Genomic DNA, 57,671 nt, shown 5'->3' on the forward strand with positions numbered 1-57,671 from the left:
CACGAATTGCTTGATTCAGTTGTTAAAGAGCGGTTGGTTAAGATCTTTCGTCTCAACCGAGGCGCGCATTCTACAGCAGCCTCATTTGCTGTCAAGTGATTATTTTCAGAAGTTTTCAAGGAATCCTCAACAACTTCAACCACTTGCGCTTTCGATCTCTCGTCAGCGGGAGGCGAATTCTACAGCGTTACACGCTGCTGTCAACACCTCTTTTTCAACTTCCTTTTGGCTTCGATGAACTGAAGCAACCCGCTGCCGAAAACTGCGTAACTCATTGTTTACCAAGGAGTTTTCCGTTTCGACTGCGCCGGAAGTGGGGCGAATTATAGACTTCCTGATTCTGCGGTCAAGGGCTAATTACACTTTTGTTGCAGAAGGTGCTTTTTTAGCAATAAGACGAGGGATTCGACGCATCACAGGCGGGATCCGCAGGAGCAAAAGCAGCGCGCCTATAGAAGCATAGATAGCCCATTCCTTCAGGTCAGCCCGCACGATCCAAAGCATGTGCAATAAACCAAGCCCCAGAATCACATACACCAAGCGATGCAGCTTCTTCCAACGGCTACCCAACCGACGCTGGCTGTAGCGATTAGAGGTCACCGCCAACGCCAGCAGGCCCAGGAAACCCAGCGCCCCCACAATAATGTAGGGCCGCTTGCGTAACTCCACACCCAATTGCGACCAATCCAACCCCAGGATAAATACACAGTAAGCCGCAAGGTGCAGCACCACATAAGCAAAGCACCACAACCCCAACTGCCGGCGCACAGCGATCCACCCTGCCCAACCGCTCAGTTTTTGCAGAGGCGTCATCCCCAAGGTGACCAGCAACAGGATTAGCGTTCCCAGCCCCAGGCGATCAACCAGCACTTTGCCGGGATCTGGCCCCAAGGCCAGGCTCCAGGCCTCATACAACCAATACAACGGCCACACCGCCGCTGCTATAAAGACGCCAACGCGCCATATGGGGTAACGCATCAATAGTTCTTCCGCAGATCAAGGCCCGTATAAAGAGAGGCGACCTCTTGCGAGTAACCGTTGAACATCTGCGTCTCGCGCACATTCGGGCTGAACAAGCCACTGGGCAGCCGTCGTTCCCGCGCCTGGGTCCAGCGCGGATGATCGACCGTGGGATTCACATTCGCATAAAACCCATACTCATCCGCCGCAATGCTTTGCCAGGTAGTTTTCGGCTGCTCACTCACCAGACTGATCCGCACGATGGACTTCACACTCTTGAAGCCATACTTCCATGGCACCACCAAACGCAGCGGCGCACCATTCTGGTTGGGCAATTCACGCCCATACATGCCCACCGCCAGGATCGCCAGAGGATTCATCGCCTCATCCAGGCGCAACCCTTCTACATAAGGCCAGTCGATCAGACCGAAGCTCGAACGCTGGCCCGGCATGCTCTTGGGGTCCTGGAGGGTTTCAAAGCGGATGTACTTGGCCTTGGAGGTCGGCTCAACCTGTTTCAGCAGGGCTGATATGGGGAACCCCATCCAGGGAATGACCATCGACCATGCCTCGACACAGCGCAGACGGTAGATCCGTTCTTCCAACTGATACGGCTTCATGAAGTCTTCCAAGGCATAACGCCCCGGCTTTGCAACCTCCCCATCAATTACGACGCTCCATGGCTCGGTCTTGAGTGACCCGGCATTCGCCGCCGGGTCGCTCTTGTCGGTACCGAACTCATAGAAGTTGTTGTAGTGGGTCGCATCCTTGAATGGCGTGATGGCTTCGTCTTTGACCGTCACCGCCTGCCATTGCGTACCAGGCAGCTTCTCGGCAAACCAGCCGGGAGCCTTGCCGGGCTCGACATCGGCATAACGCGCAGCGTCAGCCGCACTCGCCCAACGCGGCAGGCTACTGGCCGCGATACCGGCAAGCGCGCCACCGAGCAAACTGCGACGGGAGAAATAGAGGGATTCTGGGGTGACATCCGATTCGTGGCAGTCGGACGCTTTGGGCAACTTGATTAACATGGCAACTCCGCAGCATTGGAGAACTGATGCACCAATAGACTGCGGAGTATGGGGGAAATTACATTAAGGCAATGTTTTGTCCCGGCGAAGATGCAGCAGGTACTGAACCGGACCCGATGCGGCATACACCAGGAACGCCAGCAGCAGAATCCGCGGTGGATCGCTGAAGACGACCGCGAAGACCAGCACCACCACCAGAATCGCCACGAAAGGCACTCGCCCCTTCAGGTCGAACTCCTTGAAGCTGTTGTACTTGATGTTACTGACCATCAGCATGCCGGCCGCCGCAACCATCAAGGCCACCAGGAACGACATCTTCGAACCCTGGATACCGTAATCACTGAACGCCCAGACAATACCCGCCACCACACCTGCCGCGGCAGGGCTGGCCAGGCCAATGAAGTAGCGTTTGTCGGCAGTACCTACCTGGGTATTGAAGCGCGCCAGACGCAGTGCAGCTCCCGCCACATAGATGAAGGCAACCATCCAGCCAACCTTGCCCATATCTCCCAGCGCCCAGGCAAACGCCAACAACGCAGGTGCGACACCAAAGGCAACCATGTCCGACAGAGAGTCGTACTCGGCACCGAAGGCGCTTTGGGTATTGGTCATCCGCGCCACGCGCCCATCAAGGCCGTCGAGCACCATGGCCACGAAGATCGCGATGGCGGCAAAACCGAAGTATTTGCTGGCACTCGCCGCATCACCTGCCGCCAAGGCGCTCTGGGCGCTCATGGAATTGATGATGGAGTAGAAACCGGCAAACAGGTTCGCCGTGGTGAACAGGTTGGGCAGAAGATAGATGCCACGATGCCGGACCTTGCGGCCTTCCGCGTCACGCCCTTCTTCGACATGCTCATCGATCGGTAGCAGGCTTTCGGCGTCAGAGGCCTGGTTTGGCTCTTCGGGACGTTCGCTCATGGACTTTACCTTGCAACGGTGTGAAAAAATTCGACAGACACTTGCGGCGAGTGTTCGCCCGCAAACGATGCAGCTTTATACCAGAACCAGCCCTCAAACGAAAAAACGCGGCCGAGGCCGCGTTTTCACTTGATACGTACGACTTAGTTCTTGGCTTTGTCGACGATCTTGTTGGCACCGATCCACGGCATCATGGAGCGCAGTTGCTCGCCGATGATTTCGATACCGTGAGCGGCGTTGTTACGACGCTTGGCGGTCATCGAAGGGTAGCCGGTTGCACCTTCGCTGATGAACATTTTGGCGTACTCGCCGTCCTGAATACGTTTCAGGGCGTTGCGCATGGCCTGACGGGATTCGGCGTTGATCACTTCCGGACCGGTCACGTACTCGCCGTATTCGGCGTTGTTGGAGATCGAGTAGTTCATGTTGGCGATACCGCCTTCGTACATGAGGTCAACGATCAGCTTCAGTTCGTGCAGGCACTCGAAGTAGGCCATTTCCGGCGCGTAGCCAGCTTCAACCAGGGTTTCGAAACCAGCTTTTACCAGCTCGACGGTACCGCCGCACAGAACGGCTTGCTCGCCGAACAGGTCGGTTTCGGTCTCGTCCTTGAAGGTGGTTTCGATGATGCCGGTACGACCACCACCAACGCCTGCGGCGTAGGACAGTGCAACATTCTTGGCGTTGCCCGAGGCGTCCTGATAGATCGCGATCAGGTCAGGGATACCGCCGCCTTTGACGAACTCGGAACGTACGGTGTGGCCTGGAGCCTTGGGCGCGATCATGATCACGTCGAGGTCAGCGCGCGGTACTACCTGGTTGTAGTGGATCGCGAAGCCGTGGGAGAAGGCCAGGGTGGCGCCCTTCTTGATGTTCGGCTCGATTTCGTTCTTGTACAGCGCGGACTGGAACTCGTCCGGGGTCAGGATCATGACCAGGTCGGCAGCAGCAACAGCGGAAGCAACGTCAGTCACTTTCAGGCCATGAGCCTCTGCCTTGGCAACGGTCGCCGAGCCTTTGCGCAGGCCAACGGTCACGTCAACGCCGGAGTCTTTCAGGTTGCACGCTTGAGCGTGGCCCTGGGAACCGTAGCCGATGATGGCAACTTTTTTGCCCTGGATGATCGACAGGTCACAATCTTTTTCGTAATAAACTTTCATGAGGTTCCTCTATATATCCAGGCCCTTAGGCCATTCACTAATTGGGTTAGATGCTGAGTACTTTGTCGCCACGGGCAATCCCGGTGACACCACTGCGTACGGTTTCCAGAATCGAGGCCGTCCCGATCGACTGGATGAAGCTGTCCAGCTTGTCGCTTGTACCGGTCAGTTGCACGGTATAAACGCTGGCGCTCACATCGACGATCTGCCCGCGATAAATATCGGTAGTGCGTTTGATCTCGGCACGCTGGGCGCCCGTGGCCTTGACCTTGACCAGCATCAGCTCGCGCTCGATGTGGGCACTTTCCGACAAGTCGACCAGCTTGACCACTTCGATCAGCTTGTTGAGGTTCTTGGTGATCTGCTCGATCACCTCATCGTGGCCTACAGTAGTCAACGTCAGACGCGACAGGGTCGGGTCTTCGGTCGGGGCCACGGTCAGGCTTTCGATGTTGTAGTTGCGTTGCGAAAACAGGCCGACAACACGAGACAGAGCGCCGGGTTCGTTCTCCAGAAGCAGGGAGATAATGTGCCGCATGATTAGGTTCGCTCCGTCTTGTTCAGCCACATGTCGCGCATAGAGCCGTCTTTGATCTGCATCGGGTAGACGTGCTCGCTGGTGTCGACCTGGATGTCGATGAACACCAGGCGATCCTTCATGGCGAACGCCTCTTCCATCTTCGGCTTCAGATCCTTCAAATCGGTGATGCGCATGCCGACGTGGCCATAGGCTTCAACCAACTTGACGAAATCAGGCAGCGATTCCATGTAGGAATGGGAGTGACGGCTGTTGTAGCTCATGTCCTGCCACTGGCGAACCATGCCCAGCACACCGTTGTTCAGGCAGACGATCTTCACCGGCAAGCCATATTGCAGGCAGGTCGACAGCTCCTGGATGTTCATCTGGATGCTGCCCTCACCGGTCACGCATGCAACGTCGGTGTCGGGGAAGCTCAGTTTCACACCCATGGCCGCAGGGAAACCAAAGCCCATCGTGCCCAGGCCACCGGAGTTGATCCAGCGGTTAGGCTTGTCGAACTTGTAGTACTGCGCGGCGAACATCTGGTGCTGGCCCACGTCGGAGGTCACAAAGGCGTCGCCCTTGGTCACTTCGCACAGGGTTTCGATCACGGTCTGTGGCTTGATAATGCTGCCGTCGCCCTTGTCGTAAGGGAACAAGCCGCGATCGCCACGCCATTCGTCGATCTGCTTCCACCAACTGGCAACGGACTCCTTGTTCGGTGCCTCACCGATGTCCTTGAGCGCGGCGACCATTTCGGTCAATACGCTTTCCACTGGACCTACGATCGGCACGTCGGCCTTGATGGTCTTGGAGATGGACGCCGGGTCAATATCGATGTGGATGATCTTGGCATTCGGGCAGAACTTACTCGCGCCGTTGATCACCCGGTCATCGAACCGCGCCCCCACGGCCAGAATCACATCGGCGTGGTGCATGGTCAGGTTGGCGGTGTAGCTGCCGTGCATGCCGAGCATGCCGACGAACTGACGATCCGAACCCGGGAAGGCGCCGAGCCCCATCAGGGTGTTGGTCACTGGCAGGTTCAGCATCTTGGCCAGTTCGGTCAGCGGTGCGGAACCGCCGCCCAGGATCACCCCACCGCCGGAGTAAAGCACTGGGCGCTTGGCCGCCAGGAGCATTTCTGCTGCCTTGCGGATCTGCCCCGAGTGCCCACGAACAGCCGGGCTGTAGGAGCGCAGCTTGGCTTTCTTCGGGAAGACGTATTCGAATTTTTCCGCCGGGTTGGTCATGTCTTTCGGGATATCGACCACCACCGGACCCGGGCGACCGGACTGTGCGAGGTAAAAGGCCTTTTTCATGACGTCCGGGATCTCCGACGGATGCTTGATCATGAAGCTGTGCTTCACGATCGGCCGGGAGATACCGATCATGTCGGTTTCCTGGAATGCATCGGTACCAACCATGGTGCTAGGCACCTGGCCGGAAATGATCACCATCGGAATGGAGTCCATATAAGCAGTCGCGATGCCGGTAATGGCATTGGTTGCGCCTGGGCCGGACGTTACCAGGACCACACCGGCTTTACCGGTGGCACGGGCATAACCGTCAGCCATATGGGTCGCGGCCTGTTCGTGGCGAACCAGGATGTGGGTAACACCAGGTTCCTTGAACAGTGCGTCGTAGACATGCAGCAGAGCACCACCTGGGTACCCGTAGATATAGTCGACGCCTTCGTCACGCAAAAAGCGGACGAGCATCTCACCACCAGATAAAAGCTCCACGTTGTTCACCTCTAAAACGCCAGAATACCGTCCGTTGAAAACCGACGGGTCTTAATAGGTTTACTTCTCAACAGAGCATGAGCGACGGTGGTCGCCGACTACGTCAGCACTGACTGAGCAAGTATTGGGATCGTCCCAAGTGTTGCGGGCTTTTCCCACCCAGCGCGAGGTAACGCGTTGCGGGTGTAACAGGTCGGCGCGGATGTGCGCCTCATGATCTGCTGAGCGGGCCTGCTTCTGGCAGTCCCGATACAGCGGACTTTGGATTCTTCTGTTTCAGCCCCTTCAAGTCAAGCAATAATTGCGCTTTTTTCCAACTAAGCGCATGAGAACGCAGAAGAAAGGGGTTTGAGGAGGGATAAAACTCGCCTGAATGTCGTCAAGCGGTAGAAATGTGCGCAAGACTGCCGGAAAAACCGGCAGTCAGGCAATTAACGAGCGTCGACGATCAGTTGGTCGAACTTTTTCAGCGCATTGCGCAAGCCGAGGCTCTCGCGCGGACGATCGGCGTAGACCATCTCGGCCATCTCCAGGATTCCCGACGCATTGGGCAGCGGCAAGTCCTGCTCCAGGATCTGTTTCATCCGGGCCAGGAAAATCCACTGCAACCACTGATGAAAATCCAGGGTATCGACAGAAAAAGGCTCGACGCTGCTCAGCGCCTCGGCGCTGGGAGACACTTCGTCCCACCAGCCCTGCACGCGCAGTTCACGCTCAATCAACAGCAATTGTTCGGCAATCGCCGGAAAACGCGAATCCATCAGAGGCTGACCTTGGCTTTTTGCCGGGCCTGGGCTGCGCCAGCGGCGTCACCTTGCGCAGCGCGGGCATCACCAATCAAGGCCCACAGACTGGCTTGCAGGTCAGGGCGACCATTGGCCATGGTCAAGCCACGACGGGCGAACTGTTCAGCTTGTGGCGCATCCCCCTGGGCCATGCGCACTTGTGCCAGGCGATACAGAACCTGTGGTTCACGCGGCGCTACACGCTGGGCGCGCTCAAGGCTGGACGATGCGCCGTTCAAGTCACCCCCAGCCTGCTGTTGCTGGGCGGTCGTGAGCAAGGCCAGGACCGGACCGTCCAATTGCTCGTCGGCAGACAGCCCACCGCTGCTTGCGGAAGGAATCCCACTCGGTGTCGAAGGCATGGAGTAGCTGCCCTGGTTGATCGGCGCCGTTTGAATCGGCGCGGAGTTCGACGGACCCGGGGTGATTGGCCCAGGCGTCCATGGCGCGGAGCTGATCGGCGCAGAAGTCGTGGCACCACCGCCCGGAACCATGACCACCACACCGGAATCCTGAGGCACGGCCTGCGTCGTGGCTGGGTTCGGACGCGTGACCACGGTCTGGCGAAAACCGCCATTGGCCGAAATCCGATCATTGTTGGACACGGCCGTGCCGGAATCCACCACCGGGATGGAGCCACGCTGCACGGTGGAACAACCACTGAGCAAAGCCAATGTTGTAACAGCTGGAATCAACCACTTGTTCACTTGAAATCCTCTTTGCTTAATTCATCCAGCCCTTGACCCAATCCATCACCGAATCCGCGTCTGTGGGCACGCCACCACACGGTGCGCCGGCTGGCGGTTCGCTGCCGCGAATATACGGCATCTGCACCGCGCCCGGACAGTTGGCATCGGAGCCCTGGCCGGTATGGGGATCGATCCAGGCCTGAACGATATTGTCAGGTTGTGGCATGTTCAGTGGCAGCGGGTCGGCCTTGCGCATAAAGCTGGTCCAGACCTGCAGGGCGCCGGTCGCGCCGGTAAAAGGTGTCTTGCCGTTGTCATCACGCCCCAGCCAGACCACCGCGAGCAGGTCCTGGCTGAAACCGGCGAACCAGCTGTCACGGGAATCGTTACTGGTACCGGTCTTGCCAGCCAGCGTCAGGTTGGACGGCAACACGCTGTAGACCGAGCGCCCGGTACCTTCGCGCATGACGCGCTGCATGGCGTTCTGGGTCAGGTAGATGGAGGCTGGATCAAAGCGCTGTTCAATCTGGAACGGATAACGCTTGAGCGGCTCGCCTTCCGCCGTGAGAACACTACGAATCCCGCGCATCGGCGTGTTGAAACCACCGTTGGCGAGGGTCTGGTACATGGTTGCCACGTCCATCGGGCTCAAGCCCCCCGCGCCCAGCAACATCGACGGGAACGCCGGGAACTCGCGGCTGACGCCCAGTCGCGCCAGCGTCTTGAGCACATTCGGCACACCCAGTTCCAGGCCAAGTCGCGCCGTGGACAAGTTGTAGGAATGCGCCAGGCCCTGGTACAGGAAAACCGTACCGTGGGAGCGGCGATCATAGTTCTGCGGCTTCCACACCTGACCATCGGCACCCTTGACCGAAAACGCCTCGTCGGACAACCAACTGGTCAGTGTGTATTTGCTCGGTTTTTCCAGCGCAGTGAGGTACACCGCCGGTTTGATCAGCGAGCCAATCGGCCGCACGGCATCCAGCGCCCGATTGAAACCGGCGAAGCTGGCCTGACGGCTACCGATCATGGCCTGGACTTCACCGGTTTCCGGATTGGTCACCACCATGGCGGCTTCGACTTCGTCCGAGCCTTTACGCCCGGCCAGGCGCTTGAAGGTATCGCTGACCGAAGCCTCGGCCTTCATCTGCAGGATCGGGTCGAAACTGGTGAAGATCCGCAGGCCTTCTTCGGTCAAGTCTTCGTCGCGATAATCTTCGCGCAACTGGCGTTTGACCAGGTCGATAAAGCCGGGGAACGAGCTGTCTGCCAACTTGCCACGGGTGGTGACACCCAGGGGCATCTTCTTCGCGGCAGCCACCTGTTCAGCGCTAGCAACGCCCTGCTGCTCCAGCACATCGAGCACCAGATTGCGGCGTTCCAGCGCCCGCTCCGGGTTGCGACGCGGGTTGTAATAGGACGGCCCCTTGACCATGCCCACCAGCAACGCCACCTGGTGCAGCTTCAATTCGGACAATGGTTGACCGAAGAAGAACTGGCTGGCCAGGCCGAAACCGTGCACCGCCCGCTGGCCATCCTGGCCGACAAACACCTCATTGAGGTACGCCTCCAGAATTTCCTGCTTGCTGTAATGCAGCTCCAGCAACATTGCCATCATGGCTTCGGTGAGTTTGCGAGTCAGGCTGCGCTCACTGGTCAGGTAGAAATTCTTGACCAATTGTTGCGTCAGGGTACTGCCACCCTGAGTCATCCGCCCGCCGGAGGTGTTGACCCACACGGCACGGGCGATGGACTTGGGCGATACGCCCCAGTGGCTATAGAAGTCCCGATCTTCGACCGCGACCAGGGTTTCCAACAGGTAGGGCGGTACCTGATCGATCTTGATCAGGATGCGATCTTCAAGGTTCTTCGGGTAAATCCCGCCGATCAGCAACGGCTCAAGGCGCACCACCGGCAGTTTGCCGCCATTAAGTGCCGACAGCTCGGCAACGTAATCACCGGAGAAGCGCACACGCACAGGCTGCGCCTTTTCCAGGCCTTCATAGAACTGGAAACCCCGGGTATTCAAGTCAACCGTGTTCCCGCTGACAGCCGCAGCGCCCGGGCCGTTGGCCACGGCTTCACGCCGATAGCCCAGCGCATCGAGTTCGGTGAGGAAGTCCGCCTTGCTCAGCTTCTGGCCGGTAAACAGTTCCAGCGGGCGAGCGTAGACCTTCGCCGGGATGGTCCAGCGTTTGCCTGAGAACTTCTCCTGGACCACCGCATCAAGGTAGACCGCGATGCCTGCGATCACCACCAGGCCCACCAGGCCGAGCTTGAGCGCCCAGCCCAACCAGGGGCGCAGGCTGCGGGGAGGAGGTTTTTTACGGGAACGGGGAGATCGGGTACGAGTCATGGCGGCGGATTATACGCACTTTATTGATGATCAACATGAACCGGACGGCGGTTTGCATGACCGGCTTGAGCGGCCATAATGCGCACCATTATTTTCCCAGACTCCGAAGGATCGCCCGTGAGCCAGCCCCTGATTGCCGCCCTGCAAAACCCGGCCTTGTTTCCTCATCCGGTCGACGCGTTTCAAGTCATCGAAACCCATATTTCCTGGGTCCTGCTCACCGGCCCCTATGCCTATAAAATCAAGAAGCCGGTGAACTTCGGCTTCCTCGACTTTACCCAATTGGACGCCCGCGGCCACTTCTGCAATGAAGAGCTGCGCCTCAACCAACGCCTGACACAAGATTTGTATCTTGACGTGTTGCCGATCACCGGCAGCGCTGAAGCACCGCAACTGGGCGGCGAAGGCCCAGCCATTGAATATGTGCTGAAAATGCGCCAGTTCCCGCAAAGCCAACTGCTGAGCACGTTGCAGGCCAATGGCGAGCTGACCAGTGGCCACATTGATGAGATGGCCAGCCAGATTGCCCACTTTCACCTGAGCGCGCCCAAGGTTCCCGAAGCCCATCCCGCCGGCACCCCGAACGAGGTGATGGCGCCGGTGCGGCAGAACTTCGAGCAGATTCTTCCCTTCCTCAGCGACAAGGCCGACCTGGCCCAACTGCAAGCCCTGCAAGCCTGGGCCGAGAGCAGCTTTGAACGCCTCAAGCCGCTGCTGGAGCAACGCAAGCTCAATGGCTTTACCCGTGAGTGCCACGGTGATATTCACCTGGGCAACGCGACCATGATCGACGGGCACGTGGTGATCTTCGACTGCATCGAGTTCAACGAACCGTTTCGCTTCACCGACGTGTGCGCCGACACTGGCTTCCTGGCCATGGACCTGGAAGACCGTGGCCTCAAGTCGCTGGCCCGACGTTTTATCAGCCAGTACCTGGAGCTGACCGGCGATTATCAGAGCCTGGAGCTGCTGAACTTCTATAAAGCCTACCGTGCCCTGGTGCGGGCCAAGGTCGCGCTGTTCAGCATGCCGTCCGAGGCAACACCGGTCGAGCGGGCCACCACCCTGCGCCAATACCGCAACTACGCCAACCTGGCCGAAAGCTACAGCACCATCCCCTCGCGCTTCCTGGCGATTACCCATGGCGTGTCGGCGACCGGCAAAAGCCACGTGGCGATGCGTCTGGTCGACGCGCTGGGGGCCATTCGCCTGCGCTCGGATGTCGAGCGCAAACGCCTGTTCGGTGAGCAGCAGGTCGAGAATACCCCGCAAGCCGGGATTTATGCCGCAGATGCCAGCGCAGCGACCTACGCCCGCCTGCATACCCTCGCCGAAACCGTGCTGCGCGCAGGCTTCCCGGTTGTCCTGGATGCGACCTACCTCAAGCGTGAGCAACGCGCCGCTGCCGCCCAGGTCGCAGAAGCAACCGGGGCGCCCTTCCTGATCCTTGATTGCAATGCACCGCAGGCTGTTATCGCCAGTTGGCTGGCAAAACGTCAGGCAGATAAAAACGATCCGTCTGACGCCACCCTGGCAGTCATTGAAGAGCAGCAAGCCAGCCGTGATCCCCTGAGCGCCGAAGAACTGCTGCTGAGCAAACGGGTCGAGACCAATGAAAGCGGGACACTGGACGCACTGGTTGCCCATGTTCGCCAACGCTTGCCGGGCCTGTAATAAATATTTCTTGGCCGTGAAGCCGTTAACAGCTCACGGCCAGCAATAGTGGCACTATAATGGCGTCATAATTCCAACGGGAGATGCCGCCATGGGCCAGCCGAAGCTGCTTGATACCCCGCTCTACGCACTACTGCATAAAGATGACATCCGTGGCTTCAACCAGGAACGCCCCAAGGGTGGCCCCATCGATATGCGCGGTGGCGATTTCCGTGGGCTCGACCTGCGGGATCTGGACGCTGCCGGCGTGGACTTCACCGACGCCTACTTCCGCTCGGCCGACTTGCGTGGCCTGGACCTGCGCGACTGTTCGCTGGAAGGCGCCAGCCTGGCCCATGCGCAGATTTCAGGCGCTTACTTCCCGCCCGAACTGAGCGCTGACGAGATCCTCATGTCGGTCAATTTCGGCACTCGCCTGCGTTACCGCACCCGCTGACAGCACATCCTCACCCCCGGCCCCGCGCAATGCGGGCTGGGGGCTTGCGCCGCTCACCGTCAACATTCCAGCGCCAGCCTTAGAAGCGTTTACATCGTTTCTGAGCAAAGAACTACGCTTTTCCTACTGAGCGCTACACTCCTTTCAGGCTTGCCTGGTCACGATACCCACCGAACCATTCGGCCGTCGCAAGGAGGCTTGATGAATGATGAGCTGCAACACCTGAAAAACCTTGGCAAGACCTCGGCACAATGGCTGCATGCGGTGGGCATCCATAGCGCTTCGGACCTGCGCCGCCTGGGCGCGGTAGACGCCTACCGGGCAGTACGCACCCGCGGCTTCCGGGCTTCCAAAGTCCTGCTGTATGCCATCGAAGGCGCATTGATGGATGTGCATTGGAACGATATTCCAACCGAGCGCAAGGAAGCCCTGAATCGCCAATTGGACGCACTGTCGGTCCGCAACAAGAGCTGAGAGGGCCTGATGCCCAGCGTTTTCGGGAATTCCAAACAGACGCTTGAGGAAACATCCCGGGGCCGCAAAAACAAATGTTGACTCTTAAATGAGAATCGTTATGATTATCACAACTGGTCGCGAGATCAGCCGATAACTGAAAGACCATTGGTTCGGACTCTCAGCTTATCTCCTCATCAGGCTAATCACGGTTATTTGACCCGGCTCTTGCCGGGTCTTTTTTTGCCTACGGTTTTTTAACGGGCGATGATCAATGGATGACCTAGCTCAGGATGGGGCTGCACCAGTACATCCAGGCCAAACACCGCCTTGAGCAGTTCAGGACGCAACACCTGCGTCGGCGTATCCAGGGCATGGGGGCGGCCGTTCTCCAGCAGCAGGATACGGTCGCAGTAGCGCGCGGCCAGGTTCAGGTCGTGGAGGATCACCAGCACGGCGGCACCACGGTCAGCGAAGCTGCGGATAGCCTGCAAGGTGGTGTGCTGGTGCAAGGGGTCAAGCATCGAGGTCGGCTCATCGAGCAATAACGTCTGCCCAGCTTCACCCGGCCATAGTTGCGCCAGTACCCGCGCCAGGTGCACGCGCTGGCGCTCGCCACCGGACAAAGCCAGGTAGCTGCGCCCGCTCAAATGGCCCACATCGGCGGCCTGCAAGGCGGCGGCGATGATTTCATCGTCGCGCACGCGCCCGGTCTGATGGGGCAAGCGCCCCATGCCCACCACTTCCTCGACGCGAAAAGCGAAGTCCAGGGTCGACACTTGGGGCAGCACCGCAAGGCGCTGGGCCCGTTGCGCGCCCTGCCAATCCTTTAGCGCGCGATCGCCCAGCCATACCTGCCCCTCATCCGGGTGCAACTGCGCACACAATGCACCGAGCAATGTGCTTTTGCCCGCGCCATTAGGGCCCAGCACGCCCAAGACTTCACCCGGCCTGAGGTCCAGGGTCACATCGGCCAATACGGTTTTGCGACCGCGACGGACCTGCAGGTTTTCCACTCGCAGCATCAGGCGCGCCCTCGTAACAGCAAGTAAAGAAAGAACGGGGCGCCGATAAAGGCGGTAACAATCCCAATGGGCAATTCCGCGGGTGCCAGGGCCAGGCGCGCTACCAGGTCAGCGAATAACAACAGGCTCGCGCCAGCCAGCACCGAAGCCGGCAACAGCACCCGGTGATCCGGCCCGGCCAGCAGCCGCACAAGGTGCGGCACCACCAGCCCGACAAAGCCGATCAACCCTGCGGCCGCGACCGCTGCGCCCACCCCGAGGGCCGTGCAAAACACCAGCTCACGCTTGAGCCCCTCAACGTTGATCCCCAGGTGACTGGCTTCCGATTCCCCCAGGAGCAAAGCGTTGAGCGCCTTGGCCCGGCGCGGTAGCCACAGCGCCACACCGGCACTGACCAGCAACAACGGCCACAAACGCGAGTAGCTGGCACCATTGAGGCTGCCCAGGTTCCAGAACGTCAGGGTGCGCAAGGTGGCGTCATCCGCCAGGTAGGTGAACAGGCCCACCGCCGAGGCCGCCAGTGCGGTCAAGGCGATGCCGGCCAACAGCATGGTTGCGACATTGGTCTGGCCGTCACGTCGTCCCAGGCGATAGACCAGCGCAGTCACACCCAGCCCGCCGAGAAACGCACACAACGACAGCAGATACGGCCCCACGGCATCCGGCAGGCCACCGAAAGCCGCGCCACCGACGATGGCCACCGCAGCCCCCAGCGCGGCGCCACTGGACACGCCGACCAAACCCGGGTCGGCCAACGGGTTGCGGAACAACCCCTGCATCGCCACCCCCGACAGCGCCAGCACCCCGCCAACCGCCAGCCCCAACAAGGTGCGCGGTAAACGGATCTGCCCGAGAATCAACTCGGCCTGCTCCAACCCCTGGGCCTCGATGGGCACGCCAAGCAAACGCAAGGCGGCGCGCAAGGTGTCGAGCAATGGCAGGCTGACCGGCCCCAAAGCCAGGGACAGCCAGATCGCCAATACACATAACAGGCTCAAGCCGATGAACAGCGCGCGCGGTTTAACCAGAGTGGTCATGGGGCAGCTTGGGTTTTAGGCGGATAGAACCCGGCGGACAAGGCTTGCAGGCTGGCCGGCAAACGCGGCCCCAGGCCACCGACCAACAAGGTGGGGTCCAACTCAAAGACTCGCCCGGTCTTGGCCGCAGAAGTGGCTGCCAGAATCGGGTTTTCCTTGAACAAGGCCGCGCGGGCTGCCTCGCCACTCAGGGCGCGATCAGAGAACACCAGCACTTCAGGACTCAGCCCCGCCAGGGACTCTACGGAAAATGGCTTGTAGCCACTGTGCGTCGCCAGGTTGTGCCCACCGGCTTGTTGCAGCACCCAATCGGCGGCAGTGTCCTTGCCGGCGATCAGTGGTTTGCCACCGGCATGCCCGAGCACCAGCAGCACACCTGGGGCCTTTTGCCGGGTTTGCGCCTGGGCCACAGCGGCTTTCTGCTCGTCCAGTTGCTGCTGATAGGTGTTGAACAGTGCCGCAGCCTTGGCTTCGGCCCCCAACAGTTTGCCAAGATGTTGCAGGTTGCCTTGCAGGGTCGGCAAATCCGGCTGCGCGGAGAACAGCTCCACTTGCACGCCTGCACCACGTATCTGCGCCAGCACCGGCGGCGGCCCCATTTCCTCGGTGCCCACCAGGATTTGCGGGCGCAGGCTCAAGATCCCTTCGGCCGACAGTTGGCGCTGGTAACCAATACTGGGCAGTGCCTTGAGTGATTGCGGATGCTGACTGGTGGTGTCGACACCCACCAGTTTGGACTCCCCACCCAGGGCCGTCACCCACTCCGACAATGCACCGCCTGCACTGACCCAGCGTTGTGGCAGCTCAGAGGCTTGTGCCCCGTGGTTGACCAGCAGTCCGACAACAAGCGCAATAGCGCTGGTACTCAGGCGCATAAAAGGGTTTCCTTCCAAGGGGTGGAGCCACTGAATCACTCAATCGTGTGACAGATCCTGGCGGTCTGGCATCGTACTGAGCACGCAGTCAGCTAACGGGCGAAGCCGGCATTTGATAATTGTTTGCATTTGAACGTCAAGCGCCAGGCTCGCCCATAAACCCCGGATCGCCCTGCAGCCCTTGACCCGTACCACCTGAGAACACTCATGAAGTTTCTGTGCCCGTCCCACGAACTTGCCCAAGACAGCAGCCGCGGCTTCGATCTCGATGGCCGCAAGCTGTTTGCCGTACGCCGCGAAGGCCGGGTGTATTTCTATATCAACCGTTGTCCTCATCGCGGCGTACCGCTGGAATGGCAACCTGACCGGTTTCTCGACCCCAGCGCGAGCATGATCCAATGTGCCACCCATGGCGCATTGTTTCTGATCGAAAACGGCGAATGCGTCGCCGGCCCCTGCGCAGGCCAAAGCTTGACCCCCCTGCCCGGCCGCGAGGACGCACAGGGATTGTGGGTACAGCTCTAGGGGTTGAGCAACACTGGCAGTGGGCGATCGATATAGATTTGCTGCGCACTCACCTGCACACCGTAAGCTAAGACTTGCACCCCGGCAGCCTTGGCTTCACGCAGTGCCGCGGCATAGCCCGCGTCGATTTCCTCGGCCGGCCGTACACCGTCGATGCCAGACAGATTCACACAGTACAACTGCACGGCTCGTACACCGCTGCGAGCCAGATGCGCCAGCTCACGCAAATGTTTGGCCCCACGCTGAGTCACCGCATCGGGAAACGCTGCGATAGGCGTGCCGTCAAACCCCAGGGTGACACTTTTGACTTCGACATAAGCTGCACCGTCGGGGTAGTCCAGGCGAAAGTCGATACGGCTCTTCTCCTGGCCGTAGGGCACTTCGCGCTTTAAGGCGGTAAAGCCGTTGAGTTCGGTGATCACTCCAGCATTCAGCGCTTCTTCAACCAGTTGATTGGCGCGCGCGGTGTTGACGCACGCCAGGCGGCCCTGGGGTGTTTGCGCGATTTCCCAGGTCCCCGGCAGCTTGCGCTTGGGGTCGTTGGAGCGGCTGAACCAGACTTGCCCGCCCTCGACCATGCAGTTGAACATCGAGCCAGTGTTCGGGCAGTGGATGGTCAGCAATTCGCCGGCTGCGGTTTCGATGTCGGCCAGAAAGCGCTTGTAGCGGCGAATCAGCCGACCTTCTTCGAGAGGAGGATGAAAGCGCATCAGCCTTGCCAACTCTGCAAGCCACGGGCAATGCGTTCCACTGCTTCCTGTAGTCGATCAAGGTTTTGCGTGTAGGCAAAACGCACATGATGACCGGCCTGGAAGCGACCGAAATCCAACCCTGGCGTGAATGCCACATGCTCGGTTTCCAGAAAATGCCGGCAGAACGCGAAAGCATCGCCACCAAAGGCACTGATATCGGCATACAGGTAAAACGCCCCTTCAGGCTCGACCGCAATACCGAAACCCAACTCGCGCAGAGCCGGTAACAAAAAGTCACGCCGGCGACCGAATTCGGCCCGTCGCTCTTCAAGAATCGCCAGGGTCTGCGGGGTAAAACAGGCCAATGCTGCGTGCTGGGCCATGCTGGGGGCGCTGATGTACAGGTTCTGCGCCAGTTTCTCCAGTTCGCCCACGGCTGCGGGGGGCGCCACCAGCCAGCCAAGGCGCCAACCGGTCATGCCGAAATACTTCGAAAAACTGTTTAGGACGAACGCGTCATCATCCACTTCCAGCACGCTGGCTGCGTCAGTGCCATAGGTCAGGCCGTGATAGATCTCATCCACCACCAAATGGCCATTGCGCGCCTTGATCGCACCGGACAGGCCAGCCAGCTCATCACGGGTCAGGATGGTCCCGGTCGGGTTGGCCGGCGAGGCAACCAAGGCCCCCACGCTGTCCTGGTCCCAATAACGCTCCACCAGGTCGGCGGTCAGTTGGTAACGCACCTCGGGACCAACCGGCACCAGTTGCGCCGCACCCTCGACCAGTCGCAGGAAATGCCGGTTACAGGGGTAGCCAGGGTCCGCCAGCAACCAGTGCTTGCCGGGATCCACCAGCAGGCTGCTGGCCAACAGCAAGGCCCCGGAGCCGCCCGGGGTGATCAGGATGCGCTCGGGGTCGATGTTCAAGCCATAGCGCTGCTGGTAGAAACCACTGATGGCCTCGCGCAACTCCGGCAGGCCACGGGCAGCGGTGTAGCGGGTCTTGCCATTGGCCAGCGCGGCCTGGCCGGCCTGGATGATCGGCTCGGCGGTGGTGAAGTCCGGTTCGCCGATCTCCAGGTGAATCACATCATGGCCAGCGGCCTGTAGCTCATTGGCCCGCGCCAGCAACGCCATGACATGAAAAGGTTCGATAGCACGACTGCGAGCACTGTAGGGCTGAGCCATTAGCCTTCCTTAACAATGAGGACAAAATCGGGATTCTACCGAACCCGTGAGGTAAAACATGTTCTATTGCCTGCCTGGCTGGCGATGATGAGCCGGGCAAGCGCCGGCAAAAAGACTAAAATCATCATTCGGGACGATGCATGCCCGGCCACGGCGGGTCGCAGCCGTTTGCAACCCCGGCGCGACGGGCCCAGACAACCGGGAGTGGCGCACCCCGAATCTATCTGGTAAGTTCGCCCGCTTGCAGCCGCAGGGCCGGCAGGTGTCGGTGATGTTGCAATCCTGCGCAATGGATTAGAAGAGTGAGAGGCGGTCTATTCATGTCCACCCAAGCAAAGCAACAGAGCATCAGCGGCTTCGAACCCTACATCGAGTCGAAGGGCGAAGAGTACATGGGCGAGCCCATGCGCAAGCACTTCACCAAGATCCTGCAGAAATGGAAACAGGACTTGATGCAGGAGGTCGACCGTACCGTTGACCATATGAAGGACGAAGCAGCCAACTTCCCTGACCCGGCCGACCGAGCCAGCCAGGAAGAAGAGTTCAGCCTTGAACTGCGCGCCCGTGATCGCGAGCGCAAGCTGATCAAGAAAATCGACAAGACGCTGCAACTGATCGAAGACGAAGAATACGGTTGGTGCGAATCCTGCGGCGTCGAGATCGGCATTCGCCGCCTGGAAGCCCGTCCTACCGCAGACATGTGCGTGGACTGCAAGACCTTGGCCGAAATCAAGGAAAAGCAGGTCGGCAAGTAATCCCTGCCGAGCTGAACGAATGGGGCGTGCAAACGCCCCATTTTTGTTTCTGGCGCCTGGCGGTTTTCCAGTAATATCCAGGCCATGACAGCCTCCCCCTATATCGGGCGTTTCGCCCCCACGCCCAGCGGCCACCTGCACTTCGGCTCCCTGGTTGCAGCCCTCGCCTCCTATCTCGACGCCCGTGCCAATCAAGGCCGCTGGCTGATGCGCATGGAAGACCTCGACCCACCCCGTGAAGAACCCGGCGCCCAGGCAGCGATCCTGCATGCCCTGGAAAGCTATGGTTTTGAGTGGGACGGGGAACTGGTCCGACAAAGCGAGCGGCATGATGCCTACGCCAAAGTACTGAACGACATGTTCAACCATGGCCTGGCCTACGCCTGCACCTGCTCACGCAAGCAACTGGAACCGTACAACGGCATTTACCCCGGCCTGTGCCGTAATGCCGGCCACGATCAGCAGGATGCCGCCATTCGTCTACGTGTTCCCGAGCTGGAATACCATTTCACCGACCGTGTACAAGGCCAATTCCGACAACACCTGGGCCGCGATGTCGGCGATTTCATCATCCGCCGCCGCGACGGCCTATATGCCTATCAACTGGCCGTGGTGCTCGACGATGCCTGGCAAGGCGTAACCGATATCGTACGCGGCGCCGACCTGCTCGACTCGACGCCACGCCAGCTGTACCTGCAAGAGTTGCTGGGCCTGCGCCAGCCGCGCTACCTGCATGTGCCCCTGATCATCCAGCCGGACGGTAACAAGCTGGGCAAATCCTACCGCTCCCCGCCATTGATGCCCGACCAGGCCACACCGTTGCTACTAAGGGCGTTGCGCGCGCTCGGCCAGCAACCTGGGGATGAACTGCACCATGCCAGCCCACGGGAACTGCTGGATTGGGGCATTGCGCACTGGGATGCCACTCGGATCCCGCGCACACTCACATTGGCCGAGGCGCAATTACACTGAAGGCGCTTGCAGCCTGCCAGCCATCCGTTAACATCGCCGCAGTTTTTCAATCAGAGGCCAACATGTACATCTATCGCTTGGTCCTGCTGTTGGTCGTCGGGATCTACCTGTTTTCTCCCGCCATCATGGACTGGTGGATCGACGCCACGGGCGCCTGGTATCGCCCTTATCTGCTGTGGCTGATCCTGATCGTCGTGACCTTTATCCTGCAGAGCCAAAAAGATGCCGATGAGCTTTAGCCTGACCCAGATGCTGCTGATCAGCGCCGCCTACCTGGCCGCGCTGTTCGGGGTGGCCTGGATCAGTGAGCGCGGGATGATCCCGCGGGCGATCATTCGCCACCCGCTGACCTACACCTTGTCGCTGGGCGTGTATGCCAGCGCCTGGGCGTTCTATGGCACGGTGGGCCTGGCGTACCAGTACGGTTACGGATTTCTTTCCAGCTACCTCGGAGTCTCTGGGGCCTTCCTGCTGGCGCCGGTGCTGCTGTACCCGATCCTGAAGATCACCCGCACCTACCAGTTATCGTCGTTGGCCGACCTGTTTGCCTTTCGCTTTCGCAGCACCTGGGCCGGCGCGCTGACCACGATTTTCATGCTGATCGGCGTGCTGCCGCTTTTGGCCCTGCAAATCCAGGCCGTGGCCGATTCCATCGGCATCCTCACCCATGAGCCGGTGCAACATCGCGTGGCCCTGAGCTTTTGTGCGCTGATTACCCTGTTCACGATTTTTTTCGGCTCGCGGCATATCGCCACCCGGGAAAAACACGAAGGCCTGGTGTTTGCGATTGCCTTCGAATCGGTAATCAAGCTGATCGCCATCGGCGGCGTGGGCCTGTACGCGCTGTACGGCGTGTTCGACGGCCCGCAACAACTTGAGCTGTGGCTGCTGCAAAACCAGACCGCCCTCGCCGCCCTGCACACCCCGCTGCAAGAAGGCCCATGGCGCACGCTGTTGCTGGTGTTCTTTGCCTCCGCCATCGTCATGCCGCACATGTACCACATGACCTTTACCGAGAACCTCAACCCGCGCTCGCTGGTCAGCGCCAGTTGGGGCTTGCCGCTGTTCCTGCTGCTGATGAGCCTGGCGGTGCCGCTGATCCTCTGGGCCGGCCTGAAACTGGGGGCCACCACCAACCCGGAATACTTCACCCTCGGCATCGGCATCGCCGCCAACAGTAAATCCCTGGCCTTGCTGGCCTACGTCGGCGGTTTATCGGCGGCCAGTGGCTTGATCATTGTCACCACCCTGGCGCTGTCGGGCATGGCCCTCAACCACCTGGTGCTGCCGCTGTACCAGCCGCCTGCCGAAGGCAACATCTACCGCTGGCTGAAATGGACACGCCGCGCGCTGATCGTGGCAATCATCATGGCCGGCTATGGCTTCTACCTGCTGATGGCGGCCGAGCAGGACCTGGCCAACCTCGGCATTGTGGCCTTCGTCGCTACGTTGCAGTTCTTGCCGGGCGTGCTCTCGGTGCTGTACTGGCCGACCGCCAACCGGCGCGGGTTTATCGCCGGGCTGCTGGCGGGGATCCTGGTGTGGCTGGTGACCATGCTGCTGCCGCTGGTCGGTAACCTGCAGGGCTTCTACATCCCGCTGCTGAACATGATCTACGTGCTGGATGACACCAGTTGGCACATGGCGGCCATCGCCTCGCTGGCAGCCAACGTGCTGATGTTCACCCTGATCTCCCTGTTCACCAACGCCAGCCCCGAAGAAACCAGCGCCGCCGAAGCCTGCGCCGTAGATAACGTGCGCCGCCCGCAGCGCCGCGAACTGCATGCGGCTTCGCCCCAGGAGTTCGCCACGCAACTGGCCAAGCCCCTGGGCGCCAAGGCTGCGCAAAAGGAAGTGGAGCAGGCACTGCGCGATCTGTACCTGCCCTTCGATGAGCGCCGGCCCTATGCCCTGCGCCGCCTGCGCGACCGCATCGAGGCCAACCTGTCCGGGCTGATGGGCCCCAGTGTGTCCCAGGACATGGTGGAGACTTTCCTGCCCTACAAGGCCGGCGGCGAAAACTATGTCACCGAAGACATCCATTTTATCGAGAGCCGGCTGGAGGACTACCACTCGCGCCTCACCGGCCTTGCCGCCGAACTCGACGCCCTGCGCCGCTACCACCGCCAGACCTTGCAGGAACTGCCCATGGGCGTCTGCTCCCTGGCCAAGGACCAGGAGATCCTGATGTGGAACAAGGCCATGGAAGAACTGACCGGCATCGCCGCCCAGCGCGTGGTGGGCTCGCGCCTGACCACCATCGCCGATCCGTGGAAAGAATTGTTGCAGGGTTTTATCAACCTGCCGGATGAACATCTGCACAAACAGCACCTGGCCCTCGACGGCCAGACGCGCTGGCTGAACCTGCACAAAGCAGCGATCGACGAACCCCTGGCCCCCGGCAACAGCGGCCTGGTGTTGCTGGTCGAAGACCTGACCGAAACCCAGATGCTCGAAGACAAACTGGTGCACTCCGAGCGCCTGGCCAGTATCGGGCGCCTGGCGGCTGGGGTGGCCCACGAGATTGGCAACCCGATCACCGGTATCGCCTGCCTGGCGCAGAACCTGCGTGAAGAGCGCGAAGAAGACGGCGAAATCACCGAAATCAGCGGGCAAATCCTCGAACAGACCAAGCGTGTCTCGCGCATCGTGCAATCGCTGATGAGCTTTGCCCATGCCGGCGGCCACCAGAATCACGATGAAGCGGTGTGCCTGGCCGAAGTCGCCCAGGATGCCATTGGGCTGCTGGCCTTGAACCGGCGCAATTTCGAAGTACAGTTCTATAACTTGTGCGATCCGGAACACTGGGTGGTCGGCGACTCACAACGCCTGGCCCAGGTGTTGATCAACCTGCTGTCCAATGCCCGCGACGCGACACCCGCTGGCAGTGCGGTAAGGGTCAAGAGCGAGGCTTTCGAGCACACGGTCGACCTGATCGTGGAGGACGAAGGCAGCGGTATTCCACAGAACATCATGGACCGATTGTTCGAACCCTTCTTCACCACCAAGGACCCTGGTGAAGGTACCGGTCTGGGCCTTGCACTGGTCTATTCCATCGTTGAAGAGCATTATGGACAAATCACCATCGACAGCCCGGCTGACACCGAAAGCCAACGCGGCACCCGTATTCGGGTGACCTTGCCGCGTCATGTCGAAGCGACGTCCGCTGTGAACTGAGACCGTCGAGAGAATTGAATCAATGCCGCACATTTTGATCGTCGAAGACGAAACCATTATCCGCTCTGCCTTGCGTCGCCTGCTTGAACGTAATCAGTACCAGGTCAGCGAAGCCGGCTCGGTGCAGGAAGCCCAGGAGCGTTTCAGCATTCCCACGTTCGACCTGATCGTCAGTGACCTGCGCCTGCCTGGCGCACCGGGCACCGAACTGATCAAGCTGGGCCAGGGCACGCCGGTGCTGATCATGACCAGCTATGCCAGCCTGCGCTCGGCGGTCGACTCGATGAAGATGGGCGCGGTGGACTACATCGCCAAGCCTTTCGATCACGATGAGATGCTCCAGGCGGTAGCCCGTATCTTGCGTGACCGTCAGTCGGCCAGCAGTGCACCCGCTGAACGACCTGCCGGCAAGGCCGCCAATGGCAGCGACAAGCCAGGCGTGGACAACAGCAATGGCGAAATCGGCATCATCGGCTCCTGCCCACCCATGCAGGACCTGTACGTCAAGATCCGCAAGGTTGCGCCCACCGACTCCAATGTTTTGATCCAGGGCGAGTCCGGTACCGGCAAGGAGCTGGTGGCCCGTGCCCTGCACAACCTGTCCAAGCGCGCCAAGGCACCGATGATCTCGGTGAACTGTGCGGCGATCCCCGAATCCCTGATCGAATCCGAACTGTTCGGCCATGAGAAAGGTGCCTTTACCGGTGCCAGCGCCGGACGCGCCGGCCTGGTAGAAGCGGCGGACGGCGGCACGCTGTTCCTCGACGAAATCGGTGAACTGCCCCTGGAAGCCCAGGCGCGCCTGCTACGGGTGCTGCAGGAAGGTGAGATTCGTCGGGTCGGCTCGGTACAGTCGCAAAAAGTCGACGTGCGCCTGATTGCCGCGACTCACCGGGACCTCAAAAGCCTGGCGAAAATCGGCCAGTTCCGTGAAGACCTGTATTACCGCCTGCACGTGATCGCCCTCAAGCTGCCGGCCCTGCGTGAACGCGGTGCCGACGTCAACGAGATTGCCAATGCGTTCCTGTTGCGCCAAAGCGCCCGGGTCAACCGTACCGACCTGACGTTTGCGGCCGACGCCGAACAGGCCATCCGCCATTATTCGTGGCCTGGCAACGTGCGCGAGCTGGAAAACGCCGTGGAACGCGCGGTGATCCTGTCGGAGAGCCCACAGATCTCCGCCGAGCTGCTGGGCATCGATATCGAACTGAGCGACCTGGACGATGACGACTTCATTGGCCTGGCACCGCAACAGGGCGGCAGTAACACCAGCCACGAACCCACGGAAGACTTGTCCCTGGAGGACTACTTCCAGCACTTCGTCCTGGAGCACCAGGACCACATGACCGAGACCGAACTGGCACGCAAACTGGGTGTCAGCCGCAAATGCCTGTGGGAGCGGCGCCAGCGCCTGGGCATTCCACGGCGCAAGACCGGGGTTGCCAGCGAAAGCTGAGGCCAGCTCACATCGGGTAACACCCCAAACGTGAAAAAACTGTTACCTCAGATATTCACGTAACAAAAAGCCGGGGCTTACGGTAACGAAGCCCCGGCTTTTTTATGCCTGCCAAACCCACCATAACCGGCAAAACCCCTTGTTTTGCTGGGGTTTGCAAAAGTTGGCACGCACCCTGCTATATGCTTAGTACAAGAACAATAAAAAGCACCGTACACACACAATAAAAATAAGACGAATCGACTCACGCATAATAAAAACAACACGGCGGAGGCGCAGCTAACTGATTCTTTTGGAGAGGCGTTGCATTTGGGGCTTGCCCCGCAACCAGGCCGAGAACAACAAAAACTGCCCTAAGGCAGAGCCTGAACTGGTTGGATCATTGATCATAGCAACACAGCGACCAAAGCAATCCGTTTGCTCTTGACTCCCGATTGGGAGTGTCATGAAGGTCAAATCTCATGGCGAGGGCGATCAACAAAAACAAGAAGCCCGAAATCAATAATAAAAATAGAGCACGCAACTACTTTCTGGGGGAGCTTCGGCTCCCCTTGTAGTTTCTGCAATTTGAGCATCACGCCGGCTTATTTAAGCCTCTGGCTCAACGCTTGCAGCTAGTTCCTACACCATCCCCTGACTAAATGCTAGAATCCCGGCCCATCATGCGGTCATTCTTCGTTATGGCCGAACATTCCTTCAAACAGTGCATCCCATGCTGAAGAAGTTGTTCCAGTCATTCCGTTCCCCCTTGCGTCGTACGCAACACATTCGCAGCACGCCTGAAGTGCTCAACAGCAATCAACATTCGCTGCAGCGCGCCCAGTTCAGCCGTTATGCGGTGAACATCGTCGAACGCCTGCAGAACGCTGGCTACCAGGCCTACCTGGTCGGCGGTTGCGTGCGCGACATGTTGCTCAACATCACTCCCAAGGATTTCGACGTCGCCACCAGCGCCACGCCCGAACAAGTGCGTGCCGAGTTTCGCAACGCGCGGATCATCGGCCGGCGCTTCAAGTTGGTGCACATCCACTTTGGTCGCGAGATCATCGAGGTCGCGACCTTCCGCGCGGGCCACCCGCAAAACGATGAAGAGGAAGACAGCAACCAGTCTTCCCGCAACGAAAGCGGACGTATCCTGCGGGACAATGTGTACGGCACCCTGGAAGAAGACGCGCAACGTCGCGACTTCACCATCAATGCCCTTTATTACGATCCGGTCAGCGAACGCATTCTCGATTACGCCAACGGCGTGCACGATATCCGCAATCACCTGATCCGCCTGATCGGCGACCCCACGCAGCGCTACCAGGAAGATCCGGTGCGCATGCTGCGGGCCGTGCGGTTTGCCGCCAAGCTGAACTTCGGCATCGAGAAACACACGGCCGCGCCGATTCGCGAACTGGCACCCATGCTGCGGGAAATCCCCTCGGCGCGCCTGTTCGAGGAAGTGCTCAAGCTGTTCCTGTCCGGGCATGCCGCCGACACGTTCGAAATGCTGGTGGACCTGCAGTTGTTCGACCCACTGTTCCCGGCCAGCGCCGATGCACTGGAGCACAACCCGACGTACACCCACACCCTGATCAGTGAAGCGTTGATCAACACTGACCTGCGGATCAAACAGAACAAACCGGTGACCCCGGCGTTCCTGTTTGCTGCCCTGCTCTGGCCTGCGTTGCCAGCCCGGGTACTGCGCCTGCAGAACCGCGGCATGCCGCCGATTCCGGCGATGCAGGAAGCGGCGCACGAACTGATCGCCGAACAGTGCCAGCGCATCGCGATCCCCAAGCGTTTCACCATGCCGATCCGCGAGATCTGGGACATGCAGGAGCGCCTGCCACGGCGCAGTGGCAAACGTGCCGACCTGCTGCTGGACAACCCGCGCTTCCGTGCCGGCTATGACTTCCTGCTGCTGCGTGAAAGCGCTGGCGAACAGACCGATGGCCTGGGCGAATGGTGGACCGACTACCAGGACGCCAATGACAGCGAACGCCGCGAGATGATTCGTGAGCTCAGCAGCAAAGGCGAAGCCACTGGCGACGGGCCGAAAAAGCGCCGTCGCAGCAGCGGTAGCAAGCGCAAACGCAGTGCCGCCGATACCTCTGGCGAGTAAGCACGGTGGAGCGTATCTACATCGGCATGGGCAGCAACCTCGCTGCCCCGCAGCAGCAATTGCGCAACGCCATAGAGGCGTTGGCGCAATTGCCGAACACCACAGTCGCGGGTGTCTCTGCCTTCTATCAAAGTGATTCCCTGCTTCAGGGCCAACCGCGCTATACCAATGCCGTGGCGGCGCTGGACAGCGCCCTCGCGCCGCTGGAACTGCTGGATGCACTGCAAGCCATCGAGAACGATCAGGGCCGCGAACGTCTTGAACGCTGGGGCCCACGCACCCTGGACCTGGATATCCTGCTGTTTGGCGAGCGCCTGATCGATGAGGCGCGCCTCAAGGTGCCTCATTACCAGATGCATCTGCGGGCTTTTGTGCTGTACCCGCTGGCTGAACTGGCGCCTGCCACGTTGCAACTGCCTGACGGCCGTCTACTCAATGACCTGCTCGCCGAATGCCCGTTCGTCGGCCTGGAACGCTTGCCACTGTAGGAGCGAGCTTGCTCGCGAAAATCGTCAATATAAATGCAGGCTGCCTGATTAAACGCGCTGTCTAGATGTTCTTCGCGAGCAAGCTCGCTCCTACAATCGCATCAGTAACAGCGGTAACACCCCACTCGTAACAATGCGGTAACACATCCAATTGACTTCCAGAGTCCTCCTCACGACTATAGGCGTCCCGCTGCCGCCAACCCGGCGCTGAAGGGCGCAATCCAGGCCTTATAAGCACTGCTCTGAAGAAAGTGCGCCTGTATAAACGAAGACTCACGCGCGTTACTCGCTGTTTCCAAGCGCCTGAATGAGGACCCTTTTCATGCCAGACATTACCCTGACCACCTTGCAGAGCCTCAAACTCAAGGGTGAAAAAATCGCCATGCTGACCTGCTATGACGCCACCTTCGCCCATGCCTGCTGCCAGGCCGGCGTCGAGGTGCTACTGGTGGGCGACTCCCTGGGCATGGTTCTTCAAGGGAATGACAGCACACTGCCCGTCACCACAGACGAACTTGCCTACCACACCGCCAGCGTCAAGCGCGGTAACCAAGGCGCCTTCATCATCGCCGACCTACCGTTCATGGGTTACGCAACGCTTGAGCAGACCTTCCAGAATGCCGGCAAGCTGATGCAGGCCGGGGCACATATGATCAAGGTCGAAGGTGCCGTTTGGCTCGCCGAGTCGATCCGCCTGCTGGCTGAACGCGGTGTACCGGTGTGCGCGCACATGGGCCTGACGCCGCAGTCGGTGAATATCCTCGGCGGCTACAAGGTCCAGGGCCGCAATGAAGCCCAGGCGCGGCAGATGCGGGCCGATGCCATTGCCCTGGAGCAGGCCGGCGCGGCGATGATCGTGCTCGAATGCGTGCCGAGCGAACTGGCTGAAGAAATCACCCAGGCCGTGAAAATCCCGGTGATTGGCATTGGCGCGGGCAGCGCCACCGATGGCCAGGTCCTGGTGCTGCACGACATGCTCGGCCTGGCCCTCACCGGCCGTGCACCGAAGTTCGTGAAAAACTTCATGGCCGGCCAGGACAGCATCCAGGCCGCACTGAGCGCCTATGTCGCCGAAGTCAAAGGCGTTACCTTCCCTGGCATCGAACACGGGTTCTCGGCATGAACACCGTCAAAACCCTGCGTGAACTGCGGGCCGCGGTCACTCACGCGCGCAGTGCGGGCAAGCGCATCGGCTTCGTGCCCACCATGGGTAACCTGCATGCCGGCCACGCCACACTGGTGACTCGGGCCGCCGAGCAAGCAGACTTCGTGGTGGCGAGCATTTTCGTCAACCCGCTGCAGTTTGGCGCTGGCGAAGACCTGGACAAGTACCCTCGCACCCTGGCCGCCGACCAGGAAAAGCTGCTGGTGGCCGGCTGCAACCTGCTGTTCGCCCCCACAGTCGACGAGATGTACCCTGATGGCATGACGGTGCAGACGCGAGTCAGCGTACCGCAGTTGTCCGAAGGACTGTGCGGCGCCAGCCGCCCCGGTCACTTCGAGGGTGTGGCGACGGTGGTGAGCAAGTTGTTCAACATGGTCCAGCCTGACCTGGCAGTGTTCGGGCAAAAGGACTACCAGCAACTGGCAGTGATCCGCGCCATGGTGCGCGACCTGAACATGCCGATCCAGATCATTGGCGAGCCTACGGTGCGCGCCGATGACGGCCTGGCGCTGTCCTCGCGCAACGGCTACCTGACGCAAGAACAGCGCGCCATCGCCCCGGTGCTGTACCGCAGCCTCAGCCAGATCGCTACGGCGATCCAGGCCGGCGAACGTGACTTTGCCAAACTGCGCGCCGAACAGATCCAGCACATCGAGGCCGCCGGCCTGCGCATGGACTACCTGGAAGTTCGCCAGGGCCAGCATCTGCGCCCTGCAACTGTCGAGGATCGTGATGTGGTGATCCTGGTTGCCGCTTACCTGGGCGCGACCCGGTTGATCGACAACCTGCATCTCAATTTGCCCGCCTGAAGCTGGCGATAATCCAATGTGCGAGCGGGCTTGTGTGGGAGCGGGCAAGCCCTAATGCCACACAAACCTGCTCCCCCATTGGTTTTGTAGCGCCCCTCAGGCCCTGGTATAAAAAAGTACCAACCTCTGCACAGACAAAGCCAAGACATATCGACACGCTAGGTTTAATGTAATCGCCCGGCGTTATAGTTAGCGCTGTCTGGAACCCAATCCTTGATACAAGACTGGACGTTCCGGGTTCAGCAGTGTCCTAAAGGCAATCCCAGTAATAAAAAGGAAACCCGCAGCGATGGCGTATTACCGCACCCCTCATGACGTTACCGCTCTGCCCGCCTGGCAAGCGCTCAATCAACATCGCCAAGCCATGCAGGATTTCAGCATGCGCGAAGCGTTCAATGCCGATCCCCAGCGCTTTTCCCAGTTCACTCTGAGCAGCTGCGGACTGTTCCTCGATTACTCGAAAAACCTCATCACTGCGCAAACCCGCGACCTGCTGGTGGACCTGGCCAACGAAGTCGACCTCAAGGGCGCGATCAAAGCGCTGTTCGACGGCGAGCCGGTCAACTCTTCGGAAGGCCGTCCGGCGCTGCATACCGCACTGCGCCGCCCGGTGGGCGACAAGCTGTCGGTCAACGGCACCAACATCATGCCCGACGTGCACAAAGTGCTGAACCAGATCACCGACCTGGTGGGCCGCATTCATGACGGCCTATGGCGCGGCTACACCGAGAAGCCGATCACGGACGTGGTCAACATCGGCATCGGTGGCTCGTTCCTCGGCCCGGAGCTGGTCTCCGAAGCGCTGTTGTCCTACGCCCATAAAGGCGTGCGCTGCCACTACCTGGCGAATATCGACGGCAGTGAGTTCCACGAACTGACCCAGAAGCTGCGCGCCGAGACCACGCTGTTCATCGTCTCGTCAAAATCCTTCAACACCCTGGAAACCCTGAAAAACGCCCAGGCCGCCCGCGCCTGGTACCTGGCCCAGGGTGGCTCGGAAGCCGAGCTGTATCGCCACTTCATCGCGGTGTCGAGCAACAATGCGGCGGCCGTGGCCTTCGGGATCCGTGAAGAAAACATCTTCCCGATGTGGGACTGGGTCGGCGGCCGTTATTCGTTGTGGTCGGCCATCGGCTTGCCAATCGCCCTGGCCATCGGCATGTCCAACTTCAAGGAACTGCTGTCTGGCGCCTACTCCATGGACCAGCACTTCCAGAACGCTCCGTTTGAACAGAACATGCCTGTGCTGCTGGGCCTGCTGGGTGTGTGGTACGGCAACTTCTGGGGCGCGCAGAGCCACGCGATCCTGCCGTATGACCATTACCTGCGCAACATCACCAAGCACTTGCAACAACTGGACATGGAATCCAACGGCAAGAGCGTACGCCAGGATGGCACGCCGGTTGCCACCGACACCGGTCCGGTGATCTGGGGCGGCGTGGGCTGCAACGGTCAGCATGCCTACCACCAGTTGCTGCACCAGGGTACCCAGTTGATCCCGGCCGACTTCATTGTGCCAATCGTCAGCTTCAACCCAGTCTCCGACCATCACCAATGGCTGTACGCCAACTGCCTGTCCCAGAGCCAGGCGTTGATGCTCGGCAAGACCCTTAGCGAAGCCGAAGCCGAGCTGCGCGACAAAGGCATGGCCGAAGCCGAAGTGCAGAAACTGGCCCCGCACAAAGTGATCCCGGGCAACCGCCCAAGCAACACCCTGGTGGTCGAGCGGATCAGCCCGCGTCGCCTGGGCGCGCTGGTGGCGATGTATGAGCACAAAGTGTTCGTACAGAGCGTCATCTGGGGCATCAATGCCTTTGACCAATGGGGTGTTGAGTTGGGCAAGGAGCTGGGCAAGGGCGTCTACAACCGCCTGACAGGCGCCGAGGAAAGCACGGCCGACGATGCCTCGACCCAAGGCTTGATCAACTACTTCCGTGGTCGTCACCGCGGTTGAGGTGATCGGCACTACAATCAGGGATTGAACCTGCATAAACGGCTCCTATAGGGGCCGTTTACGCTCTTGTGGCCATAACAAGAATAAGGATCCCTGTATGTTCGATATCAGCCAGTTTCCCCATGCCGATGCCGTGCGCCGTGCTGCACAACTGGGCCAAGAGGACTACCAGCGCCTCTATCGGCAATCTATCGAGAACCCCGACACCTTCTGGGCCGAACAAGCCAAGGCCTTGCTCGACTGGGTCACGCCCTGGCAGACCGTCCAGCACTGCGACATCCACACCGGCGCCGCACAGTGGTTTGCCGGCGGCCAGTTGAACGTCAGCTACAACTGCATTGACCGGCACCTGGCGCAGCGTGCCGATCAGCCGGCCTTCATCTGGGAAGGCGACGATCCGGCAAAGTCGTCCAAAATTACCTACCGCCAACTTCATCAAAACGTCAGCCGCCTGGCCAATGTGCTGAAAAGCCGTGGCGTGAAGAAAGGCGACCGGGTGTGTATCTATATGCCGATGATTCCAGAAGCCGCCTACGCGATGCTGGCCTGCACACGCATTGGTGCGGTGCACTCGGTGGTATTTGGCGGGTTCTCACCGGATGCCTTGCGCGATCGTATTCTCGATGCCGACTGCCGCACGGTGATCACCGCCGACGAAGGTGTACGCGGCGGCAAACCCGTGGCGCTGAAACAGAATGTCGACAAGGCCTTGGCCAGTTGCCCAAATGTCACGACGGTACTGGTGGTAGCACGTACCGGCGCCGCCGTGGCCTGGACCGAGGGGCGCGACCTCAAGTATCAACAAGCCGTTGACGCGGTCAGCGGCGAATGCCCGCCCGAGCCGATGGATGCCGAAGACCCGCTGTTTATCCTTTATACCTCCGGCAGTACCGGCAAGCCCAAGGGCGTGCTGCACACCACCGGTGGCTATCTGCTGCAAGCGGCAATGACCTTCAAGTACGTGCTCGACTACCGCGAAGGCGAGGTGTTCTGGTGCACCGCCGACGTCGGCTGGGTGACCGGCCACAGTTACATCGTGTACGGGCCACTGGCCAATGGCGCCACCTCCCTGATGTTCGAGGGCGTACCGAGCTACCCGGACAGCTCGCGCTTCTGGCAGGTGATCGACAAGCATCAGGTGAATATTTTCTACACCGCACCCACCGCCCTGCGGGCCCTGATGCGTGAGGGCCATGGTCCGCTGGAGAACACGTCCAGGGCTAGCCTGAGATTGCTCGGCAGTGTCGGCGAACCGATCAACCCGGAAGCCTGGGAATGGTATTTCAATGCCGTCGGCGAGCAGCGCTGCCCGATTGTCGATACGTGGTGGCAGACCGAGACCGGCGGCATCATGCTCAGCCCGCTGGTCAGCGCCCAGCGCATCAAGCCCGGCTGCGCGACCCAGCCAATGTTTGGGGTACTGCCGGTATTACTCGACGAACAGGGCAAGGAAATCAGCGGCGCCGGCAGTGGCGTCCTGGCGATCAAAGCCAGTTGGCCGGGGCAGATCCGCAGCGTGTATGGCGACCCACAGCGGATGATCGACACCTATTTCAAGCCCTACCCCGGCTACTACTTCACCGGCGACGGCGCGCGGCGCGACGAGGATGGCGACTACTGGATCACCGGGCGCATCGATGATGTGATCAACGTCTCCGGCCATCGCATCGGTACCGCCGAGGTGGAAAGCGCGCTGGTGCTGCATGACAAGGTGGCCGAGGCGGCCGTTGTCGGCTATCCCCATGACCTCAAGGGCCAGGGCATCTATGCGTTTGTCACGCCGATGAATGGCGTCGAGCCCAGCGACGAGCTGAAAAAGCACCTGCTGGCACTGGTCAGCAAGGAAATCGGTAGTTTCGCCAAGCCCGAGCTGATCCAATGGGCACCGGCCTTGCCCAAAACCCGCTCAGGCAAGATCATGCGGCGTATCCTGCGCAAGATCGCCTGCAACGAGCTGGACAGCCTGGGCGATACGTCGACCCTGGCCGATCCCAGCGTGGTCGATGGCCTGATCGACAAGCGCCTGAACCGATAGGAACCCCCAAGCCACCATGGAATTTCTGCGCAACCGTATCGAATCCCAGTTGATGAGCCTGACAGGCCTGTCCCTGGGCAACCTGGACCTGGAAAGCCCCAAGGGCGATCCAGGGCTGTTCGGGCCGGACTCGGTAAGCTGGCAGGTCCATGGTGATTTCAGCAGCATGCTGATCGGCGGTATCAGCGCCTTGATGTTGCAGGCGCTGCATCCCCTGGCGCTGGCCGGCGTGTGGGACCATTCGAACTTTCGCCAGGACATGCTCGGGCGCCTGCGGCGTACTTCGCAGTTTATTTCCGGCACCACTTTTGGCTCGCGGCGCGATGCCGAGTGGCTAATCGAAAAAGTGCGTACCATCCACCTGCAAGTGGTCGGGCATGCCCCTGACGGGCGTCCTTATGCGGCCAGCGATCCGCAATTACTGACCTGGGTGCATGTCGCCGAAGTCAGCAGCTTTCTGGCGGCGCACCTGCGCTACAAAAACCCGGACTTATCGCCTCGGGATCAGGACCGGTACTACAGCGAGATCGCCTTGATCGCCGAGCAACTGGGGGCACGACATGTGCCGCGCTCACGGCAGGAAATTTCGGATTATCTGCAACGAATTCGTCCACAACTGCTGTGTGACGAGCGCAGCCACGAAGTGTTGCGCCTACTGCTCAATGCCCCGGCCCCCAGCACCCTGGCCAAGCCGTTCGGCGCACTGATGATGCAGGCCGGCATCGACCTACTGCCGGGCTGGGCCAGCGACATGCTTGGCCAGCAACAAAGCCCACTGCAACGCCAACTGATCCGCGCCGGGGTCAAGCACAGCGCACCGCTGCTGCGTTGGGCAATGCGCAATGGTTCGGTGCAGCGCGCCCACAGGCGAATGGGCCTGCTGTAACGACGCAACCCCTTGTAGGCGCTGGCTTGCCAGCGAAAATCGTCAACGCTGACGCAATAAGCCTGACGAAGCGCGGCGATATCGAGTTTTTCGCGGGCAAGCCCGCTCCTACAAAAGCCGGGACCCACAGGAGCTGTTAAACTTGCGCGCTTCAATTCCCCAGCAAGGCGCGCTCCATGTCGTCCCTGAATCAGGCGCTGCGCGCCGCCCTCGATCACCGTCAAGACCTGCTCGCCGAGCTGCATGCCCAAGGCACCGATTGCTACCGGTTGTTCCATGGCAGCCAGGAAGGCGCCGGTGGCTTGACCATCGACCGTTACGGCCCCCAATTGATGGTGCAGAGTTTTCACCAGTCCCTGGACAGCGATGCGCTACAGCAACTGCACCTGATGATCAACCAGTACCTGGGCCTGGAGTTGCTGCTGGTCTATAACGACCGCTCCCGCGGCAACTCGCGGATCGACCGGGAAGACACGGTATACCGCGCCGAACCCGCGGCCCTGGAGGATCTGGTCGGCCACGAGTGGGGCCTGAACTACCGTGTGCGCGGCCGCCACCCCGGGCAGGACCCGCTGCTGTTCCTGGACCTGCGCAACACCCGTGGCTGGGTCAAGGCGCACAGTGCCGGCAAAAGTGTGCTGAACCTGTTTGCCTACACCTGTGGCGTCGGCCTCAGCGCAGCGGCCGGTGGAGCCCGCGAGGTATGCAACCTGGACTTTGCCGAGGGCAACCTGGCCGTCGGCCAAGAAAACGGCGAGTTGAACCCACAGCTGTCGAAAATGACCTTTGTACAGTCCGACTACTTCCCTGCCATTCGCCAACTGGCGGGACTGCCGATCACTCAGCGTCGCGGACAGAAGCTGCCCAGCTACCCGCGCCTGGAACAACGTCAATATGACCTGGTACTGCTCGACCCGCCGGCCTGGGCCAAAAGCGCCTTTGGGACCGTGGACCTGTTGCGTGACTACCAAAGCCTGCTCAAACCGGCATTGCTCGCCACCGCCGACAATGGCGTACTGATTTGCTGCAATAACCTGGCAAAGGTCAGCATGGATGACTGGCGCGAGCAGGTCTTGCGCTGCGCCGAAAAGGCCGGCCGGCCTGTACGCGACTGGAAAGTGATGACACCCGGTGCGGACTTCCCCTCACAAGACCAACAGCCACCGCTGAAGACTCTGATCCTGCAACTGTAGGATTGTCCTGAAAAGCTTAGGCTGGCGTAATAAAGGCGCGGTTCTTCGGAACCGCAAACCCGTGCCATACTCCAAGGCACTTCTGAACCACATAGATGGCGTCACCCATGCCCAAAGGATTGATTCGCGCCGCAGGCGCCTTGCTGACCGCCCTTGCACTCTATAGCTTGCTGGGCTTCCTGATTCTCCCCGGCATCGCCCTTCGCGTGGCCAACCAACAGTTGGCCAACTACGCCACCGTGCCAGCCCGCATCGAGCGTATCGAGCTCAACCCGTTCAGCCTTGAGCTGACCCTCTGGGGCCTGAAGATCGGTGAGCCCGGCAAGGAGCAGGTGGGCTTTGAACGCCTCTACGCCAACCTGCAGATCGACAGCCTCTGGACCCGTGCCCTGCACCTGGCCGATGTGCAGTTGGACAAGCCGAAGACCGAAATCCTGTTCGACAAGGCCGGCACGCTCAACCTCGCGCAATTGTTCAAAGTGCCGCCGAGCGAACCGACGCCCGATGATCCCGAAAGCAAACCGTTCCCACTGCGCATCGAGCGCATCAAGCTGGCCGGCGGCTACGTGCACTTTGAAGACGTACGCCCAAGCGAGCCTATCGAGTTTCTCTACGACAAACTCGACTTCGAACTGAAAAACCTCAGCACCCTGCCCGAAGACAACGCCGACATGACCCTGGTCGCCGCAGGCCCCGAAGGCGGCCAGATCGACTGGACCGGCAATTTCAGCCTGGTCCCGATCGCCTCCGAGGGTAAGCTCAAAGTCACTGATGGCAAGATGAAAGTCTGGTGGCCGTATGTGCGCGACGCCGTGCCACTGGTCCTGGAAGATGGCGTGCTCAATTTCAGCACCGACTACAAGCTCAACCTGGCCAAAGAAACCGAACTGAACCTGACCAACGTCTCCGCGAGCATCGCGCCCTTCGCGATCAAGGCCCCGGATGGCCGGCCACTGGCGCGTCTGGAGCGCCTGGATGTCAGCGAAACCTCGATCGACCTGGCCAAGCAGCAAGTGATCGTCGGCAAGATCCGCAGTAACAAGCTCGAAACCTGGGCTGCCCGCGAAGCCGATGGCCAGTTGGACTGGCAGAAACTGTTCGCCAGCCAGCCGAGCAAGCCGGCCGCAGCCCCTGAGCCGGCAACGGCCCCAGCCACCGCCGACTCGCCAAAACCCGAGGCGGTAGCGCCAAGCAAGCCTTGGCAAGTGCTACTCAAGGATGTGCAACTGCGCAACTATCAGGTGCATCTGGCTGATCGCCAGGTAAAACCTGCGGTAGCGCTGGAACTGGGCCCGCTGAATGTCGATGTCCAAGACTTCGACAGCCTCAACCAAAGCCCCTTCACACTCAAGATCGACACCGGCCTGGGCAAACAGGGCAAGATCCAGGCGAGCGGCCAGGTCAACCTGAACCCGGTCAGCGCTAAGTTGAAAGTCGACACCAAGGATATCGACCTGCGGGTTGCCCAGTCCTATATCAGCCCGTTTATCCGCCTGGAGCTGCGTAGCGGCATGCTGGGCAGCAACCTGGATGTGAACCTCAAGAGTACCGAGCCCCTCGCGCTGCAGATCACCGGCCGTGCGCAAGTGGACCAGTTGCACACCCTGGACACCCTTAAGACCCGTGACTTCCTCAAGTGGCAGCGCCTGGTGGTCGAAGGCTTGAACTATCAGCATGGCAACAGCCTGTCGATCGACAAGATCAACCTGCTGCAACCCTATGTCCGCTTCATGATCAACGATGATCGCACCACCAACGTCGATGACCTGCTGATCCCGCAGCCAGCCGACAGTGGTGCCAAGTCCACCACCAAATCCAGCGCGAGCAACGAAAAGCCCCTGGGCATCCGGATCGGCCAGATCGCGATCAATGATGGCTCGGCCAACTTCGCCGACTTCAGCCTGACGCCGAACTTCGCCACCGCGATCCAGCAACTCAACGGCCAGATCGGCACCATCGACAGCCGCCAGGCCAAACCGGCCAGCGTCGATATCAAGGGCAAGGTTGACCGCTACGCGCCGGTGACCATCAAGGGCAGCGTAAACCCGTTTGACCCGATGGCCGCGCTCGACATTGCCACTAGCTTCAAACGCGTCGAACTGACAACCCTGACCCCGTATTCGGGCAAGTTTGCCGGGTTCCGGATCCGCAAGGGCCGGCTCAACCTTGACCTGCACTACATCATCACCAAGGGCCAATTGAAGGCCGAGAACAAGGTGGTGGTGGAGCAACTGCAACTGGGCGAAAAAGTCGACAGTGCGGACGCGGTGGACCTGCCGATTCGTCTGGCGATTGCCCTGCTCAAGGACACCGACGGCAAGATCTCCATCGAGTTGCCGGTGACTGGCGACTTGAACAACCCGCAATTCAGCGTGATGCCGATTGTCTGGCAAACCCTGCGCAACCTGGTGGTGCGCGCGGCGACGGCGCCGTTCAAGTTTATTGGCGGGCTGGTCACCGGTGGCGGCTCGGAAGACCTTGGCAACGTGTCGTTCGCTGCAGGCTCCAGTGCGTTGAGCAAGGACGCCGAGTCGGCCCTCAACAGCCTCTCCAAGGCCCTCAAGGAGCGCCCTGCCCTGCGCCTGGAGATCGAAGGCACTGCGGCGGCGAGCAGCGATGGTCCGTTCCTGGCCGGCGAGCGGCTTGAGCGCGAATACCAATACAACTACTACAAGATCCTCCAGCGCCGGGGCGATAAAGTCCCGGCCCAGGCATCGTTGCTTGTCGTACCGGAGAAGGAAAAAGCACCACTGCTGGAAGGCATCTACCGTACCCGCTTGAAACAACAGCCTCCGGCCGAGTGGAAAGACCTGGGCAGCGATGAGCGCACGGCGAAGCTGCGCGAAGGTGTGATCAAGTTCTGGAGCGCCAGTGACGTGCTGCTGCGCCAACTGGGGCAGGATCGTGCCAGCGCCATCAAGGACTATCTGGTGGACAAGGGCCAGTTGGACGATGATCGGGTGTACTTCATTGATGCCAACCTCGGGCAAGCCGAGAAAGATGGGCGGGTAATCACCCCCATGCACCTGGATGCCGAGTAATTACCCGGCACCAGAAGTCTGAAGTGTGGGAGCTGGCCTGCCTGCGATAGCGGTGGGTCAGCCAGCCTACTGGCTACTGATCTAATGCCAGTCAGTTAAGCGGTCATCGCCTCCTGTAGGAGCGAGCTTGCTCGCTCCTACAAAAAAGCCTTAACTGACTGGCATTAAGGCAAGCCAGCCTCCCACATTTGAGCTCCATCATCCGCAAATATGTATTCCAAACCACAATAAAACGGGCCCCGACACAAGTGCCGGGGCCCGTAGTGACCACATCCCTGTGGTCGGTCGCATGAACCTGTAAGGTGCATTGAGCGGATATCTGCCTCGCTCTAGGCCGCCTGGGTTCAGTCGAATTGTTAAGCGTTACTCTGCTTTCAGGCCGTCGGCCGATACAGCTTTAACGCCTTTGATTTTCTTGGTGATAGCTACTGCCATTTCCTTCTGTGCGTCAGTCACAGCAACGGTGGAGGACAGGGAAACCACGCCTTTGTTGGTTTCGACTTTGATGTCGGTGCCAGGAATGCCTTTCTCGGTGACCAGATCAGCTTTGACTTTAGTGGTGATCCAGGTGTCAGAGGTCGCTTCTTTGGCCTTGGTCACTTCACCAGCGGCTACAACCATTGGAGCCTGGGAAGTCTGGGCGAACGCAACGTTAGCCATGGTCAGGGTCAGAGCGGTGGCAGTTGCAGCAGCGATAGCGAACTTCTTCATACGAGTAACTCCTGTTTTTTCGAAGGTCTGCAGCGTTTCAACGTTAATGCTGCAGGGTTACCCGTACTATTGCAGGCGCTGTGCCAAGTCTTCACGATCAATAATTACCTTTAAAATCAACAAGTTGAAATATTTGTCGATTTTCGGAATCGTGCAACTTGCATGAAGGGTATCGTGCCTGCATGCAAGTTGCGGCTTTTGCCCTGGGCTAAACGGCTGATTTACCTTCACTTTCCCACGGCTATAAAAAAAGGACCCCGAAGGGTCCTCTTTTTCAGCGTGAAGCCTGGGGAGTAATTAAACGCCCGAAGCCTTGGCTGCCGCTACGTCCTTGATGGACAGCTTGATACGGCCGCGGTTGTCCACGTCCAATACCAGCACTTCCACTTCCTGGCCTTCTTTCAGGATGTCGGTCACTTTCTCAACGCGAGCATCGCTCAGCATGGAGATGTGAACCAGGCCATCCTTGCCCGGCAGGATGTTGACGAATGCGCCGAAGTCGACGATGCGCTCAACCTTACCGACGTAGATCTTGCCGATTTCAGCCTCAGCGGTGATGCCCAGGACGCGCTGGCGTGCAGCTTCAGCAGCTTCCTTGGTTTCGCCGAAGATCTTGATCGAACCGTCGTCTTCGATATCGATCGAAGCCTTGGTTTCTTCACAGATCGCACGGATGGTCGCGCCACCTTTACCGATGACATCACGGATTTTGTCGGTGTCGATTTTCATCGCGATCATGGTCGGAGCATTTTCCGACAGCTCGGTACGCGACTGGCCAATGATCTGGTTCATCTGGCCGAGGATGTTCAGGCGCGCTTCCAGGGCTTGGCCCAGGGCGATTTCCATGATCTCTTCGGTGATGCCCTTGATCTTGATGTCCATCTGCAGCGCGGTCACACCCTTGGCGGTACCGGCTACCTTGAAGTCCATGTCGCCCAGGTGGTCTTCGTCACCCAGGATGTCGGTCAGGACGGCGAACTTCTCGCCTTCCTTAACCAGGCCCATGGCGATACCGGCAACCGGCGCCTTCATCGGCACACCAGCGTCCATCAGAGCCAGGGAAGCACCGCAAACTGAAGCCATGGAGCTGGAACCGTTGGACTCGGTGATTTCCGACACAACACGGATAGTGTACGGGAACACATCAGCGGCCGGCAGCATGGCCGAAATCGAACGACGGGCCAGACGGCCGTGACCGATTTCGCGACGACCAGCACCACCCATGCGACCACACTCACCTACCGAGAACGGAGGGAAGTTGTAGTGCAGCATGAACGGGTCTTTTTTCTCGCCTTCCAGGGTGTCCAGCAGCTGTGCGTCACGGGCAGTACCCAGTGTTGCAACAACCAGGGCCTGGGTCTCGCCACGGGTGAACAGTGCCGAACCGTGGGTTTTTGGCAGAACGCCGACTTCGATGTTCAGCGGACGTACGGTGCGGGTGTCGCGACCGTCGATACGTGGCTTGCCGTTGACGATGTTTTCGCGAACGGTGCGGTATTCGATCTCGCCGAAAGCAGCTTTGACTTCGCTGGAAGAAGGCTGGCCTTCTTCACCGGACAGCTTGGCAACAACCTGATCCTTCAGCTCACCCAGGCGAGCGTAACGGTCGGCCTTGATGGTGATGGTGTAGGCTTCGGAGATCGCAGCGCCGAACTCGGAGCGGATAGCGCCCAGCAGTTCGGTGGCTTCTGGCTGAGGAGCCCAGGTCCAGGTTGGCTTGGCAGCTTCAGCGGCCAGTTCTTTAACTGCGTTGATCACAACCTGGAACTCGTCGTGAGCAAACAGTACGGCGCCCAGCATTTGGTCTTCGGTCAGCTCTTTGGCTTCCGATTCAACCATCAACACGGCTTCCGAAGTACCGGCAACGACCATGTCCAGGCTCGAAGCTTTCTGTTGTTCGTAAGTCGGGTTCAGCAGGTAGCCGGTGCTTTCGTGGAACGCAACACGGGCAGCGCCGATCGGACCATCGAAAGGAATACCGGAGATGGCCAGGGCAGCCGAGGTGCCGATCATCGCAGCGATGTCCGGATCGGTCTTCTTGCTGGTGGAGACGACGGTGCAGACAACCTGCACTTCGTTCATGAAGCCTTCTGGGAACAGCGGACGGATCGGACGGTCGATCAGTCGGGAAGTCAGGGTTTCTTTCTCGGAAGGACGGCCTTCGCGCTTGAAGAAACCGCCAGGGATCTTACCGGCAGCGTAAGTCTTTTCCTGGTAGTGAACAGACAGAGGGAAGAAGCCCTTGCCTGGATCGGCTTGCTTGGCACCAACGACGGTCACCAATACGCTGACGTCATCATCAACGGTGACCAGCACTGCGCCGGAGGCCTGACGGGCGATACGGCCTGTCTCAAGGGTAACGGTCGACTGACCGAACTGGAATTTTTTGATTACCGGGTTCACGGTGTCCTACCTTCTTTGTGGCTCTTGGGGAACTGGTCTTCTTGCGAAATTCTTGGGCAATGTCGGGAATCGGCCCAACCCTTGTCCAGGGGTAAAACGTGTATCCAGATAAAACTTGAGGCTGGGAGCCTGCCATGGGCCAGCGGGAATCCCACTGACACACGACAGACAACCAACCTCTAGCGCAATCGCTGATTAGCGACGCAGACCCAGGCGACCGATCAGAGTTTGATAACGACCCAGATCCTTGCCTTTCAGGTAGTCCAGCAGCTTACGACGCTGGTTTACCATGCGGATCAGACCACGACGGGAGTGGTGATCTTTACCGTTGGCCTTGAAGTGACCTTGCAGCTTGTTGATGTTGTGGGTCAGCAGTGCAACTTGCACTTCTGGCGAACCAGTGTCACCAACAGCTTGCTGATAGTCAGCTACGATTTGTGCTTTTTCTTGAACGTCGAGAGCCATGAGGCAATCCTTTTTTCAGGAAACCACCCAAAGGGCAGTTTCAACAGGCCAGGGACAAATCCCTGTATCTAAAAATGAGTGTTGACCGTGCCTGTTAACAGCCACACTCGTCCGGTCATTCTGACCGAATCAGTCGACGCGGCGCGATGCGCCCGTCTTCGCTCACTTCACCGATACCGATAAAGCGACCGTTGTGATCTTGTACCCGCACCATACCGAATTTCGGGGCATCCGGTGCGCGTACCGGCTGGCCGTTAAGCCAGTAGAACGCGCTGTGCTCCGAGAAGTGCAGCAATGGCCAATCCAGCAAACCGCTGTCCGATGGCATCAGGAAGCGATCAACTGCTTCGTTGCCGCCCTCGGCATGCACGGCCTCCAACTCTTCCAGCGTGACCGTCTGGGCCAGGGTGAAAGGGCCAGCCTGGGTGCGTCGCAACTCAGCAACGTACGCGCCGCAACCGAGCTGTTCACCAATATCTTCCACCAGGGTACGGATATAGGTGCCTTTGCTGCAATCCACGGCCAAACGTGCGGTGTCGCCTTCGCAGGCGAGCAATTCCAAGCGCGCAATAGTAACAGAACGCGGTTCGCGCTCCACTACTTCGCCCGCACGTGCCAGCTTGTAAAGAGGCTGCCCGTCACGCTTGAGAGCCGAGTACATCGGCGGTATCTGACTGATTTGCCCACGAAAAGCAGGTAAGGCAGCCTCAATATCTGCACGACCAACGGTCACGTCGCGAACCTGCAAAACATCACCTTCGGCATCTGCCGTGGTGGTGGTCTTGCCCAGTTGCATCAGGGTTTCGTAACCCTTGTCCGAGTCGAGCAGGTATTGGGAGAACTTGGTGGCCTCGCCAAAGCACAATGGCAATACGCCAGTGGCCAGGGGATCGAGGCTGCCCGTGTGCCCGGCCTTCTCGGCATTGAGCAGCCAGCGGACCTTCTGCAACGCGGCATTGGAGGTAAAACCAATGGGCTTGTCGAGCAGGATGATGCCGCTGACATTACGACGGATACGTTTGACCTGAGCCACCGCTTACTCCTTGGCGTCTTCAGGTGTGGACGGATGCTGATTGTCTTCAGCCACGGCGCGCTCGATCAGGGCCGACAGGTGCGCACCACGCACGACGCTTTCGTCGTAGTGGAAGTGCAACTGGGGCACGCTGCGCAGCTTCATCTCACGGGCCAACTGCATCCGCAAAAAGCCTGCGGCGGAGTTGAGCACCTTGATGCTTTGCGCGATCTCTTCGCTGTTGTCCTGGCCCATCACGGTGATGAAGATCTTCGCGTGACCGACGTCACGGCTCACTTCAACAGCGGTGATGGTGACCAGGCCAACGCGCGGGTCTTTGACTTCGCGACGGATCAGTTGGGCCAGCTCGCGCTGCATCTGATCGCCGATACGTTGGGTACGGCTGTATTCTTTTGCCATGTCTTGTTACCTGTTACTGCCACACGGTGAAACCCGTGGGGTCTGAAAGCGGCAAACGCCCGGCCTGACAAAAGCCAGACCGGGCGTTGCGTTTAGAGTCCGGACACTGCGCGGGGCATTTGCATGCCCACACGCGGCGTGGCTCCTGAAGTGCGCGAGTTAGAGGCTGCGAGCAACCTGGACCTTCTCGTAGACTTCGATCTTGTCGCCAGGCTTGACGTCGTTGTAGCTCTTGACGCCGATACCGCATTCCATGCCAGCACGTACTTCGGAAGCGTCATCCTTGAAGCGGCGCAGGGATTCCAGCTCGCCTTCGAAGATAACGATGTCTTCACGCAGTACACGGATTGGACGGTTACGGTGCACGGTACCTTCGATAACCATGCAACCGGCGATCGCGCCGAACTTCGGCGAACGGAACACGTCACGCACCTCGGCCACACCCAGGATGTTCTCCCGGACGTCGCTGCCAAGCATGCCGGTGAGGGCCTTCTTGACGTCTTCGATGATGTCGTAGATGACGTTGTAGTAACGCATGTCCAGGCCTTCCTGCTCGACGATCTTGCGTGCGCCAGCATCGGCACGCACGTTGAAGCCGAACAGTACAGCGTTGGAAGCCAGTGCCAGGTTGGCGTCGGACTCGGTGATACCACCGACACCGCCACCGACAACACGCACTTGCACTTCGTCGTTACCCAGGCCGTTCAAGGCGCCGTTCAACGCTTCGAGGGAACCACGGACGTCAGATTTGAGGACGATGTTAAGCGTCTTCTTCTCTGCCTGGCCCATGTTCTCGAAGATGTTTTCCAGCTTGCCGGCGTGAGCGCGAGCCAGTTTGACTTCGCGGAACTTGCCTTGACGGAACAGAGCCACTTCACGGGCTTTCTTCTCGTCCGACAGCACGCTCATCTCGTCGCCAGCGTCCGGGGTACCGTCCAGGCCGAGGATCTCGACAGGGATGGAAGGACCCGCTTCCTTGATTGGCTTGCCGTTCTCGTCGAGCATGGCACGTACACGGCCATAGTTCGAACCGACCAGCACCATGTCGCCTTGGCGCAGGGTACCGTCTTGAACCAGAACGGTAGCAACCGGGCCACGACCTTTGTCGAGACGCGATTCAACCACAACACCACGACCCGGGGCCGATGGCGTTGCTTTGAGTTCCAGGACTTCGGCTTGCAGCAGAACCGCTTCGAGCAGTTCGTCTACGCCAGTACCAACCTTCGCCGAAACCGAAACGAACGGCGTATCACCGCCCCACTCTTCGGAAGTCACACCGTGAACCGACAGTTCGCTACGGATGCGATCAAGATCAGCGCCCGGCTTGTCGATTTTGTTCACGGCAACAACCAGTGGAACACCAGCGGCCTTGGCGTGCTGGACAGCTTCAATGGTCTGCGGCATTACGCCGTCGTCCGCTGCAACTACCAGGATCACGATGTCGGTCGCCTTGGCACCACGGGCACGCATTGCGGTAAACGCGGCGTGACCTGGGGTGTCAAGGAAGGTGACCATGCCGCGCTCGGTTTCAACGTGGTATGCACCGATGTGCTGGGTGATACCACCGGCTTCGCCGGCAGCTACCTTGGCACGACGGATGTAGTCGAGCAGCGAGGTCTTACCGTGGTCAACGTGGCCCATTACGGTCACGACTGGTGCACGGGAGAAAGTCTCGCCTTCAAACTTCAGGGACTCGGCCAGGGAGTCTTCCAGGGCGGTGTCGCTGACCAGGGTCACTTTGTGGCCCAGTTCTTCGGCTACCAGTTGAGCAGTTTCCTGATCAAGCACCTGGTTGATGGTCGCTGGAGTACCCAGTTTGAACATGAACTTGATGATTTCAGCAGCCTTGACCGACATCTGATTGGCCAGATCGCCAACCGTGATGGTCTCGCCGATCTGCACATCACGCACGACAGGGCCGGTTGGGCTCTGGAAACCGTGGGCGTTGCGTTTCTTCAGCTTGGCCTTGCCGCGACCACCACGACGGAAGCCATCGCTTTCTTCGTCGGTAGTGCGTGGCGCAACGCGTGGAGCAGGCGCTTTCTCTTTGACCGAGGCACGATGCGGAGCGTTTTTACGCTCGCCATCGCCACCACCACTGCGACGATTGTTATCGTCGGCACGTGGTTTGTCCGGACGACGAGGTTCGTCGCGCTTGCGAGCGTCAGCAGCAGGTGCTGGAGCAGCGGCAACCGGAGCGGCCTCACGCACAGCTTCAACAGGCGCGCTAGGTGCAGCGACTGCGTCAGTAGCGGATTGCGCAGCAGCAGGCTGGCTACGCGCTTCTTCTTCGGCGCGACGCTTGGCTTCTTCTTCAGCCTTCTGGCGTGCAGCATTTTCTACTGCGCGACGTTCGTCCATCTCGCGTTTGCGCTCGGCTTCGATTTCTTCCGGGCTGCGCTGTACGAAGACTTTCTTCTTACGCACTTCAACGCTGATGCTCTTGCTACCAGCCACCCGCAGGGTGCTGGTTGTTTTGCGCTGCAATGTAATCTTGCGCGGTTCTTCCACTTTCGCCTTGTGGCTGCTTTTCAAGTGAGTCAGCAACGATTGCTTCTCACTGTCGCTCACATGTTCCTCGGCGGCGGTGTGCGGCAGACCTGCCTCACGCATCTGCTGCAACAGGCGCTCTACCGGTGTTTTGACCTCATCGGCCAGTTGTTTCACCGTGACTTGCGTCATGCACTTCTCTCCTCAGGCCGCGCCTAATTACTCGAACCAATGGGCTCGGGCGGCCATGATCAACTTGCCGGCACGATCATCGTCAATGCCGTCGATGTCGAGCAGGTCGTCAATAGACTGCTCGGCCAGGTCTTCGCGGGTAATTACGCCGCGCACCGCCAGTTCCATCGCCAAATCCTTGTCCATACCCTCAAGCGAGAGCAGGTCTTCGGCCGGATGGGCGTCTGCCAGCTTTTCCTCAGTAGCGATGGCTTTAGTCAACAAGCGATCCTTGGCCCGAGCGCGAAGCTCGTTGACGGTGTCTTCGTCAAAGCCGTCGATGTTGAGCATTTCCTCCACCGGTACGTAGGCAATCTCTTCCAGGCTGGTAAAGCCTTCATCTACCAGCACCTGTGCCAGGTCTTCGTCGACTTCCAGCTCGTCGATGAAGTTGCGCAGGATGTCGCCGGTTTCTGCTTGCTGCTTAGCCTGGATGTCCGATTCGGTCATGACGTTCAGGGTCCAGCCAGTCAACTGGCTGGCCAAACGTACGTTCTGACCACCGCGACCGATGGCCTGGGCCAGATTGTCTGCGCCAACGGCGATGTCCATTGCATGGGCATCTTCGTCAACAATAATTGCCGCGACTTCAGCCGGGGACATGGCGTTGATCACGAACTGCGCCGGGTTATCGTCCCACAGCACGATATCCACACGCTCACCGCCCAATTCGCCCGACACTGCCTGGACACGCGAACCACGCATACCAATGCAAGCGCCCTGCGGGTCGATGCGTTTGTCCTTGGAACGGACCGCGATCTTGGCGCGCGAACCCGGGTCGCGGGACGCAGCCATGACTTCGATCAGGCCTTCGGCAATTTCCGGCACTTCGATACGGAACAGCTCGATCAACATTTCCGGCGCGGTACGCGACAGGATCAGTTGAGGGCCACGGTTCTCGGTGCGGATTTCCTTGAGCAGCGCACGCAAACGCACGCCAACACGGAAGGTTTCGCGGGAAATGATGTCTTCACGGGCCAGCAACGCTTCAGCGTTGTTACCCAGGTCGACGATCACGTTGTCGCGGGTCACTTTCTTCACGGTGCCGGAGATGATTTCCCCCAGGCGCTCGCGATAGGCGTCAACGACTTGAGCACGCTCGGCTTCGCGGACCTTTTGCACGATGACTTGCTTGGCAGTCTGTGCAGCGATACGACCGAACTCGATGGACTCGATCTTTTCCTCGACGACGTCACCAACCTGGGCACCAGGATGCGTTAGCGCAACCTTGCTTGGCCAGGTTTCGATGGCCGGATCATCAAGATCGGCTTCTTCGACGACCGTCCAGCGACGGAAAGTCTCATAGGCTCCGGTGTGGCGATTGATTTCCACACGCAGATCAACTTCGTCTTCAAAACGCTTTTTGGTAGCAGTGGCCAGGGCCAGCTCCAGCGCTTCAAAAATCACGTTTGCCGGTACGCCCTTTTCATTGGATACCGACTCAACAACCAGCAGTACTTCTTTGCTCATCGTACGCCTCGCCTTTCGCAAGCCATTGGATCCGCGGGATCCGCAGTTTCTGGCACGTCTCAGTCAAAACTGGGAATAATGTTGGCCTTGTCGATCATATCGATCGGCAACAGGAACTCGTGGTCTTCTACCTGCACCACTACATCCTGTTCTTCTACACCGCGCAGAAGGCCCTGAAAGTTGCGTCGCCCTTCAAAGGGAGATCGCAGCTTGATCTTCACTTGTTCACCGACATATTTAGCAAACTGCTCAATAGTGAACAGTGGGCGTTCCATGCCTGGCGAGGAAACTTCGAGGGTGTATTCAACGGCAATCGGATCTTCAACATCCAGGACACCGCTGATCTGACGGCTGACAATGGCACAATCGTCCACCAGCACACCGCCCTCTTTATCGATATAAACGCGCAACATTGAGTGGCGACCTTGAGCCGAAAACTCAATACCCCAGCATTCATAGCCTAGGGCCACGACCACCGGGGCCAGCAAGGCCTGCAACTCTTCTAGCTTGCTCGACACCTGAACCCCCTCGTGCATGTATGTGCATGCTGTGCAAAATAAAAAAATGGGCGAAACGCCCATCCTTGAAACGCCGTCGAACAGCGGCGTTGAAAGTGTCCAGCTAACAAAAAGCCCCTTAAAAGGGGCTCCGCTAAAACTGGTTGCGGGGGCCGGATTTGAACCGACGACCTTCGGGTTATGAGCCCGACGAGCTACCAGACTGCTCCACCCCGCGACAAAGCTGGGGCGGAAGTATACGACCGATCCCTTACAGGGTCAATGTAACCTTCCACCTACAAGAAAGCCCGCAATTGCGGGCTCTCCTGATAATTGGTACCGAGAAGGGGACTCGAACCCCTACACCCTATGGGCACAACCACCTCAAGGTTGCGTGTCTACCAATTCCACCACCTCGGCAATACAGCGCTTACAACCCTTCTTACTTTTGCTCTTGAGCTGGAGGTACGTCAGTCGCTGGAGTAGCCGACTTTTGCTCTTGAAGCACCGGAACATCATCAGAAGCCGGTTTTGCTTTTGGAACTTCCAACACTGCTGGATTTGGCAAACCTGCCTGAGTCAGCACTTGAGCTTTCTCTTTAGCAAAGTAACCTAACCCCAAGCTGGTTATGAAGAAACCTGCGGCAAGTATAGCAGTAAACTTACTAAGAAAGGTAGAGGAACCTTGGCTTCCGAACACAGTATTTGAAGCACCTGCCCCGAAAGACGCACCAGCGTCCGCACCCTTGCCCTGTTGCAGCAATACCAGGGCAACAACGCCCAGCGCACCCAACAGATGAAAAACGACTACGACTGTTTCCAGCATTTTCTCAGTTTCCCGCGGCGCGACAAATCGCACCGAACTCATCTGCATTCAGGGAAGCTCCACCAATGAGCCCCCCATCGATATCCGGCATGCCGAACAGTTCGACCGCATTGGCCGCCTTCACGCTGCCGCCGTATAGAAGCCGCACACCTTGTGCGACCTCAGAATTCTCTGCCGCCAACTGCGCGCGGATGGCTGCGTGCACATCCTGCGCCTGTTGCGGTGTAGCAGTCAGCCCGGTACCAATGGCCCAGACCGGCTCGTAAGCAATTACTGCCTTTGCAAATGCACCAACACCCAGCTCCTCGATGATGCTGCCCAGCTGACGCGAGACAACTTCAAGAGTCTTGCCGGATTCACGCTGCTCAAGGGTCTCCCCTATGCACAACACGGGAATCAGGCCACAAGCCTGTGCCGCTGCGAACTTGCGATTGAGTGTCCCATCACGTTCGCCCATCATCTGACGGCGCTCGGAGTGCCCAACGAGCACATAGGAACAACCTGCATCAACCAGCTGACTCGATGCAATCTCACCGGTCAACGCACCCTGCATGGCTTCTACCGCGCAATTCTGCCCGCCGACCTGGATCGACTTGCCTTTCAAGCCATCAACCACTTGGTTGATATGCAAGCAAGGCGGGAATACCGCGATATCGACACCGCTCGGCAGGGCCAAGTGACGAAGGCCATTGACCAGCTCAGCGACACTGGCGCGGGTACCGTGCATCTTCCAGTTACCAGCTACCATAGTGCGACGCATGCTGTACCTCGTCGGTCAAAGTGGGCGCAGATGTTACCCAACCGCATCAACACTGGCAAGCCGAATTCAGGCGCAAACTTCAGTTACCAGTTTTGCCAGCTCTTCGGCATAGCCGCGAACCTGTGTTTCGTCATCGCCTTCGACCATGACACGCACCAAAGGCTCGGTTCCCGACTTGCGCAACAGGACCCGGCCACGGCCAGCCATGGCGACGGTAACGCGCTCACAGGCTTCTTTGATCGCCGGGTGCTCGATAGGGTTTTCGCCCCCCGAGAAACGCACATTGAGCAGCACCTGAGGGCACTTGCGCAGAGCCTGGCGCGCCTGGGCCAGGCTTTCTTCACGGCGACGCAAGGCCAATAGCACTTGCAACGCGGCAATGATCGCATCGCCGGTAGTGGTGTGCTGGAAGCACACAACATGCCCCGAATTCTCGCCACCTATCACCCAGTTACGCTCCAGCAACTCGGCGATCACGTAGCGGTCGCCAACATTGGCCCGCACGAACGGAATCCCCAGGTCGGCCAGGGCCAACTCCAGCCCCAGATTGCTCATCAGGGTACCGACCACACCACCTTGCAGCTTGTTGCGCTCCTGCAGGTCGCGGGCAATGATGAACAGCAGGTCGTCACCATCAACGATGGCGCCTGTATGGTCGACCATCAATACGCGGTCGCCATCGCCATCAAAGGCAATCCCCAGGTCCGCGTGCTCAGCCAAGACCGCAGCCTGCAATTGGCCCATATGGGTCGAGCCACAGTTATCGTTGATATTCAGACCGTTAGGCTGGGCCGACAACACGGTGACCTCGGCGCCCAACTCCTTGAATACGCTAGGGGCTACCTTGTAGGTCGCACCGTGAGCACAATCGATGACAATCTTGAGCCCGGCAAAATTGGTGCTGGTGGGCACGCTGCTTTTACAAAACTCGATATAACGACCCGAAGCGTCGTTGATCCGCGAAACCTTGCCCAGCTTGCTCGACTCGACGACGGTCATCGGCGCATCCAGCAACTCTTCAATCATGTGCTCAATCTCGTCCGGCAGCTTGGTGCCCTGGCCCGAGAAGAACTTGATGCCGTTGTCATCATGGGGATTGTGCGAAGCGCTGATCACAATACCGGCTTGCGCATGAAAGGTACGCGTCAGGTAAGCGATCGCCGGCGTAGGCATCGGCCCCAGCAACATCACATCAGCCCCGGCAGCGGACAGGCCCGCCTCCAGCGCAGATTCGAACATATAGCCGGAAATCCGCGTGTCCTTACCGACAAGGATGCGGCATGCGCCCATGCTGCGGAAGGCCATCCCGGCCGCCCAGCCCAGCTTGAGCATGAAATCCGGAGTGATCGGAAACTCGCCGACCCGACCACGAATACCGTCGGTGCCAAAATATTTTTTAGTCATAAGTGCTCCATCATTCTTATTCGGCTGATTCTACCGCTTCGATCATCCGCACGACGTCAACTGTCTCGGCCACATCATGCACCCGCAGAATGCGCGCGCCCTTGGCCACGGCAAGCGCCGCCAGGGCCAGGCCGCCATGCAGGCGCTCGCCCACAGGGCGATTCAAGGCCATGCCTATCATGCTCTTGCGCGACACCCCAACCAACAGGGGGCGACCAAGGGCGTGCAGGGATTCCATATGCTTGAACAGGCTCAAGTTGTGCTGCAGGGTTTTGGCAAAACCAAACCCCGGATCGAGGATGATCCGTTCTGGCGCAATGCCCGCGACGGCGCATTGGGCAATGCGCTCGGCAAGAAATTCCGTCACTTCATCAACAAGATTGTCGTAGTGAGGGGCATCCTGCATCGTCCCGGGCTCGCCGAGCATATGCATCAGGCAGACAGGCAGCCCCGTGGCAGCAGCTGCATCCAGCGCTCCGTCGCGCTGCAGTGAGCGGACGTCGTTGATCAACCCCGCCCCGAGCCGTGCGGTTTCACGCATGACGGCGGGCGTCGAAGTATCTACTGAAATGATTACATCCAGCTCGCGGTGGATTCGCTCAACAATCGGCGCAACACGCTCCATCTCCTCCAACGGGGAAACAGCACGCGCGCCAGGCCGGGTTGACTCACCACCGACATCGATAATGGTCGCACCCGCAGCCACCATCGCTTCCGCATGGCGCAATGCCACATCCAGCTGACTGAAACGACCACCGTCGGAAAAGGAGTCAGGGGTTACATTGAGAATGCCCATGACATGAGTATGGGCCAAATCAAGAACCCGGCTGCCGCAAGGCAACCGGGTGGAGGACAACGCAGAAGTCATTTCAAGCCTTAAAGGTCGGCAGCCGGGCCGCCGATTGGGTTTTCCGGGCGCTCGTTCTGTACCACTGGCGGAGTACCTGAAGTACCCGAACCACCTTCCCAATCGCGAGGCTCGCGAGGCGCACGACCAGCCATGATGTCGTCGATCTGCTCGGCATCAATGGTCTCGTACTTCATCAAGGCATCAGCCATGGCGTCGAGCTTGTCACGGTTATCGGTAAGGATCTGCTTGGCCGTGCCGTAGCACTGGTCAATGATGCTGCGCACTTCAGAGTCGATCAGCTTGGCAGTCTCGCCGGAGAAGCTGGCACCTTGACCACCGCCGCCACGACCCAGGAACACTTCGCCTTCTTCCTCGGCATACATCAGCGGGCCGAGCTTTTCCGACAGACCCCACTTGGTAACCATGTTCCGCGCAATCTGGCTGGCACGCATGATGTCGTTGGAAGCGCCGGTGGTTACACCATCGAAGCCCAAGGTCATCTCTTCAGCAATACGACCACCGTACAGCGAGCAGATCTGGCTGATCAGGGCGCGCTTGGAAAGGCTGTAGCGATCCTCTTCCGGCAGGAACATGGTGACACCCAGTGCCCGACCACGAGGAATGATCGATACCTTGTAGACCGGGTCATGCTCAGGCACAACGCGACCGACAATGGCGTGACCGGCTTCGTGATAAGCGGTGTTCTGCTTCTCTTTCTCGGACATGACCATGGATTTGCGCTCGGCACCCATCATGATCTTGTCTTTGGCCAGCTCGAATTCTTTCATCTCGACGATGCGCTTGCCGGTACGGGCAGCGAACAGCGAGGCCTCGTTCACCAGGTTGGCCAGGTCGGCACCGGAGAAACCAGGGGTACCACGGGCAATCACACCTGGAGCCACGTCATCGCCCATTGGCACTTTGCGCATATGGACTTTGAGAATCTGCTCGCGGCCACGGATATCTGGCAAGCCAACCACGACCTGACGGTCGAAACGGCCCGGACGCAGCAGCGCAGGGTCAAGTACGTCAGGACGGTTGGTGGCGGCAATCACGATGATGCCATCGTTCATTTCGAAGCCGTCCATCTCCACCAGCAACTGGTTGAGGGTCTGCTCACGCTCGTCGTGACCACCGCCCATGCCAGCACCACGATGGCGACCGACAGCGTCGATTTCATCGATGAAGATGATGCACGGCGCGTGTTTCTTGGCCTGCTCGAACATGTCACGCACACGGCTGGCACCCACGCCGACGAACATCTCGACGAAGTCGGAACCGGAAATGGTGAAGAACGGAACCTTGGCTTCGCCGGCAATCGCCTTGGCGAGCAGGGTTTTACCGGTACCCGGTGGGCCGACCATCAGCACACCGCGAGGAATACGACCACCCAGGCGCTGGAACTTGCCCGGATCACGCAGGAACTCGACCAACTCGCCGACTTCTTCCTTGGCTTCGTCACAACCGGCAACGTCAGCCAGGGTAGTTTTTACCTGATCTTCGGAAAGCAGGCGCGCCTTGCTCTTGCCGAAGCTCATCGGCCCGCCCTTGCCCCCTGCACCACCTTGCATCTGGCGCATGAAGAACATGAACACCGCGATGATCACCAGGATCGGGAAGCTGGCGACCAAAAGCTGGGTCCAGATACTCTGCTGCTCAGGCTGCTTGCCTTCAACGATGACCTTGTTGTCCACCAGGTCGCCGATCAGGCCATTGTCCTGGATCGCCGGACGGATGGTCTTGAAGCTGTCACCGTCGTTACGTTTGCCGGTGATCACGTAGCCATCAACCGCTACGCGCTCGACCTTGCCATCCTTAACTTGCTGGATGAAGTCGGAATAGTTGAGGGTCTGCGGCTCGTTAGGGCTGGAGAAGTTGTTCATCACCGTCACCAGGACAGCCGCGATGATCAACCACAGGATAAGATTCTTTGCCATATCGTTCAATTAACTACCCTCTGAAGCAAGCTCCGCTACTGGCGCGCGCTTCGCATGATATTCACCGGCCTAACTTACTACATTACCTACAACTCTGGCAGGCGCCGTCTGTAACCCTTTGTGAAACTTTGACTACACAATATTCGTAAAGCTTCGTGACGAAAGCGATATAAAAAAACCTATCGCCTACCTCCAATTCCTCAAAAACGCTCTTCGCTTGCAGCGCCCTCGACACCGCGGAAGCCGCGGCACAACAAATACTGCTCCCTGGATCGGTCCCGGGAAGAATCAGGCTTGCGCGTCTGCACCTTATCGAACAACTTGCGAATGTTCTTGTGATACTCGTCAAAACCCTCGCCCTGGAAGACCTTCACCAGGAAATCTCCACCCGGACGCAAAACCCGACCCGCCAAATCCAGCGCCAACTCACAAAGGAACATCGCGCGCGGCATATCGACGGCCGGTAATCCACTCATATTGGGGGCCATGTCGGAAATCACAAGGTCTACCTGCGAATTTCCCACAGCCTCAAGAATCTGGGCGAGGACGGCGTCCTGGGTGAAGTCACCATGAACAAAGGTCACATCCGGGATGCTGTCCATTTCCAGGATGTCCGACGCAATCAGTCGCCCCTGCCCACCAATCAGACGACTGGTCACCTGGGACCAGCCACCCGGGGCGGCACCCAGGTCAATAACGCTCATGCCTGGGCGGATCAACTTATCCTTGTCCTGGATCTCCAGCAGCTTGTAACTGGCCCGTGAACGGTAGCCGTCCTTCTGCGCCTTTTTGACGTAAGGATCGTTGAAATGCTCTTGCAGCCACTTAAGGCTAGTTTTGGAACGGGCCACGGGCCACCTCGAAAATAAAACGGGTCGTGATTAACTGGGCGGTCCCGGACTCGCTCGGGTAAACTGGCCGCCGCTTTTTACAAGATCAGACGCAGGGGTCAGATTATGCCGCTCACTCAAGAGCAGAAGAAACAGTACAAATCCATTGGCCACCATCTGAAACCAGTTCTGATTGTGGCAGACAACGGTTTGACTGAAGGTGTGTTAGCCGAACTTGAACGCGCATTAGGCGATCACGAGCTGATCAAGATCAAGGTCAACATCCTTGATCGCGAAGCACGCCTGGCCGCCATTGCAGAACTGTGCAAGGTGGGCAAAGCGGACCTGGTTCAGGTCATCGGCAAGATGGCGCTGCTGTATCGCAAGAATTTCAGCGCCAACAAGCAACTGTCGAACGTTCATCGCTTCAAATGATTCAAGGGTCACGGGCGTGCTTCGCGCGCCCTGCCGCTCCACCCAGGTGCAGGCTGTACCACCAGCACCAAGCCAGAAAACCCTAGCACAAGATAGCTGAACAGCTGCCAGCGCAACGCTTCCGGCAGCAACATACGCACCACGCAATACATTGCACATGCATACAGCGCCATCAACAGCAGTTGCCCACGCATATCCCGCCACAAACTCCCCAAACCCTCGGCCTTGATCAGCACCAGCGCCTGGAGCGTCACGCACGTGGCTGCAAAACCTACCAGCAACGCACTCAATAATCCGCCGATCTCATCAATCAGCAACGGCGCCAGGCCAATCATGCCCAGCACCGGCAATACACCCAGATGTAACAGCCACAGGCCGCCAACCCAGAGCATCTGGGTCAACTGCCAAAGCATGGCGCCCGCTCGAAGCGGGCGCCGCCTTTCAGATGTGACGAACTTCGACAATCTCGTACTCGATCACGCCACCAGGCGTCTTGACGGCCACCACATCACCCTCTTCCTTGGCAATCAAGGCACGGGCCAGGGGCGAGCCGACGGAGATCTTGCCGAGCTTGAAGTCAGCCTCATCCTCACCCACGATGTGGTAAGTCACGCTTTCATCAGTCTCGACGTTGGCGATTTCCACCGTTGTGCCGAAAATCACCTTGCCGGTCTTGGGGATGGTCGTGACATCGATGATGACCGCATTCTGCATGCGCCCCTCGATATCACGGATCCGCGCCTCGACCATACCCTGCTGCTCGCGGGCAGCATGGTATTCGGCGTTTTCCTTCAAGTCACCCAGCTCACGGGCCGTACCGATGTCCTGGCTCAGCTTTGGACGTACGACCTTGGTCAGGTGGGCGTGCTCCTCTTCCAGGGCCTTGGCGCCCTGGACAGTCATTGGATATTTGATCATGCCTTCAATCCTGCGTGTAGATCCTGCAAGCGACGTACGGTTTTTTCCGGACCGAACTTGAGCGCTTCACAGATGGCTTCGCCAGCAGCAATGGTGGTGGTGCAATAGATCTTGTGCTGCAAGGCGTTACGACGAATGGAGTAGGAGTCCGCGATCGACTGGCGACCTTCGGTGGTGTTGATGATCAGGGTGACTTCGTCATTCTTGATCATGTCGACCACGTGTGGACGGCCTTCCGTTACCTTGTTCACGCGACGCACTTTCAGGCCGGCCGCTTCAATCAGCTTGGCGGTCCCTGCGGTGGCCACGACTTCGAAGCCCAAGCTGATCAGATCACGCGCCACACCTGCAACCAGTGGCTTGTCATCATCACGCACGCTGATAAACGCAGTACCGCCGGTCGGCAGCACTTCGCTGGCGCCCATCTGGGCCTTGGCAAAGGCTTCGCCGAAGGTGTCGCCCACGCCCATCACTTCACCGGTGGACTTCATCTCTGGGCCCAGGATCGGGTCCACGCCAGGGAATTTGGCGAATGGGAACACCGCCTCTTTCACGCTGTAGAAGTTCGGAATGATTTCCTTAGTGAAGCCGATTTCCTTCAAGGTCTTACCGGCCATCACACGGGCGGCGATCATCGCCAGGGACACACCGATGCACTTGGAAACAAACGGCACGGTACGCGAGGCACGCGGGTTGACTTCGATGACGTAGATGTCTTCGCCTTGCAGCGCCAACTGTACGTTCATCAGGCCAACCACGCCCAATTCCAGGGCCATTTTCTTGACCTGTTCACGCATCTCGTCCTGGATGTGCAGCGGCAGCGAGTACGGCGGCAGGGAACAGGCCGAGTCGCCGGAGTGAACGCCCGCCTGCTCGATGTGCTGCATGATCGCACCAATCACCACGTCGGTACCGTCGCAGACCGCATCCACGTCCATTTCGATGGCGCAGTTGAGGAAGTGGTCCAGCAGCACCGGGCTGTCGTTGGACACTTTCACCGCATCACGCAGGTAGCGCTTGAGTTCTTCTTCTTCGTAGACGATTTCCATCGCCCGGCCGCCCAGTACGTAGGACGGACGCACCACCAACGGGTAGCCGATCTTGCTGGCTGCACGGATGGCCTCGTCTTCGCTGCGCACGGTAGCGTTTGGCGGCTGGCGCAGGTTCAGGCGCTCAACCATTTGCTGGAAGCGCTCACGGTCTTCGGCACGGTCGATGGCGTCAGGGCTGGTACCGATGATCGGCACGCCGGCCGCTTCCAGGGCACGCGCCAGTTTCAGCGGGGTTTGCCCGCCGTACTGGACGATCACGCCTTTTGGCTTCTCGACGCGACAGATTTCCAGCACGTCTTCCAGCGTTACCGGCTCGAAGTACAGGCGGTCGGAAGTGTCGTAGTCAGTGGAAACAGTTTCCGGGTTGCAGTTGACCATGATGGTCTCGTACCCGTCTTCGCGCAGGGCGAGGGCGGCGTGTACGCAGCAGTAGTCGAACTCGATGCCCTGGCCGATACGGTTTGGACCGCCGCCCAGGATGATGATCTTGTCGCGGCCCGACGGCGCGGCTTCGCACTCTTCCTCATAGGTGGAGTACAGGTACGCGGTATCGGTGGCGAACTCTGCGGCGCAGGTGTCAACGCGCTTGTAGACCGGGAAAATATCCAGCTTGTGGCGATGCGTGCGCAGGTTCTTCTCGGTCACACCCAGCAGCTTGGCCAGACGCTGGTCGGAGAAGCCTTTGCGCTTGAGGCGGAACATCAGGTCGCGGTCGATAGAGGAAAGACCCAGGGTCTTGACCTTTTCTTCTTCCTTGATCAGATCTTCGATCTGCACCAGGAACCACGGGTCAATCATGTTCATGCCGAAGATGTCTTCGACGGTCATGCCAGCGCGGAAAGCAT

50 protein-coding genes and 2 tRNA genes (1 of these 52 running past the window's edge) are annotated in these 57,671 nt (G+C 59.3%); 19 read left to right on the forward strand and 33 right to left on the reverse strand.

Going from position 1 to position 57,671, the window contains the following annotated elements:
• Window positions 1-357: 357 nt before the first annotated feature.
• From msrQ to mrcB, 9 genes are all read right to left on the reverse strand, one after another.
• Window positions 358-978, reverse strand: coding sequence for a protein-methionine-sulfoxide reductase heme-binding subunit MsrQ (msrQ, locus tag FJD34_RS23705; RefSeq protein WP_032862951.1), 621 nt, complete (start codon window positions 976-978; stop codon window positions 358-360).
• Window positions 978-1,991 carry a protein-methionine-sulfoxide reductase catalytic subunit MsrP gene (msrP, locus tag FJD34_RS23710; protein WP_090292975.1) on the reverse strand — a complete coding sequence of 338 codons (1,014 nt, stop codon included), beginning with the start codon at window positions 1,989-1,991 and terminating at the stop codon, window positions 978-980. Before msrP ends, msrQ begins: the two co-directional genes overlap by 1 nt.
• Before the next feature lie 63 nt (window positions 1,992-2,054).
• The gene (gene pssA, locus FJD34_RS23715) at window positions 2,055-2,912 is read right to left on the reverse strand and encodes a CDP-diacylglycerol--serine O-phosphatidyltransferase (RefSeq protein WP_090292973.1); all 858 of its coding nucleotides are present in this window, start codon (window positions 2,910-2,912) and stop codon (window positions 2,055-2,057) included.
• Window positions 2,913-3,055: 143 nt separating this feature from the next.
• A complete protein-coding gene (gene ilvC / locus FJD34_RS23720) occupies window positions 3,056-4,072 on the reverse strand; it encodes a ketol-acid reductoisomerase (protein WP_007948647.1) in 1,017 nt (338 codons plus the stop codon).
• A 46-nt stretch (window positions 4,073-4,118) separates the two neighbouring features.
• On the reverse strand, window positions 4,119-4,610 hold the full coding sequence (ilvN, locus tag FJD34_RS23725) for an acetolactate synthase small subunit (RefSeq protein ID WP_003176102.1): 492 nt from the start codon (window positions 4,608-4,610) through the stop codon (window positions 4,119-4,121).
• Window positions 4,611-4,612: 2 nt separating this feature from the next.
• A complete protein-coding gene (locus tag FJD34_RS23730) occupies window positions 4,613-6,337 on the reverse strand; it encodes an acetolactate synthase 3 large subunit (protein WP_032862959.1) in 1,725 nt (574 codons plus the stop codon).
• 431 nt (window positions 6,338-6,768) lie between these two features.
• Complete coding sequence (locus tag FJD34_RS23735) at window positions 6,769-7,098, reverse strand: YqcC family protein (protein WP_032862947.1); 330 nt, start codon at window positions 7,096-7,098, stop codon at window positions 6,769-6,771.
• A complete protein-coding gene (locus FJD34_RS23740) occupies window positions 7,098-7,829 on the reverse strand; it encodes a tetratricopeptide repeat protein (RefSeq protein WP_032862945.1) in 732 nt (243 codons plus the stop codon). Before FJD34_RS23740 ends, FJD34_RS23735 begins: the two co-directional genes overlap by 1 nt.
• A 16-nt stretch (window positions 7,830-7,845) precedes the next feature.
• Window positions 7,846-10,167, reverse strand: a complete 2,322-nt coding sequence (mrcB, locus tag FJD34_RS23745; protein ID WP_090292971.1) for a penicillin-binding protein 1B — start codon at window positions 10,165-10,167, stop codon at window positions 7,846-7,848.
• Window positions 10,168-10,284: 117 nt separating this feature from the next.
• Between mrcB and FJD34_RS23750 the strand changes: the two genes are divergently transcribed.
• The 3 genes from FJD34_RS23750 to FJD34_RS23760 all read left to right on the forward strand — a co-directional run bounded on the left by FJD34_RS23750 (window position 10,285) and on the right by FJD34_RS23760 (window position 12,751).
• A complete protein-coding gene (locus tag FJD34_RS23750) occupies window positions 10,285-11,841 on the forward strand; it encodes a bifunctional aminoglycoside phosphotransferase/ATP-binding protein (protein WP_065942919.1) in 1,557 nt (518 codons plus the stop codon).
• A gap of 91 nt (window positions 11,842-11,932) precedes the next feature.
• The gene (locus tag FJD34_RS23755) at window positions 11,933-12,277 is read left to right on the forward strand and encodes a pentapeptide repeat-containing protein (protein WP_032862942.1); all 345 of its coding nucleotides are present in this window, start codon (window positions 11,933-11,935) and stop codon (window positions 12,275-12,277) included.
• 201 nt (window positions 12,278-12,478) lie between these two features.
• Window positions 12,479-12,751, forward strand: coding sequence for a TfoX/Sxy family protein (locus FJD34_RS23760; RefSeq protein WP_032862941.1), 273 nt, complete (start codon window positions 12,479-12,481; stop codon window positions 12,749-12,751).
• A gap of 236 nt (window positions 12,752-12,987) precedes the next feature.
• On the opposite strand, the gene FJD34_RS23765 is transcribed toward FJD34_RS23760, so the two are convergent.
• The 3 genes from FJD34_RS23765 to FJD34_RS23775 are packed head-to-tail and all read right to left on the reverse strand — an operon-like array spanning window position 12,988 to window position 15,667.
• Complete coding sequence (locus FJD34_RS23765; protein WP_032862940.1) at window positions 12,988-13,755, reverse strand: heme ABC transporter ATP-binding protein; 768 nt, start codon at window positions 13,753-13,755, stop codon at window positions 12,988-12,990.
• Window positions 13,755-14,792, reverse strand: a complete 1,038-nt coding sequence (locus tag FJD34_RS23770) for a FecCD family ABC transporter permease (RefSeq protein ID WP_032862939.1) — start codon at window positions 14,790-14,792, stop codon at window positions 13,755-13,757. The genes FJD34_RS23765 and FJD34_RS23770 overlap by 1 nt, the downstream gene beginning before the upstream one ends.
• On the reverse strand, window positions 14,789-15,667 hold the full coding sequence (locus FJD34_RS23775) for a heme/hemin ABC transporter substrate-binding protein (protein WP_032862938.1): 879 nt from the start codon (window positions 15,665-15,667) through the stop codon (window positions 14,789-14,791). The genes FJD34_RS23770 and FJD34_RS23775 overlap by 4 nt, the downstream gene beginning before the upstream one ends.
• 207 nt (window positions 15,668-15,874) lie before the next feature.
• Here FJD34_RS23775 and FJD34_RS23780 point away from each other — a divergent pair, with 207 nt between their 5' ends.
• Window positions 15,875-16,192 carry a Rieske (2Fe-2S) protein gene (locus FJD34_RS23780; protein ID WP_032862936.1) on the forward strand — a complete coding sequence of 106 codons (318 nt, stop codon included), beginning with the start codon at window positions 15,875-15,877 and terminating at the stop codon, window positions 16,190-16,192.
• On the opposite strand, the gene sfsA is transcribed toward FJD34_RS23780, so the two are convergent.
• Together sfsA and FJD34_RS23790 are read right to left on the reverse strand one after the other, a co-directional pair.
• Window positions 16,189-16,902 (reverse strand): DNA/RNA nuclease SfsA, encoded by a 714-nt coding sequence (gene sfsA, locus FJD34_RS23785; RefSeq protein WP_032862935.1) that lies wholly within the window; start codon window positions 16,900-16,902, stop codon window positions 16,189-16,191. The genes FJD34_RS23780 and sfsA overlap by 4 nt on opposite strands.
• The gene (locus FJD34_RS23790) at window positions 16,902-18,074 is read right to left on the reverse strand and encodes a pyridoxal phosphate-dependent aminotransferase (RefSeq protein ID WP_090292969.1); all 1,173 of its coding nucleotides are present in this window, start codon (window positions 18,072-18,074) and stop codon (window positions 16,902-16,904) included. The genes sfsA and FJD34_RS23790 overlap by 1 nt, the downstream gene beginning before the upstream one ends.
• A 320-nt stretch (window positions 18,075-18,394) precedes the next feature.
• Between FJD34_RS23790 and dksA the strand changes: the two genes are divergently transcribed.
• The 14 genes from dksA (at window position 18,395) to FJD34_RS23860 (ending at window position 38,115) form a co-directional block, all read left to right on the forward strand.
• Window positions 18,395-18,829 carry an RNA polymerase-binding protein DksA gene (gene dksA / locus FJD34_RS23795; protein WP_032862933.1) on the forward strand — a complete coding sequence of 145 codons (435 nt, stop codon included), beginning with the start codon at window positions 18,395-18,397 and terminating at the stop codon, window positions 18,827-18,829.
• A gap of 84 nt (window positions 18,830-18,913) precedes the next feature.
• Entirely contained in the window at window positions 18,914-19,801 is an 888-nt protein-coding gene (gene gluQRS, locus FJD34_RS23800; RefSeq protein ID WP_032862932.1) for a tRNA glutamyl-Q(34) synthetase GluQRS, read from the forward strand.
• A gap of 62 nt (window positions 19,802-19,863) precedes the next feature.
• Complete coding sequence (locus tag FJD34_RS23805) at window positions 19,864-20,040, forward strand: hypothetical protein (RefSeq protein ID WP_003176118.1); 177 nt, start codon at window positions 19,864-19,866, stop codon at window positions 20,038-20,040.
• Entirely contained in the window at window positions 20,024-22,978 is a 2,955-nt protein-coding gene (locus FJD34_RS23810; RefSeq protein WP_162237657.1) for a sensor histidine kinase, read from the forward strand. Before FJD34_RS23805 ends, FJD34_RS23810 begins: the two co-directional genes overlap by 17 nt.
• Before the next feature lie 22 nt (window positions 22,979-23,000).
• Entirely contained in the window at window positions 23,001-24,434 is a 1,434-nt protein-coding gene (locus FJD34_RS23815; RefSeq protein WP_032862930.1) for a sigma-54-dependent transcriptional regulator, read from the forward strand.
• A 712-nt stretch (window positions 24,435-25,146) separates the two neighbouring features.
• Complete coding sequence (locus tag FJD34_RS23820; RefSeq protein ID WP_029298948.1) at window positions 25,147-26,544, forward strand: polynucleotide adenylyltransferase PcnB; 1,398 nt, start codon at window positions 25,147-25,149, stop codon at window positions 26,542-26,544.
• A gap of 5 nt (window positions 26,545-26,549) precedes the next feature.
• Entirely contained in the window at window positions 26,550-27,032 is a 483-nt protein-coding gene (folK, locus tag FJD34_RS23825) for a 2-amino-4-hydroxy-6-hydroxymethyldihydropteridine diphosphokinase (RefSeq protein WP_065942923.1), read from the forward strand.
• Window positions 27,033-27,354: 322 nt separating this feature from the next.
• Window positions 27,355-28,155: a 3-methyl-2-oxobutanoate hydroxymethyltransferase gene (panB, locus tag FJD34_RS23830; RefSeq protein ID WP_032862928.1), complete on the forward strand. Its 801-nt coding sequence runs from the start codon at window positions 27,355-27,357 to the stop codon at window positions 28,153-28,155.
• Window positions 28,152-29,006, forward strand: a complete 855-nt coding sequence (panC, locus tag FJD34_RS23835) for a pantoate--beta-alanine ligase (protein WP_032862927.1) — start codon at window positions 28,152-28,154, stop codon at window positions 29,004-29,006. Before panB ends, panC begins: the two co-directional genes overlap by 4 nt.
• Window positions 29,007-29,295: 289 nt before the next feature.
• A complete protein-coding gene (gene pgi / locus FJD34_RS23840) occupies window positions 29,296-30,960 on the forward strand; it encodes a glucose-6-phosphate isomerase (RefSeq protein ID WP_032862925.1) in 1,665 nt (554 codons plus the stop codon).
• A 97-nt stretch (window positions 30,961-31,057) separates the two neighbouring features.
• Entirely contained in the window at window positions 31,058-32,995 is a 1,938-nt protein-coding gene (acs, locus tag FJD34_RS23845) for an acetate--CoA ligase (RefSeq protein ID WP_032862924.1), read from the forward strand.
• A gap of 16 nt (window positions 32,996-33,011) precedes the next feature.
• On the forward strand, window positions 33,012-33,881 hold the full coding sequence (locus FJD34_RS23850) for an oxygenase MpaB family protein (protein ID WP_090292967.1): 870 nt from the start codon (window positions 33,012-33,014) through the stop codon (window positions 33,879-33,881).
• A gap of 176 nt (window positions 33,882-34,057) precedes the next feature.
• Window positions 34,058-35,074 (forward strand): class I SAM-dependent rRNA methyltransferase, encoded by a 1,017-nt coding sequence (locus tag FJD34_RS23855; RefSeq protein ID WP_032862921.1) that lies wholly within the window; start codon window positions 34,058-34,060, stop codon window positions 35,072-35,074.
• A gap of 107 nt (window positions 35,075-35,181) precedes the next feature.
• Window positions 35,182-38,115, forward strand: a complete 2,934-nt coding sequence (locus FJD34_RS23860) for a DUF748 domain-containing protein (RefSeq protein ID WP_090292966.1) — start codon at window positions 35,182-35,184, stop codon at window positions 38,113-38,115.
• A gap of 363 nt (window positions 38,116-38,478) precedes the next feature.
• On the opposite strand, the gene FJD34_RS23865 is transcribed toward FJD34_RS23860, so the two are convergent.
• The 16 genes from FJD34_RS23865 to rlmE all read right to left on the reverse strand — a co-directional run bounded on the left by FJD34_RS23865 (window position 38,479) and on the right by rlmE (window position 54,442).
• The gene (locus tag FJD34_RS23865) at window positions 38,479-38,826 is read right to left on the reverse strand and encodes a BON domain-containing protein (protein ID WP_032862919.1); all 348 of its coding nucleotides are present in this window, start codon (window positions 38,824-38,826) and stop codon (window positions 38,479-38,481) included.
• 297 nt (window positions 38,827-39,123) lie between these two features.
• Window positions 39,124-41,229 (reverse strand): polyribonucleotide nucleotidyltransferase, encoded by a 2,106-nt coding sequence (gene pnp, locus FJD34_RS23870; protein ID WP_032862917.1) that lies wholly within the window; start codon window positions 41,227-41,229, stop codon window positions 39,124-39,126.
• A gap of 195 nt (window positions 41,230-41,424) precedes the next feature.
• Complete coding sequence (gene rpsO, locus FJD34_RS23875; RefSeq protein ID WP_003177875.1) at window positions 41,425-41,694, reverse strand: 30S ribosomal protein S15; 270 nt, start codon at window positions 41,692-41,694, stop codon at window positions 41,425-41,427.
• Between the two features lie 115 nt (window positions 41,695-41,809).
• On the reverse strand, window positions 41,810-42,727 hold the full coding sequence (gene truB / locus FJD34_RS23880; protein WP_003176136.1) for a tRNA pseudouridine(55) synthase TruB: 918 nt from the start codon (window positions 42,725-42,727) through the stop codon (window positions 41,810-41,812).
• 3 nt (window positions 42,728-42,730) lie between these two features.
• On the reverse strand, window positions 42,731-43,126 hold the full coding sequence (gene rbfA, locus FJD34_RS23885; protein ID WP_029298974.1) for a 30S ribosome-binding factor RbfA: 396 nt from the start codon (window positions 43,124-43,126) through the stop codon (window positions 42,731-42,733).
• Window positions 43,127-43,285: 159 nt separating this feature from the next.
• Window positions 43,286-45,808, reverse strand: coding sequence for a translation initiation factor IF-2 (infB, locus tag FJD34_RS23890; RefSeq protein WP_032862915.1), 2,523 nt, complete (start codon window positions 45,806-45,808; stop codon window positions 43,286-43,288).
• Window positions 45,809-45,835: 27 nt separating this feature from the next.
• On the reverse strand, window positions 45,836-47,317 hold the full coding sequence (nusA, locus tag FJD34_RS23895; protein WP_029298976.1) for a transcription termination factor NusA: 1,482 nt from the start codon (window positions 47,315-47,317) through the stop codon (window positions 45,836-45,838).
• A gap of 59 nt (window positions 47,318-47,376) precedes the next feature.
• The gene (rimP, locus tag FJD34_RS23900) at window positions 47,377-47,835 is read right to left on the reverse strand and encodes a ribosome maturation factor RimP (RefSeq protein WP_032862957.1); all 459 of its coding nucleotides are present in this window, start codon (window positions 47,833-47,835) and stop codon (window positions 47,377-47,379) included.
• A 140-nt stretch (window positions 47,836-47,975) separates the two neighbouring features.
• Window positions 47,976-48,052, reverse strand: a tRNA-Met gene (locus FJD34_RS23905).
• A gap of 96 nt (window positions 48,053-48,148) precedes the next feature.
• Window positions 48,149-48,234, reverse strand: a tRNA-Leu gene (locus tag FJD34_RS23910).
• Between the two features lie 22 nt (window positions 48,235-48,256).
• Window positions 48,257-48,640 carry a preprotein translocase subunit SecG gene (gene secG / locus FJD34_RS23915; protein ID WP_032862914.1) on the reverse strand — a complete coding sequence of 128 codons (384 nt, stop codon included), beginning with the start codon at window positions 48,638-48,640 and terminating at the stop codon, window positions 48,257-48,259.
• A 4-nt stretch (window positions 48,641-48,644) separates the two neighbouring features.
• On the reverse strand, window positions 48,645-49,400 hold the full coding sequence (gene tpiA, locus FJD34_RS23920; RefSeq protein WP_032862913.1) for a triose-phosphate isomerase: 756 nt from the start codon (window positions 49,398-49,400) through the stop codon (window positions 48,645-48,647).
• 66 nt (window positions 49,401-49,466) lie between these two features.
• A complete protein-coding gene (gene glmM / locus FJD34_RS23925; protein ID WP_090292965.1) occupies window positions 49,467-50,804 on the reverse strand; it encodes a phosphoglucosamine mutase in 1,338 nt (445 codons plus the stop codon).
• A gap of 16 nt (window positions 50,805-50,820) precedes the next feature.
• On the reverse strand, window positions 50,821-51,672 hold the full coding sequence (folP, locus tag FJD34_RS23930) for a dihydropteroate synthase (protein ID WP_065942929.1): 852 nt from the start codon (window positions 51,670-51,672) through the stop codon (window positions 50,821-50,823).
• Between the two features lie 8 nt (window positions 51,673-51,680).
• Window positions 51,681-53,591: an ATP-dependent zinc metalloprotease FtsH gene (ftsH, locus tag FJD34_RS23935; protein ID WP_032862907.1), complete on the reverse strand. Its 1,911-nt coding sequence runs from the start codon at window positions 53,589-53,591 to the stop codon at window positions 51,681-51,683.
• Window positions 53,592-53,791: 200 nt separating this feature from the next.
• On the reverse strand, window positions 53,792-54,442 hold the full coding sequence (rlmE, locus tag FJD34_RS23940) for a 23S rRNA (uridine(2552)-2'-O)-methyltransferase RlmE (RefSeq protein WP_032862906.1): 651 nt from the start codon (window positions 54,440-54,442) through the stop codon (window positions 53,792-53,794).
• 105 nt (window positions 54,443-54,547) lie between these two features.
• Here rlmE and FJD34_RS23945 point away from each other — a divergent pair, with 105 nt between their 5' ends.
• Complete coding sequence (locus FJD34_RS23945; RefSeq protein WP_029298992.1) at window positions 54,548-54,856, forward strand: YhbY family RNA-binding protein; 309 nt, start codon at window positions 54,548-54,550, stop codon at window positions 54,854-54,856.
• 8 nt (window positions 54,857-54,864) lie between these two features.
• On the opposite strand, the gene FJD34_RS23950 is transcribed toward FJD34_RS23945, so the two are convergent.
• The 3 genes in view from FJD34_RS23950 to carB are tightly spaced (at most 28 nt apart) and all read right to left on the reverse strand, a layout consistent with a single transcriptional unit that may run on beyond the window.
• Window positions 54,865-55,269, reverse strand: a complete 405-nt coding sequence (locus tag FJD34_RS23950; protein WP_032862904.1) for a hypothetical protein — start codon at window positions 55,267-55,269, stop codon at window positions 54,865-54,867.
• Window positions 55,270-55,297: 28 nt separating this feature from the next.
• The gene (gene greA, locus FJD34_RS23955) at window positions 55,298-55,774 is read right to left on the reverse strand and encodes a transcription elongation factor GreA (protein WP_032862903.1); all 477 of its coding nucleotides are present in this window, start codon (window positions 55,772-55,774) and stop codon (window positions 55,298-55,300) included.
• Window positions 55,771-57,671: the 3' portion of a carbamoyl-phosphate synthase large subunit gene (carB, locus tag FJD34_RS23960; RefSeq protein ID WP_090292963.1), read on the reverse strand. It continues 1,321 nt past the right edge of the window; the window shows 1,901 of its 3,222 coding nt (coding positions 1,322-3,222); its start codon lies off the right edge, out of view — the gene reads right to left on this strand; the stop codon is at window positions 55,771-55,773. Before carB ends, greA begins: the two co-directional genes overlap by 4 nt.

This window comes from Pseudomonas brenneri (assembly GCF_007858285.1).
Classification (GTDB): domain Bacteria; phylum Pseudomonadota; class Gammaproteobacteria; order Pseudomonadales; family Pseudomonadaceae; genus Aquipseudomonas; species Aquipseudomonas brenneri.

Excerpts from the sequence above, each read along its gene's own strand:
- panC (WP_032862927.1), top strand. The coding sequence starts at position 28,152 with ATGAACACCGTCAAAACCCTGCGTGAACTGCGGGCCGCGGTCACTCAC.
- FJD34_RS23735 (WP_032862947.1), bottom strand. The coding sequence starts at position 7,098 with ATGGATTCGCGTTTTCCGGCGATTGCCGAACAATTGCTGTTGATTGAG.
- FJD34_RS23775 (WP_032862938.1), bottom strand. The coding sequence starts at position 15,667 with ATGCGCCTGAGTACCAGCGCTATTGCGCTTGTTGTCGGACTGCTGGTC.
- greA (WP_032862903.1), bottom strand. The coding sequence starts at position 55,774 with ATGATCAAATATCCAATGACTGTCCAGGGCGCCAAGGCCCTGGAAGAG.
- FJD34_RS23780 (WP_032862936.1), top strand. The coding sequence starts at position 15,875 with ATGAAGTTTCTGTGCCCGTCCCACGAACTTGCCCAAGACAGCAGCCGC.
- mrcB (WP_090292971.1), bottom strand. The coding sequence starts at position 10,167 with ATGACTCGTACCCGATCTCCCCGTTCCCGTAAAAAACCTCCTCCCCGC.
- pgi (WP_032862925.1), top strand. The coding sequence starts at position 29,296 with ATGGCGTATTACCGCACCCCTCATGACGTTACCGCTCTGCCCGCCTGG.
- panB (WP_032862928.1), top strand. The coding sequence starts at position 27,355 with ATGCCAGACATTACCCTGACCACCTTGCAGAGCCTCAAACTCAAGGGT.
- pssA (WP_090292973.1), bottom strand. The coding sequence starts at position 2,912 with ATGAGCGAACGTCCCGAAGAGCCAAACCAGGCCTCTGACGCCGAAAGC.
- tpiA (WP_032862913.1), bottom strand. The coding sequence starts at position 49,400 with ATGCGTCGCACTATGGTAGCTGGTAACTGGAAGATGCACGGTACCCGC.
- gluQRS (WP_032862932.1), top strand. The coding sequence starts at position 18,914 with ATGACAGCCTCCCCCTATATCGGGCGTTTCGCCCCCACGCCCAGCGGC.
- FJD34_RS23755 (WP_032862942.1), top strand. The coding sequence starts at position 11,933 with ATGGGCCAGCCGAAGCTGCTTGATACCCCGCTCTACGCACTACTGCAT.
- FJD34_RS23850 (WP_090292967.1), top strand. The coding sequence starts at position 33,012 with ATGGAATTTCTGCGCAACCGTATCGAATCCCAGTTGATGAGCCTGACA.
- rpsO (WP_003177875.1), bottom strand. The coding sequence starts at position 41,694 with ATGGCTCTCGACGTTCAAGAAAAAGCACAAATCGTAGCTGACTATCAG.
- ilvC (WP_007948647.1), bottom strand. The coding sequence starts at position 4,072 with ATGAAAGTTTATTACGAAAAAGATTGTGACCTGTCGATCATCCAGGGC.
- FJD34_RS23865 (WP_032862919.1), bottom strand. The coding sequence starts at position 38,826 with ATGAAGAAGTTCGCTATCGCTGCTGCAACTGCCACCGCTCTGACCCTG.
- msrP (WP_090292975.1), bottom strand. The coding sequence starts at position 1,991 with ATGTTAATCAAGTTGCCCAAAGCGTCCGACTGCCACGAATCGGATGTC.
- msrQ (WP_032862951.1), bottom strand. The coding sequence starts at position 978 with ATGCGTTACCCCATATGGCGCGTTGGCGTCTTTATAGCAGCGGCGGTG.
- FJD34_RS23860 (WP_090292966.1), top strand. The coding sequence starts at position 35,182 with ATGCCCAAAGGATTGATTCGCGCCGCAGGCGCCTTGCTGACCGCCCTT.
- FJD34_RS23820 (WP_029298948.1), top strand. The coding sequence starts at position 25,147 with ATGCTGAAGAAGTTGTTCCAGTCATTCCGTTCCCCCTTGCGTCGTACG.
- nusA (WP_029298976.1), bottom strand. The coding sequence starts at position 47,317 with ATGAGCAAAGAAGTACTGCTGGTTGTTGAGTCGGTATCCAATGAAAAG.
- rbfA (WP_029298974.1), bottom strand. The coding sequence starts at position 43,126 with ATGGCAAAAGAATACAGCCGTACCCAACGTATCGGCGATCAGATGCAG.
- glmM (WP_090292965.1), bottom strand. The coding sequence starts at position 50,804 with ATGACTAAAAAATATTTTGGCACCGACGGTATTCGTGGTCGGGTCGGC.
- FJD34_RS23945 (WP_029298992.1), top strand. The coding sequence starts at position 54,548 with ATGCCGCTCACTCAAGAGCAGAAGAAACAGTACAAATCCATTGGCCAC.
- sfsA (WP_032862935.1), bottom strand. The coding sequence starts at position 16,902 with ATGCGCTTTCATCCTCCTCTCGAAGAAGGTCGGCTGATTCGCCGCTAC.
- FJD34_RS23815 (WP_032862930.1), top strand. The coding sequence starts at position 23,001 with ATGCCGCACATTTTGATCGTCGAAGACGAAACCATTATCCGCTCTGCC.
- infB (WP_032862915.1), bottom strand. The coding sequence starts at position 45,808 with ATGACGCAAGTCACGGTGAAACAACTGGCCGATGAGGTCAAAACACCG.
- secG (WP_032862914.1), bottom strand. The coding sequence starts at position 48,640 with ATGCTGGAAACAGTCGTAGTCGTTTTTCATCTGTTGGGTGCGCTGGGC.
- folP (WP_065942929.1), bottom strand. The coding sequence starts at position 51,672 with ATGACTTCTGCGTTGTCCTCCACCCGGTTGCCTTGCGGCAGCCGGGTT.
- FJD34_RS23810 (WP_162237657.1), top strand. The coding sequence starts at position 20,024 with ATGCCGATGAGCTTTAGCCTGACCCAGATGCTGCTGATCAGCGCCGCC.
- FJD34_RS23770 (WP_032862939.1), bottom strand. The coding sequence starts at position 14,792 with ATGACCACTCTGGTTAAACCGCGCGCGCTGTTCATCGGCTTGAGCCTG.
- acs (WP_032862924.1), top strand. The coding sequence starts at position 31,058 with ATGTTCGATATCAGCCAGTTTCCCCATGCCGATGCCGTGCGCCGTGCT.
- FJD34_RS23790 (WP_090292969.1), bottom strand. The coding sequence starts at position 18,074 with ATGGCTCAGCCCTACAGTGCTCGCAGTCGTGCTATCGAACCTTTTCAT.
- FJD34_RS23805 (WP_003176118.1), top strand. The coding sequence starts at position 19,864 with ATGTACATCTATCGCTTGGTCCTGCTGTTGGTCGTCGGGATCTACCTG.
- FJD34_RS23760 (WP_032862941.1), top strand. The coding sequence starts at position 12,479 with ATGAATGATGAGCTGCAACACCTGAAAAACCTTGGCAAGACCTCGGCA.
- ilvN (WP_003176102.1), bottom strand. The coding sequence starts at position 4,610 with ATGCGGCACATTATCTCCCTGCTTCTGGAGAACGAACCCGGCGCTCTG.
- dksA (WP_032862933.1), top strand. The coding sequence starts at position 18,395 with ATGTCCACCCAAGCAAAGCAACAGAGCATCAGCGGCTTCGAACCCTAC.
- FJD34_RS23855 (WP_032862921.1), top strand. The coding sequence starts at position 34,058 with ATGTCGTCCCTGAATCAGGCGCTGCGCGCCGCCCTCGATCACCGTCAA.
- FJD34_RS23950 (WP_032862904.1), bottom strand. The coding sequence starts at position 55,269 with ATGCTTTGGCAGTTGACCCAGATGCTCTGGGTTGGCGGCCTGTGGCTG.
- ftsH (WP_032862907.1), bottom strand. The coding sequence starts at position 53,591 with ATGGCAAAGAATCTTATCCTGTGGTTGATCATCGCGGCTGTCCTGGTG.
- FJD34_RS23765 (WP_032862940.1), bottom strand. The coding sequence starts at position 13,755 with ATGCTGCGAGTGGAAAACCTGCAGGTCCGTCGCGGTCGCAAAACCGTA.